This window comes from Nocardiopsis mangrovi (assembly GCF_042653925.1).
Taxonomy (GTDB): Bacteria; Actinomycetota; Actinomycetes; order Streptosporangiales; family Streptosporangiaceae; genus Nocardiopsis_B; species Nocardiopsis_B mangrovi.
In genome coordinates this window covers 1-57,671 of record NZ_JBHSFQ010000035.1, presented here as the reverse complement: position 1 = coordinate 57,671, position 57,671 = coordinate 1, and the positions used below count along the sequence as shown (strand labels likewise).

The 57,671-nt window shown below is 75.3% G+C and carries 36 protein-coding genes (1 of these 36 running past the window's edge); 19 read left to right on the top strand and 17 right to left on the bottom strand.

From position 1 onward, the window contains the following. The 5 genes from ACFO4E_RS25910 to ACFO4E_RS25890 form a co-directional block, all read right to left on the bottom strand. Window positions 1–277: the beginning of a bifunctional 2-methylcitrate synthase/citrate synthase gene (locus ACFO4E_RS25910; RefSeq protein WP_378579112.1), read on the bottom strand. The gene continues 860 nt to the left of window position 1, outside the view; the window shows 277 of its 1,137 coding nt (coding positions 1–277); its start codon is at window positions 275–277; the stop codon falls past the left edge of the window. A gap of 25 nt (window positions 278–302) precedes the next feature. Beyond that, entirely contained in the window at window positions 303–1,196 is an 894-nt protein-coding gene (gene prpB, locus ACFO4E_RS25905) for a methylisocitrate lyase (protein WP_378579110.1), read from the bottom strand. Between the two features lie 3 nt (window positions 1,197–1,199). Beyond that, window positions 1,200–2,705 (bottom strand): MmgE/PrpD family protein, encoded by a 1,506-nt coding sequence (locus ACFO4E_RS25900; RefSeq protein ID WP_378579109.1) that lies wholly within the window; start codon window positions 2,703–2,705, stop codon window positions 1,200–1,202. 276 nt (window positions 2,706–2,981) lie between these two features. Then, complete coding sequence (locus ACFO4E_RS25895) at window positions 2,982–3,836, bottom strand: hypothetical protein (RefSeq protein WP_378579107.1); 855 nt, start codon at window positions 3,834–3,836, stop codon at window positions 2,982–2,984. A 538-nt stretch (window positions 3,837–4,374) separates the two neighbouring features. Beyond that, a complete protein-coding gene (locus tag ACFO4E_RS25890) occupies window positions 4,375–5,334 on the bottom strand; it encodes an ABC transporter ATP-binding protein (RefSeq protein ID WP_378579106.1) in 960 nt (319 codons plus the stop codon). A 184-nt stretch (window positions 5,335–5,518) separates the two neighbouring features. Here ACFO4E_RS25890 and ACFO4E_RS25885 point away from each other — a divergent pair, with 184 nt between their 5' ends. Both ACFO4E_RS25885 and ACFO4E_RS25880 read left to right on the top strand, forming a co-directional pair. Next, window positions 5,519–6,853, top strand: a complete 1,335-nt coding sequence (locus tag ACFO4E_RS25885) for a sensor histidine kinase (RefSeq protein ID WP_378579105.1) — start codon at window positions 5,519–5,521, stop codon at window positions 6,851–6,853. Further along, window positions 6,850–7,512: a response regulator gene (locus ACFO4E_RS25880; RefSeq protein ID WP_378579103.1), complete on the top strand. Its 663-nt coding sequence runs from the start codon at window positions 6,850–6,852 to the stop codon at window positions 7,510–7,512. The genes ACFO4E_RS25885 and ACFO4E_RS25880 overlap by 4 nt, the downstream gene beginning before the upstream one ends. Window positions 7,513–7,841: 329 nt before the next feature. On the opposite strand, the gene ACFO4E_RS25875 is transcribed toward ACFO4E_RS25880, so the two are convergent. Together ACFO4E_RS25875 and ACFO4E_RS25870 are read right to left on the bottom strand one after the other, a co-directional pair. Beyond that, window positions 7,842–8,831 (bottom strand): adenosine deaminase, encoded by a 990-nt coding sequence (locus ACFO4E_RS25875; protein WP_378579131.1) that lies wholly within the window; start codon window positions 8,829–8,831, stop codon window positions 7,842–7,844. 452 nt (window positions 8,832–9,283) lie between these two features. Next, window positions 9,284–10,336, bottom strand: a complete 1,053-nt coding sequence (locus ACFO4E_RS25870; protein WP_378579102.1) for a LacI family DNA-binding transcriptional regulator — start codon at window positions 10,334–10,336, stop codon at window positions 9,284–9,286. Between the two features lie 165 nt (window positions 10,337–10,501). On the opposite strand from ACFO4E_RS25870, the gene ACFO4E_RS25865 reads away from it, so the two are divergent. The 7 genes from ACFO4E_RS25865 (at window position 10,502) to ACFO4E_RS25835 (ending at window position 16,853) form a co-directional block, all read left to right on the top strand. Continuing rightward, window positions 10,502–11,530: an asparaginase gene (locus ACFO4E_RS25865; protein ID WP_378579101.1), complete on the top strand. Its 1,029-nt coding sequence runs from the start codon at window positions 10,502–10,504 to the stop codon at window positions 11,528–11,530. 52 nt (window positions 11,531–11,582) lie between these two features. After that, entirely contained in the window at window positions 11,583–12,470 is an 888-nt protein-coding gene (locus ACFO4E_RS25860; RefSeq protein WP_378579099.1) for a polysaccharide deacetylase family protein, read from the top strand. 375 nt (window positions 12,471–12,845) lie between these two features. Continuing rightward, window positions 12,846–14,195 (top strand): MFS transporter, encoded by a 1,350-nt coding sequence (locus ACFO4E_RS25855; RefSeq protein WP_378579098.1) that lies wholly within the window; start codon window positions 12,846–12,848, stop codon window positions 14,193–14,195. A 104-nt stretch (window positions 14,196–14,299) separates the two neighbouring features. Then, a complete protein-coding gene (locus ACFO4E_RS25850; RefSeq protein ID WP_378579097.1) occupies window positions 14,300–15,100 on the top strand; it encodes an SDR family NAD(P)-dependent oxidoreductase in 801 nt (266 codons plus the stop codon). An 11-nt stretch (window positions 15,101–15,111) separates the two neighbouring features. Further along, window positions 15,112–15,879: an SDR family NAD(P)-dependent oxidoreductase gene (locus tag ACFO4E_RS25845; RefSeq protein ID WP_378579095.1), complete on the top strand. Its 768-nt coding sequence runs from the start codon at window positions 15,112–15,114 to the stop codon at window positions 15,877–15,879. A 123-nt stretch (window positions 15,880–16,002) separates the two neighbouring features. Beyond that, entirely contained in the window at window positions 16,003–16,584 is a 582-nt protein-coding gene (locus ACFO4E_RS25840) for a hypothetical protein (RefSeq protein WP_378579094.1), read from the top strand. Window positions 16,585–16,709: 125 nt separating this feature from the next. Continuing rightward, a complete protein-coding gene (locus ACFO4E_RS25835) occupies window positions 16,710–16,853 on the top strand; it encodes a hypothetical protein (RefSeq protein ID WP_378579091.1) in 144 nt (47 codons plus the stop codon). Between the two features lie 109 nt (window positions 16,854–16,962). Here the strand turns inward: ACFO4E_RS25835 and ACFO4E_RS25830 are convergent, their stop codons facing one another. Further along, window positions 16,963–17,964: an SDR family NAD(P)-dependent oxidoreductase gene (locus ACFO4E_RS25830; protein WP_378579089.1), complete on the bottom strand. Its 1,002-nt coding sequence runs from the start codon at window positions 17,962–17,964 to the stop codon at window positions 16,963–16,965. Between the two features lie 162 nt (window positions 17,965–18,126). Here ACFO4E_RS25830 and ACFO4E_RS25825 point away from each other — a divergent pair, with 162 nt between their 5' ends. Continuing rightward, window positions 18,127–18,798: a TetR/AcrR family transcriptional regulator gene (locus ACFO4E_RS25825; protein ID WP_378579086.1), complete on the top strand. Its 672-nt coding sequence runs from the start codon at window positions 18,127–18,129 to the stop codon at window positions 18,796–18,798. 64 nt (window positions 18,799–18,862) lie between these two features. On the opposite strand, the gene ACFO4E_RS25820 is transcribed toward ACFO4E_RS25825, so the two are convergent. Further along, entirely contained in the window at window positions 18,863–19,348 is a 486-nt protein-coding gene (locus tag ACFO4E_RS25820; protein WP_378579083.1) for a GbsR/MarR family transcriptional regulator, read from the bottom strand. Between the two features lie 93 nt (window positions 19,349–19,441). On the opposite strand from ACFO4E_RS25820, the gene ACFO4E_RS25815 reads away from it, so the two are divergent. Beyond that, window positions 19,442–20,398: an ABC transporter ATP-binding protein gene (locus ACFO4E_RS25815; RefSeq protein WP_378579080.1), complete on the top strand. Its 957-nt coding sequence runs from the start codon at window positions 19,442–19,444 to the stop codon at window positions 20,396–20,398. Continuing rightward, window positions 20,395–21,978 (top strand): ABC transporter permease, encoded by a 1,584-nt coding sequence (locus ACFO4E_RS25810; RefSeq protein ID WP_378579078.1) that lies wholly within the window; start codon window positions 20,395–20,397, stop codon window positions 21,976–21,978. Before ACFO4E_RS25815 ends, ACFO4E_RS25810 begins: the two co-directional genes overlap by 4 nt. Window positions 21,979–22,045: 67 nt before the next feature. Here ACFO4E_RS25810 and ctaD read toward each other — a convergent pair whose 3' ends face one another. Beyond that, a complete protein-coding gene (gene ctaD, locus ACFO4E_RS25805; protein ID WP_378579077.1) occupies window positions 22,046–23,725 on the bottom strand; it encodes an aa3-type cytochrome oxidase subunit I in 1,680 nt (559 codons plus the stop codon). 257 nt (window positions 23,726–23,982) lie between these two features. Between ctaD and ACFO4E_RS25800 the strand changes: the two genes are divergently transcribed. From ACFO4E_RS25800 to ACFO4E_RS25790, 3 genes are read left to right on the top strand one after another with little or no spacing between them, the layout of a single operon-like run. Continuing rightward, complete coding sequence (locus tag ACFO4E_RS25800) at window positions 23,983–25,440, top strand: GntP family permease (RefSeq protein ID WP_378579075.1); 1,458 nt, start codon at window positions 23,983–23,985, stop codon at window positions 25,438–25,440. Window positions 25,441–25,467: 27 nt separating this feature from the next. After that, entirely contained in the window at window positions 25,468–26,730 is a 1,263-nt protein-coding gene (locus ACFO4E_RS25795; protein WP_378579074.1) for a CaiB/BaiF CoA transferase family protein, read from the top strand. After that, entirely contained in the window at window positions 26,727–27,680 is a 954-nt protein-coding gene (locus ACFO4E_RS25790) for a beta/alpha barrel domain-containing protein (RefSeq protein ID WP_378579072.1), read from the top strand. Before ACFO4E_RS25795 ends, ACFO4E_RS25790 begins: the two co-directional genes overlap by 4 nt. Before the next feature lie 7 nt (window positions 27,681–27,687). On the opposite strand, the gene ACFO4E_RS25785 is transcribed toward ACFO4E_RS25790, so the two are convergent. Beyond that, complete coding sequence (locus tag ACFO4E_RS25785; protein WP_378579071.1) at window positions 27,688–28,497, bottom strand: IclR family transcriptional regulator; 810 nt, start codon at window positions 28,495–28,497, stop codon at window positions 27,688–27,690. A gap of 77 nt (window positions 28,498–28,574) precedes the next feature. Between ACFO4E_RS25785 and ilvA the strand changes: the two genes are divergently transcribed. After that, entirely contained in the window at window positions 28,575–29,858 is a 1,284-nt protein-coding gene (ilvA, locus tag ACFO4E_RS25780) for a threonine ammonia-lyase IlvA (protein ID WP_378579070.1), read from the top strand. A gap of 25 nt (window positions 29,859–29,883) precedes the next feature. Here the strand turns inward: ilvA and ACFO4E_RS25775 are convergent, their stop codons facing one another. The 6 genes from ACFO4E_RS25775 to ACFO4E_RS25750 all read right to left on the bottom strand — a co-directional run bounded on the left by ACFO4E_RS25775 (window position 29,884) and on the right by ACFO4E_RS25750 (window position 53,844). Further along, window positions 29,884–31,308, bottom strand: coding sequence for a TrkH family potassium uptake protein (locus tag ACFO4E_RS25775; protein ID WP_378579068.1), 1,425 nt, complete (start codon window positions 31,306–31,308; stop codon window positions 29,884–29,886). Window positions 31,309–31,457: 149 nt separating this feature from the next. Then, the gene (locus ACFO4E_RS25770) at window positions 31,458–32,408 is read right to left on the bottom strand and encodes a methionyl-tRNA formyltransferase (protein ID WP_378579067.1); all 951 of its coding nucleotides are present in this window, start codon (window positions 32,406–32,408) and stop codon (window positions 31,458–31,460) included. 51 nt (window positions 32,409–32,459) lie between these two features. Then, window positions 32,460–33,575, bottom strand: a complete 1,116-nt coding sequence (locus ACFO4E_RS25765) for an alpha/beta fold hydrolase (protein WP_378579066.1) — start codon at window positions 33,573–33,575, stop codon at window positions 32,460–32,462. After that, entirely contained in the window at window positions 33,572–36,814 is a 3,243-nt protein-coding gene (locus ACFO4E_RS25760; RefSeq protein ID WP_378579064.1) for a non-ribosomal peptide synthetase, read from the bottom strand. The genes ACFO4E_RS25765 and ACFO4E_RS25760 overlap by 4 nt, the downstream gene beginning before the upstream one ends. Next, entirely contained in the window at window positions 36,814–43,092 is a 6,279-nt protein-coding gene (locus tag ACFO4E_RS25755) for an amino acid adenylation domain-containing protein (RefSeq protein ID WP_378579063.1), read from the bottom strand. Before ACFO4E_RS25755 ends, ACFO4E_RS25760 begins: the two co-directional genes overlap by 1 nt. Before the next feature lie 534 nt (window positions 43,093–43,626). Then, window positions 43,627–53,844 carry an amino acid adenylation domain-containing protein gene (locus ACFO4E_RS25750; protein WP_378579061.1) on the bottom strand — a complete coding sequence of 3,406 codons (10,218 nt, stop codon included), beginning with the start codon at window positions 53,842–53,844 and terminating at the stop codon, window positions 43,627–43,629. Between the two features lie 868 nt (window positions 53,845–54,712). On the opposite strand from ACFO4E_RS25750, the gene ACFO4E_RS25745 reads away from it, so the two are divergent. Genes ACFO4E_RS25745 through ACFO4E_RS25735 form a run of 3 tightly spaced genes read left to right on the top strand, consistent with a single transcriptional unit; the run spans window position 54,713 to window position 57,616 of the window. Next, window positions 54,713–55,738, top strand: coding sequence for a FecCD family ABC transporter permease (locus tag ACFO4E_RS25745; protein WP_378579060.1), 1,026 nt, complete (start codon window positions 54,713–54,715; stop codon window positions 55,736–55,738). Further along, the gene (locus ACFO4E_RS25740; RefSeq protein ID WP_378579058.1) at window positions 55,738–56,790 is read left to right on the top strand and encodes a FecCD family ABC transporter permease; all 1,053 of its coding nucleotides are present in this window, start codon (window positions 55,738–55,740) and stop codon (window positions 56,788–56,790) included. The genes ACFO4E_RS25745 and ACFO4E_RS25740 overlap by 1 nt, the downstream gene beginning before the upstream one ends. 16 nt (window positions 56,791–56,806) lie before the next feature. Beyond that, entirely contained in the window at window positions 56,807–57,616 is an 810-nt protein-coding gene (locus tag ACFO4E_RS25735; protein ID WP_378579056.1) for an ABC transporter ATP-binding protein, read from the top strand. The last annotated feature ends 55 nt before the right edge of the window (window positions 57,617–57,671 follow it).

Sequence of the window (57,671 nt, the reverse complement as noted above, 5' to 3'; positions counted from 1 at the left end):
GGGTGGACTCCGGGATGCGCCGCAGCACCTCCAGCGTGCCGCGGTTGAGGGTGCGGGTGACCCGTTCGCGGGCGCGGAAGGAGTCGAGCTGCTGCTCGGTGGGCAGGTCCCCGTACCACAGCAGGTAGGCGACCTCCTCGAAGGAGCACGAGGTCGCCAGTTCCTGCACCGGGTAGCCCCGGTAGGTGAGCGAGTTGGTGGCCTCGTCGATCATCGAGACCTCGGTGGTGTCGACCACCACGCCGGCCAGCCCTTTGTGGATCGATGTCTTCGCCATAGCCGCCCCCTCCGATCAGGTCGTGTCAGGCCGTGAAGTCGTGGACATCGCCGTCGAAGGCGGTGTAGGCGGGATAGTCGAGCAGGTCGTAGAGCCGGGAGCGCGTCTGCATCCGCTCCAGGACGCCGGCCTGGGTGCCGGTGGCGCGGATCTCGCGCAGGCCCTCCTCTGCGGCGCCCATCGCCAGGCGCAGCGAGGTGACCGGGTAGATCACCACGTTGATCCCCAGCGACTCCAGGGTCTCGGCGTCCAGCAGCTCGCTCTTGCCGAACTCGGTCATGTTGGCCAGAAGGGGGGCGTCCACGGTGGCGCGGACGGCCGCGAACTCCTGGGCGTCGCGCAGCGCCTCCGGGAAGACCATGTCGGCGCCGGCGTCCACATACGCCTGGGCCCGCTCGATGACGCCGGGGACGCCCTCCACCGCGCGGGCGTCGGTGCGCGCGCAGATGAGGAAGTCGGGGTCGCGCCGGGCCCGCACCGCCGCGCGGATCCGCCGCACCATGTCGATGGCCGGGACGACCGACTTCCCGTCGAGGTGCCCGCACCGCTTCGGGTTGACCTGGTCCTCCAGGTGGCACCCGGCCAGTCCGGCGTCCTCCAGCACCTGGACGGTCCGGGCGGCGTTCAACGGCTCGCCGAACCCGGTGTCGGCGTCGATGATCGCGGGCAGGTCGGTGACGCGGGCGATCTGCGCGCCGCGCCCGGCGACCTCGGTGAGGGTGGTCAGCCCGATGTCGGGCAGGGCGAGGTCGGCGGAGACCACCGCGCCGGAGATGTAGACCCCGTCGTAGCCCAGGTCCTGGATGAGCCGGGCACTGAGCGGGTTGAACGCGCCAGGGAAGCGCAGCAGCCGGCCCGAGGCCAGGGCGGAGCGCAGCGCGGCGCGGCGCTCGTGCGGTGTCGAGGCGGTGTGCAGCATCGGTCAGAACAGTCCCTTCGCGAGGGCCGGGCCGCCGGGGACGGCGGCGGGGCCGGCGGCGAAGGACAGGTCGCGCACGTGCTCGGCGGTCAGCTCGGGCAGGCGCTCCACCAGGCCCAGGAAGCGGTCCTGCTCCGCCCGTGACACCACGCCCCCGGCCAGCGCCCGGAACTTCGCGATGTAGTCGGGCCGGGTGAAGGGCCGCGCGCCCAGGGGGTGGGCGTCGGGCATGGCGATCTCGTCCCAGATCTCGGTGCCGTCGTCGAGCTCGATGACGACCCGCCCGCCGAACGCCTTCTTGGCCGGGTCGGCCGAGTGGTAGCGCTCGGTCCACTGCGGGTCCTCCACGGTGGTGATCCGGTGCCACAGGTCGACGGTGTCGGGCCGCGACGCCCGCTCCGGGGTGTAGGAGCGCTCGTGGTGCCACTCCCCGTCCTGGAGGGCGACGGCGAAGATGTACATGATCGAGTGGTCCAGGGTCTCCCTGCTCGCGGCGGGATCCGACTTCTGCGGGTCGCCCGCCCCGGTGCCGATCACGTTGTGGGTGTGGTGGCTGGTGTGGATGGTGACCGAGCGGATCCGCGACGTGTCGCCGATCCGCGCCCCCATGCGCCGCGCGAGGTCGATGAGTGCCTGGCTCTGGTACTCGGCGGAGTGCTCCTTGGTGTAGGTGCGCAGGATCGCCCGCTTGGGCTCGCCGGGCGCGGGCAGCTCGACCGTGTATTCGGCGCCGGGGCCGTCGAGCAGCCAGGCGATGAACCCGTCCTCGCCCTCGTAGGCGGGCGAGGGCGAGCCCTCGCCGCGCATCGCCCGGTCCACCGCCTCCACCGCCGCCTTCCCGGCGAACGCCGGCGCGTAGGCCTTCCAGCTGGAGATCGCGCCCTTGCGCGCTTGCCGCGTGGTCGTGGTGACGTGCAGCGCCTGCTGCACCGCCTGGTAGACGGTCTCCGCCGGCAGCCCCAGCACGGCGCCGACCCCGGCCGCCGCCGAGGGCCCCAGATGGGCGATGTGGTCGATCCGGTGCTCGTGCAGGCAGATGCCGGCGGTCAGGGCCACCTGGACCTCGTAGGCGGTGGCGATGGCGCGCGCCAGCTCCATGCCGGTGCACCCGGCGTGCTGGGCCACGGCCAGGATCGGCGGAATGTTGTCCCCGGGGTGGGAGAAATCGGCGGCCAGGAACGTGTCGTGGAAGTCGAGTTCGCGCACGGCCACCCCGTTGGCCCACGCCGCCCACTCCGGCGACACGCGCGCGGTCAGCGGGGTGCCCCAGACAGCGGAGCCCGGGGAGTGGGGGTGGGCCTCGGCCTGCGCACGGGCGTTGCGCACCGGCCGCCGGTGCAGGGCGGCCGCGGCCACCGCGGCGTCGTCGATGATGCGGTTGACGACCATCTGCACGACGTCCTCGTCCGGCTCGGTGCGGTCCGCGGCGCACTCGGCGATCCGGTACGCCAGCTGGTCGGCCGGGGCCGGGCCGTCGGCGCTGCGGTGGACGCGGACGCGGTGCTGCACGTGGCTCTCCGTTCCCGGCGGCCCGCGGCTGCGCCGCGGGCGGAGTGACAGACGTCGTCGATTTGAGCCTGACGCATGGAGTCCGCGCAGGTCGAGGGGGTGGCGGAGCAGGTTTGCGCAAACTCTCCGCGTGCCCCGCACCAAGCCGGTAAAGACCCCGCCAAGGATCCGCGCGTCCCCGTCGAGCCCGTCCGGCGGTCCCGGGGCCCGTCCCGCCCCGGGACCGCCGCAGCGGCGGGCCCACCGGCCGCGGAGGTCTCGGCGGGTCCGCCGGCCTCAGGCGTCGCGGCGCGCGAACCGGGTGAGGGCGACGGCGGTGAAGACCGCGAGCCACACCGCGATGACCAGCACGGCGGGAAGGGTCGGCAGGTAGCCGGGGGTGCCGGGGACGGCGAGGCCGGCCACGCTCTCGGCCGCGGCGCCGGCCATGTACCGGGGCACCGTGTCGCCCCACCACGGATCCAGGAACCGGGCGAGCACCACCGGCAGCGTGCCGAGCGCGATGACCAGGACGACCGCCGCCGGGGCGCTGCGCACGAGCACCGCCGTGCAGGCGGTCAGGACCGACTGGGCGAGCATCGACACCGGGACGAACAGCAGGACCGCGCGCAGCATCCCGGGCGCCCCCAGGTCGAGTGCCCGCTCCCCGGCGGAGGCCAGCACCCCCTGGGTGATGCCGAAGCCGGCGAACGAAATCGCGACGCCGGTCGCGAACGCGAGCACCGCGATGATGACGAGCTTGGCCGCGAGGACGCGCCACCGGCGCGGCGTCGCCGCGAGGGTGTGGCTGATCATCCCGCACCGGTACTCCGCGGCCACCACGTTGGCGGCCAGCGCGGAGAACCCCCAGATACCGAAGTAGCTGCCGAAGAACGCGACGCTGTACTCGCCCTCGGCCTGCTCCCGCGCCAGGGCGGCGGTATCGCCGAAGACGCACATCAGCACGGTGATGCCCACGGTCATGGCGGCCGTCGCGGCGAGGATCGCCCGGTTGGACGGCAGCGCCCGGAACTTGCGCCACTCCGACCGCAGAGCGGCCCCGAACCCGGGCGGCCGCCCTCGGACGGGAGCGGGCGCCCGCCGGGCAGGTGCCGCGGCGGTCGCGGTGGACGAGGCGGATGTGGTGGCCATGGAGTGCTCCTCGCGGGTTGGTGTCGATGGAAGAAGGGACGGCGGACGCGGCCCCGGAGCCGGAGGCCGGGCTGCACCGCGGGAGGCCGAGGGGGCGAACGGCGCCCTCCGCCGGCGCGCGTAGCGCCGGCCGCCTGGGCCCCCGGGCCAGGACTGAGCCGAACGGTCATCCGCCGCCGCGGGGTCCGTCCTGCCTGCGTGCGGCCCGGTTCTGTCGCTGTCGCCGGGGTGCCGGGGTGCCGGGGTGCCGGGGTGCCGGGGTGCTGGGGGGCGGTGGGCTGGTGGTCCTGGTGTGTTGGGGCGGCGTGGAGGTGTTCGGGGGCCTGGGGTCTGTGGTGGTCGTCTTGATGGGCCGGGTTTGTGCTGGTCTTGGTCTCGGTATCCCGGTCCTCGGCCGAAGGGTCGGTTGCGTGCCGGATGTGCTCCGGGCTCCCTCGTCAGGTCGGTTCGGGGCGGTCGTGCGCGGTGGTGTCCCCGTGGCCTGCGCGCATCGTGGGGCCGGATGCGCCCCGGATGTGGCGCGGTTCCGTTCCGGGCGTCACCGGGCCTCCGGCGGGCGGGGAGCGGCGTGTGCGGTGCCGGTGCCGGTGAACGTGTGGTCGGACTTGTCACCGGTCAGTTCCATGAACACGTCCTCCAGGCTGGCTCGATGCTGGGTCAGCTCGTGGAGGGTGATGTTGTAGCGGGCGGCGAGGTCGCCCACGCGCGCGGCCTCGGCCCCGCGCACCATCAGCGCGCCGTCCCCCGCGCCGCCCTCGGCCCGCTCCACCGCCAGCCCGGCGTCGGCGAGGAGGGTGGCCAGCAGCGCCCCGTGCGGGCTCGCCACCCGCACGTGTCCGCCGGACCCGCGCCGGAGCAGTTCGTCGGTCTCCATGTCGGCGATCAGCCGGCCGCGGCCGATCACCACCACCCGGTCGGCGGTGTCCGCCATCTCGCTCATCAGGTGGCTGGAGACGAACACGGTCCGGCCCTCGGCGGCCAGCCCGCGCATGAGCGTGCGGATCCAGCGCACCCCCTCGGGGTCGAGGCCGTTGACCGGCTCGTCCAGGATGAGCGTCGCTGGGTCGCCCAGCAGCGCGCCCGCGAGGCCCAGGCGCTGGCGCATGCCCAGGGAGAAACCCTTGACCGCCCGGCGGGCCGCGTCGGCGAGCCCGACGGTCTCCAGGACCTCGGCCACGCGCCGGCGCGGGATGCCGCCCGCGTGCGCCAGCCACGACAGGTGCGCGGCGGCCGTCATGCCCGGGTGGATGGCGCCCGAGTCCAGCAGGGCCCCGACCTCGCGCATCGGTGCGGCGAAGTCGCGGTAACGGCGGCCGTCGATCAGCGCCGTCCCACCCGTGGGGTGGTCCAGGCCGAGGACCATCCGCATCGTCGTTGATTTGCCCGCGCCGTTCGGCCCCAGAAAACCCGTAACGCGGCCGGAGGGGGCGGCGAAGGACAGCCCGTCCACCGCCTTCGACGCGCCGTAGGACTTCGACAGGTCGGCGACCTCGATCACGTGGACCACCTCAGTGGGGAATCGGCTCCCGGCCCCCTGCGGACCGGCTCGCTTCCAGGTAACCGGCGGGCCGGGCGGCGCCGCGAGATCAGAAGGTGGTCGGCGGTGACAACAAAAGTTGCGATCTGAGCCGGGGGACCGCGGATCCTGCCCGCGGTCCGCGCCCAGGTCCTAGCGTTGGGGCATGGCCCATCCACGCGGTGCCGCGGGCACCCCCAGCACTGGCGGGCGGCGGCACGGCACCGGCGAGCCCGACACCCCCGGTCCCGAGACCGCCCCCGGCCCCCGGGGCCCGCGCCGGATCTCCCGGGTGCGGGCGGCCGCGGCCGCCGCGCTCGCGGTGCTCGCCGTGCTCGGCGCCCTGTTCGCCGCGGCCGTTCTGCCCGGCGCCGACCCCGTGGCGCTGGCGGTGGGCGCGGCGGTGCAGGTCCTGGTGTCGCTCCTCGTGCTGGTCGACCGGACCCGGCCGCTCACCGCCACCCTCGCCATCGTCGCGGTGAGCCTGCTGCTGTTCACCGTGGACCCCGCGTGGAGCGAGCTGGCCCGCGCGGGAGGCGTCGTCTGGATTCCGCTCGCCCTGGCGTGGACCAGCCCGAACCTGGTGCGCGAGGCGCGCTCGCCGGTCCAATGGGCGGTCGGCGGGCTGGCGCTGGCCGGATACGTCGTGACCGCCGGGATCCTGACCGCACCCCCGGGCGGCTCCGTGCTCTACAGCACGCTCGGCGCGATGGCGCCGGTGCTCGGCGGGACGACCGTGAGCCTGGCCCAGCGCCTGCGGCGGGCCCGGCACGACCGGCTCGTCCAGGAGGCCCGCGAGCGCGAGCTGCTCGCGGAGCGCACCCGGATCGAGGAGCGGCGCCGCCTCGCGGCGGAGATGCACGACGCGGTCACCCACCAGGTCAGCCTGATGGTGCTCCAGGCGGGCGCACTCGGCGTGGCGACCGCCGACCCGCGGGTGCGGGCCGCGGCCGACGACATCCGCTCGGCGGGCAGCAGGGCGATCGCGGAGCTGCGCGACATCATCGGCGTGTTGCGCGACGACCGGGCGGCGGTCCCGGCCGAGCACGCCGCGGCCCCGCCGGCCACCGGCGCGCCGGAGCCGGCCCCGGACCTCGCCGACCTGGTGGCGCAGTCGCGGTCGGTGGGCCTCCCGGTGGAGGTCGCGGTATCGGGGGACCCCGGCGGCGTGGCCCCGCACGTGGCGCGCGCCGTGCACCGCATCGTGCAGGAGGCGCTGACCAACGTCCGCAAGCACGCGCCCGGCGCCGCGACCCGGGTCGATCTGCGCTACCGGCACGACGGGGTCCTGGTCGGGGTGGCCAACGGGCCGTCGGCCGCGGAGCCCGACCCGCTGCTGGCCGGTGGCGGGTCCGGGGCGGGGCTGGCCGGGCTGCGCCAGCGGGCCGAACTCCTGGGCGGCACCCTCAACGCCGAGCCGACCTCCGACGGCGGGTTCCAGCTCAATGCGATACTGCCCAACGACACCACCCCGGAGCGCAAGGCGGGCCCGCACCGATGATCCGCGTCATCGTCGCCGACGACGAGCCGATGGTCTGTGCGCACCTGCGCACCATCCTGGAATCGGCCGACGACATCGAGGTGGCCGGCGAGGCGCGCGACGGCGCCGAGGCGGTCGAGGCCGTGCTGCGCTACCGGCCCCGCGTGGTCCTGATGGACCTGCGGATGCCCGGGGTCGACGGGATCGCGGCCATCGAGCGGATCGCCGCCCTGCCCGACCCGCCGGTCGTGGTGGCACTGACGACGTTCGACGACGACACCCACGTGGTGCGCGCGCTCAGTGCCGGCGCGATCGGGTTCCTGGTGAAGTCGACCCCCGCCGAGGACCTGATCAACCTGGTGCGCGTGGCCGCCGACGGCCACACGGTGATGTCGCCCGAGGCCACCCGGCGGCTGCTGGCGGTCTCCGGCGGTGGGCGGGGCCGGGCCGAGGACGCCCGGCGCCGGGCCGAGGGCCTGAGCGAGCGCGAGCGCGAGATCCTGGGCTGCCTGGGCGAGGGGATGTCCAACGCCGACATCGCCCGGCGGCTGTTCCTCGCCGAGACGACGGTGAAGAGCTACGTATCGCGGATGCTCACCAAGCTGGGCTGTACGAACCGTACCCAGGCGGGCCTGGTGGCCCACGAGGCCGGCATCCCCGCCCCGCCCGCCCCGTCCTGACCCGTGCTTGCGCGCGGGGTACGGGCATCCTGTTCGCAGGCTGCCGGTCGGTGCCCGGGCCTGCTCGCCCGCCCCGCCGGTCGCCGGTCACCCTTCGGCGTCCCGGCGGCCCGCTTGGGCTCCGCTTCGGGCGTTCGTTCGTCCAGTCCGTGGGCGTCCGACCCCGCGTCTGGTGCGTGTGCGGGTCCCGTCCGCACGCTCCGGCCGGTGCTTCGCGCCCCCCGGCTGTTCGCCTCCGCGTGCCCTCGGCCGTTCGCCTCCGTGGGCCTGCGGCCGGTCGGTGCGCGCGCTTTCGATCGGCCGCCCTGGGGGCACGGGCGGGCGGGACGCTAGCCCTCCGCTCCGGCCCAGCCGGTGGTCTCGGCGATCAGGTCGGTCTTGCGGTCCTCGGGAAGGAACGACGCCTCGAAGGAGTTGGCGGCCAGCAGCCGCAGGTCGGAGTCCGACAGGCCGAGCCCCGAGCGCACGGCCGCGAAGTTGTCGCCCGCGTAGCCGCCGAAGTAGGCGGGGTCGTCGGAGTTGACGGTGGCCAGCAGTCCTTCCTCCAGCATCCGCGCCAGCGGGTGGTCGGTGATCGCGTCGACCAGGCCCAGCCGCACGTTGGACAGGGGGCACACCGTGAGCGGCACCTGCTCGTCGCGCAGCCGGGCGACGAGCGCGGGGTCCTCCAGCGACCGGATCCCGTGGTCCACGCGCTCGACCCGCAGCAGGTCCAGGGCCTCCCGGACGTATTCGGGCGGGCCCTCCTCGCCCGCGTGGGCGACCGCGCGCAGCCCCATGGCCCGGGCCGTCGCGAAGACCTCGGCGAACGCCGCCGGCGGGTAACCGGCCTCGGCGGAGTCCAGGCCCACCGCAACGATCCTGTCGAGGAACGGCTCGGCGAGCCGCAGTGCCTCCGCCGCCGACTCCGCCGGCTCGTCGCGCAGGAAGCACAGGATCAGATCGGCGGAGATCCCGAGGTGGCGCGCCTCGTCCGCCGCGCCGGCAAGCCCCTCGACGACCGCGCCCATGGACACCCCGCGCGCCAGGTGCGCCTGGGGGTCGAAGAACACCTCGGCGTGGCGCACCCCCTGCTCCGCGGCGCGGGCGAGGTAGGCCGCCGCCAAGTCGTGGAAGTCCTGCCCGGTGCGCAGGACCGCCATATTGGCGTAGTACACGTCGAGGAACGAGCGGAGGCCGGTGAACATGTAGCGGGCCCGCAGCTCCTCGACGGAGCCGGCCGGAGCGGGGACACCGTTGCGGCGGGCCAGGTCGAACACCAGCTCGGGTTCGAGCGTGCCCTCGATGTGCACGTGCAGCTCCGCCTTGGGGACGCCGATCATCGCGCACCCGCCCGGCCGGGGAGCGCGAGACCGGCCGCGGGAACCCGCGGACGCGCGGACCGCGGACGGTCCGGATCCCGGTCGAGCGGTCGGCGCGGTGCCGGCCGCGGGCATCGGCGGCCGCCCTGCCGCGGCTGGGCCGGTCGCCGGTCGGCACGTCGCATAGGACCCCCTCGGTCTGGAGCGGCCGCGGATCGATGGGCGGGCGACCGCCACCGGTCCGATGAGCGCGCCGCGGGGCCGACCGGGCCCCGCACCCGCGCGAACACCACGAGCACCTGCGCAAAGGCCGCCTCGCGGCGGTCGCTTCCGCCCAGTATCTCCGGATCGGCGCCGGAGAGGGCGGTCCCCGGGGCGTGTCGTGACGCCGAGTCGCACCGCGCACGGCCGCACGCCCCGGTGGACGGTGGCGCCCGCGCCGGGCACCGCGGGGCCGGGCCGGGGGGCGGTCAGCCGGGCACGGTGGAGGCGCGGGCCCGGAGCTCGGGGGGCAGCAGGGTGGAGGCGGTGGGGCGGCCGTTGAGCGCATCGGCGAGCGTGGTGGCGGCGATGCGGCCCATCTCGCGCATGGGGGAGCGCACCGAGGTCAGCGGGATGGGCAGTTCGGCGGCGAGCGGGACGTCGTTGAATCCGACGACGGCGACGTCGGTGCCCACGCGCAGCCCCGCGTCGCGGATGGCGCCCATGGCGCCGATCGCGGCGAAGTCGTTCGTCGCGAACAGCGCGGTCGGCCGCGGATCGAGCCGGAGCAGGTACTCGGCCGCCTCACGGCCCCCGCGGGTATCGAACCGGGAGGTGGGCGCGTAGGCGTCGGGGACCGCCGAGCCCGCCTGCGCGTACAGCTCGCGGAACCCGAGTGTCCGCTCGATGCCGGTGGAGGCGTAGGGCTCGCCGGCGATGATGCCGACCGTGCGGTGGCCCAGGCCGAACAGGTGCTCGGCGGCGAGCCGCCCACCGTTGATGTCGTCGCAGGTCACCGACGTGACACCGGGCAGGCGCCGCGACACCAGCACGACTTCGGTTCCCCTGGCCTCCAGATCGGCGACCAGCCCGGAATCGGTGCGGGCGTCGCCCAGGATGAGGCCGGCGACGCGCAGCCCCAGCAGGGTGTCGACGCGCAGATGCTGGGCCTCGGCATCGTCGCCGCTGTTGGCCACGACGGCCTGGTAGCCGGCGCGCGCGGACCCCTCCTCGACACCCTCGTAGATGGTGGCGAGCACGATGTCGGTGAGGCGGGGGACCACCACCCCGATGAGTGTGGACCGGCCGGTGCGCAGGCTGGTCGCCATGGGGTGCGGCGAATAGCCGAGCCGGTCGGCGGCCTCGCGGACCCGGCGCGCTGTGGCGGAGCCCACACCGTCACTTCCTCGCAATGCGCGCGAAACAGTCGTGGGGTGCACGCCCGCGGCGTGGGCAACGTCCGCCAGCCGGGCCGGACGGCGGGCCTCCGCGGGATCGGCGGGGCCGCCTGCGGCGGGTTCGGGTGACTCGCTTGGTGGCATCACGTTCGCTTCCGGACATCGGGGCGGTTAAGCCATTGTTGCGCACGGCCGCCGTGCGCCGACCGCTGACCGAGGTGGGGACGATCAGGGGCTTGACCAGGGAGCGTGTGGCGTGCACCATGTTCGCAATCGTTAGCGCTAACGTTAGCGGAGAGGTCAGGTCGCGTGCGTCATCTCGTATATCTCGGCACGGGCGGCACCATCGCCACCCGTGACTCCGACCAGGGCAGGCGGGTCGAGGTCGCCCCGGGCGAACTCTTCGCCGCCGCCCGGGCCGTGTGGTCGGACCCCGGCGTGGACGTCGAGGTTCAGGGCGTCCGGCAGGTCGTCAGCTTCGCGGCGACCACCGCGGACGGTCTCGAACTGGTCCGGGCCGTCCGCGAGGCCGCCGCACGAGCCGACGGGGTCGTGGTCACCCATGGCACCGACACCATGGAGGAGGTCGCGTTCCTCGTGGCCCTCGCCCAAGGCGACGACCCCACGCCCGTTGTGTTCACCGGCGCGCAGCGTCCTTTCGACGCCCCGGGCGGCGACGGCGCCCGCAACCTCGCCATGGCCCTGCGCTGGGCAGCGTCCCAGCAGGCCCGCGGTACCGGCGTGAGTATCGCGTTCAACGACGAGATCTGGCCCGCCGTGGGCGTCCGCAAAACCCGCAGCCTCGCCCTGTCCGCGTTCGCGGCGACCGGGCGCGGGCCCATGGCCCACATCGACGACGCCGGCCTGCGTCGCCATTACCGCCCGCCGCTCGCACCGCCCCTGCCCGGGGCCGCGATCGCCGACCTGGACGACCTGCCGCGCGTCGACGTCGTCCCCCAGTACCTCGGGGTCGACCCCCGGGCCCTGCACGCGGCCGTGGACTCAGGGGCCCGGGGTGTCGTCATCGCCGCGTTCGGCGCCGGGAACACCGCGCCCCACGTCACGCGGGCCGTCGCCGACGTGCTCGCCGGGGGCGTGCCGGTGGCGATCGCCAGCCGCACCTTCGAGGGGCCCGTGGTCGGCCTTTACGCGGGGGGCGGCACCGACCTCGCCGCGGCCGGGGCGGTCTTCGCGGGTGACCTGTCCCCGTGGCAGGCCCGGCTGCTGCTCGCGGCGGTCCTCGCCGGATCGCTCGCGGAGCCCGGGCCGGCGGGGCTCGACCGGATCCGGGACCGCTGCACCGCTTACCTGCGCGCCGTCGGCGCGGCGGCGGATTGACCACCGCATCACGTGTACGGACACGACAACAGACACACGAAGGGCATGGACGATGACGAAGGAAATCCTGGTCGCCTACGGCGTGGACGTCGACGCGGTCGGCGGCTGGCTCGGGTCGTACGGCGGGGAGGACTCCCCGTGCGACATTTCGCGCGGCCTGTTCGCGGGCGAGGTGGGCGTCCCCCGGCTGCTGGAGCTGTTCCGCCGCCGGGAGATGCGCACCACCTGGTTCTGGCCGGGGCACTCCATCGAGACGTTCCCGGAGCAGTTCGAGGCGTGTTCGGCGGCGGGCCACGAGATCGGCGTCCACGGCTACAGCCATGAGAACCCGATCGCGATGAGCCGCGAGCAGGAGTCGGCGATCCTGGACCACTGCATCGGCCTGATCGAGTCCCGCACCGGGCGGCGGCCGACCGGCTACGTCGCTCCGTGGTGGGAGTTCTCCCCGGTGACCAACGAACTGCTGATCGAGCGGGGCATCAAATACGACCACTCCCTGATGCATCGCGACTTCGAGCCCTACTACGTGCGCGTCGGCGACACCTGGACCAAGATCGACTACGAGCGCCCCGCCGAGGACTGGATGAGGCCCCTGGAGCGCGGCGCCGAGACGGACCTGGTCGAGATCCCCGCGTCCTGGTACCTCGACGACCTGCCGCCCATGATGTTCGTCAAGGCCAGCCCCAACAGCCACGGATTCGTCAGCCCGCGCGACGTCGAGCGGATGTGGCTGGACCAGTTCGACTGGCTCTACCGCGAGCGGGAGGACATCGACAATCCGGTGTTCACCATGACGGTGCACCCCGACGTGTCGGGCCGGCCGCAGACGCTGCTCATGCACGAGCGGATCATCGAGCACATCAGCGGCCACGACGACGTGCGCTGGGTGACCTTCGACGAGATCGCCGACGACTTCACCCGCCGCAACCCGCGCACCTGACCATCCCGCGGGTGGCCCGGGATTGCGGCCGGCCGCATCCGAACAGCGGCACGCACATGCCGCGACCACGGCGGCACCGCCCACAGCCGTCCCGCCACCGGCCACCCGTCGACGGTCCGATCGGGCACGGCGCCTCCCGGCCGGGGCGCCGACACGCCCCGCGCCCGATCCCGGCGGCCGCACCCGCGGCCAGCGCACCCCGCTCACTGCACCCCGCTCACCGCACCCCGCTTAACGCAGTCCGCTCACCGCAGTCCGGACCCCGGCGTCCGACCCCGCCCGGATCGACCGGCGCCGCTCCATCCCACCGCCGCATCCTCCGATCCGCTCGCACATCCCGCGCCTTCCCTGATCTATCCGGAAAGGGGTACGACCGTGTCCTCTGCGCAGTCCACGCCGTCCCGTCCCTCGAACAACGACCTCTTCCCACCGGGCGGCGCGCCGCTGTCGCCCGCGATGGTGCGCCGTATCTCCATCGTCTGCTTCTTCGCCTGGGTCTTCAGCGTCTTCGACCACACCCTCTTCGGGACCTTGCTCCCGGAGATCTCCGCCGACCTCGGGTGGAGCGCGAGCGAGAGCACCGTGGTGGCCACCTGGGTCACGGCCGGAACGTTCGTCGTCTCCCTCGCGGTGGGCCCCATGCTCGACCGGCTCGGCCGCAAGCCGTCCCTGATGATCACCACCGCCGGCGCCGCCCTGACCTCGGGGGTCAGTGCCCTGGTGGGCGGTAAGGCGTCGATGATCCTGGTCCGGTCCTTCTCCGGCCTGGGCTACTCCGAAGAGGTCGTCAACGGCGTCTACCTCAACGAGGTGTACGGCAAGAGCCGCCGCCGCGGCTTCATGTACAGCTTCGTGCAGAGCGGCTGGCCCGTCGGTGCACTGCTGGGTGCCCTGGTCACGGCGCTCCTGCTGACCGAGATCGGCTGGCGCGGCGTGTTCCTCTTCGCGACCGTGCCCGCGATCATCATCGTCGCCTTGGCCTACCGCATCCCGGAGTCGCCGGTCTTCGTCAACCTCCGGCACATCCGGAAGCTGCGGGCGGAGGGGCGCGGCGCCGAAGCCGACGCGCTCGCCCAGCGGGCGGGCGTGGAGGACGAGCGGCAGGGACGGCTGCGCGACGTGTTCGCGCCCGGCCTGCGCATGCACACGCTCTGCCTGTCCGCCGCGTGGCTGCTCAACTGGATGGGCATCCAGGTCTTCTCCGTGCTCGGCACGACGGTCCTGATCGAGGCGAAGGGCGTCTCGTTCGACAGCGCGCTGCTGGTGCTCATCCTGGCCAACGCCGCCGGATTCCTCGGCTACCTGTTCCACGGCTACGTCGGCGACCGCATCGGCCGCCGGGCCACCATCACCGGCGGCTGGCTGATCGGCGGGGTGGTCTTCACGGCCATGCTGTTCGGCCCGGCCGACTCCGGCTTCGTCATCGCCATGTACGCGCTCGGGCTGTTCTTCCTCACCGGGCCCTACGCGGCGCTGCTGTTCTATATGGGGGAGTCGTTCCCCGCCCACGTCCGCGGGATCGGGCCCAACACCGCGCACATCATGGGGCCGGTGGGTGCGATCGCCGGTTCGGCCGTGCTGTCGGCCCTCCTCACCGCCGGGATCCCCATGGGGACCGCGGCGTTCTTCGCCGGAGCGCTGGGCATCCTCGGCTCCGGCCTGGCGATGCTCGGCACCCGGAAGGTCGACCAGGGCGGCGGCCCGTCCGACCCGCCAACGACATAGGACCGCCTGACTACCAGGCGACCCCGGCTGCGCCGTGCCCCTGCCGGAGCGCGGCGCGGCGGCCACCGCGGCACGACGAGATCGAGCACAGAGAAGAGGGACCGATGAGCGAGACCACTCCGCCACCGACACGGGACGACGGCCTGCCAGGGAGGGTCGCCGTCATCACCGGCGGGGCCAGCGGCATCGGCCTGGCCCTGGCCGTGGCCTACGCACGCGCGGGCGTGGCGAGCGTGATCGGATACCACGCGGGCGACCCGCACGACCCCGGTGCGGCCGTCGCGCGGGTCGAGGCCGCGGGCGGGCGCGCCGTGGCGGTGGCCGTCGACGTCCGCGACCCGGCGGGCACCGACGCGCTCGTCGCGGCGGCGGTCGGCGAGTTCGGCCGCCTGGACATCGCGGTGGCCAACGCGGGCGTCCTGCGCCGGGCACCGCTGTCGGAGCTGACCGACGAACGCTGGGACGACATGCTCAGCGTCGACCTGACCGGTGTCCTGCGGGTCTTCCGCTCCGCTGCGGCCGAGATCGGCACCGGCGGGGCGCTGGTCGCGGTGTCCTCGATAGCGGGCGGGGTGTACGGCTGGGCCGACCACGCCCACTACGCGGCGGCGAAGGCGGGCGTGCTCGGGCTCGTGCGCTCCCTCGGGGTGGAACTGGCCCCGCGAGGTGTCCGAGTGAACGCGGTCATCCCGGGCCTGATCGAGACCCCGCAATCGCTCGACGCGGAGAACTCGCTCGGTCCGGACGGACTGCGCGCGGCGGGCGCCGGGATCCCCGCGGGCCGTGTCGGCCGCGCTGACGAGGTGGCCCGGGTCATCCGCTTCCTCACCTCCGACGACGCCGCCTACATCACCGGCCAGCACATCACCGTCGACGGCGGACTCACCGTCCGCTTCCCCGACTGAAGGAGCCGATCATGACCACGACCACCTCCCCTGGGGCGCTCGCCGGGCGGGTCGCCCTCGTCACGGGCGCGGCCAGCGGAATCGGCGCCGCGATCGCGTTCGCCTACGCCGAGGCCGGTGCGGCGGTGGTGCTCGCCGACCTGGACGGCGAGCGGCTGGACCGGACCGCGGCGTCGCTCCCAGCGGGGCGGGCCGTCGGCCGGTACCCCCTGGACGTCACCGACGCCGGGCAGGTGCGCGCCGCGGTGGACGACGCCGTCGCCCGGCACGGACGGATCGACGTCCTGGTGAACTGCGCGGGCATCCTCACCGAGGTACCGCTGGTGGAGATGGACCCGGCCACCTGGGACCGGATGCTCGACGTCGACCTGCGCAGCGTGTTCCTCACCTGCCGCTACACCGTGCCGCACATGATCGCGGCGGGCGGGGGCCGCGTCATCAACATCGCCTCACAACTGGGCCAGAAGGGCGGCGAGGGTCTGACCCACTACTCGGCGGCCAAGGCCGGGGTCATCGGCTTCACCAAGGCCCTCGCACGAGAGGTGTCGCGGCACGGGGTGCTGGTCAATGCCATAGCCCCCGGGCCGATCGAAACGCCGCTCATCGACGGGCTGTCGCCGGAGTGGAAGGCGGCCAAGGGCGCCGAGCTGCCGCTCGGCCGGTTCGGCCGGGTGGAGGAGGTCGCACCCACGGCGGTCCTGCTGGCCGGCGATCCGGGCGGCAACCTCTACACCGGCCAGACCCTGGGTCCCAACAGCGGCGACGTCATGCATTCGTGACGTACGCGCCGGGCGGTGTCCCGCCGCTGTGGTGATCCCGCGCTCGGAGTCCGGTGACGGCAGGCCGGACCCGGAACGGCGGTCACGCAGGCTATGACCGGAGAGGACGAGAGGCCGACCAGGATGTGCGGAGCCTGTGGCGGAGGCGCCACCACATGGATCGAGCGCGTCGCGCCGTTGACCGGCGGCGGTGCCGCCCGGCGCGGCGCGGCGCTCGCCGCTCTGCTGGACCGGGCGCCCGCGGCGCGGGCCCGGCGGGTGCGGGTGAAGCCGTGGCACGGCGGCGGCTGGCGGCTCTGGGACCAGGGCGGCTGGTCGTTCTCGCCGTCGCTGGAGGCGGCCGTCGCCCACCTCACCCGCCGGTACGGTCCGCTTGTCCCGGGCCGGGACGGTCCCGCCCTCTGCGAGGGGGCGGGAGCCGTGCCGGCCGGCGACCCGGATACGCGGGCGCCGCTGCCGGAAGGCATCCCGGTGGAGACCGTCGCCGTGTGGTGCGCCGCCGTGCGCGCGGCTGCGCCCGTCCCGTCCGGCCTCATGGTGTTCCTGCCGCCCGGGACGGCAGTGCGCCTGGACGGGCACCGGGTCGAGGTGCGCACCAACGGGCGCGTGGCCACGGCCCCGGCCCTGCACGCCGACTCCGGCGCCCGGACGCTGGCCGCCGATATCGCTGCCCTCGCCCCCGCTCCGCGACGGCTGGAGACGTGAGGGGAGCGAGGCCCTGGGTGGCCAGGAGCGAGGACCGGGGTCGGCTGAGGCGTGCCGGATTCCGTGGAGCCGCACGGGTTCCTCCGGCGTCCCACCTTGTGGTCGGCCAAGGGGCCGATATCCGGGTGACCGGGAGCCGGCGGGCGCACCGGGAGCCGGACGACGCCACCCTCGCCCCTGGTGACTCCGCCCAGGTGGCCGGCTACACCGTCGTCTGCGTCGAGCACACCGGTGACGCCGCCTCCTCCGGGTTCACCTGGCAGGGGTGAGCCGCGCGCAGGGGCGGGCCGTTGCGGCCTTATCGGCGTTCGGCCGGGATGGGGACGCGGCGTCCGGCCGCTCGCCCGAGCCGCGGGGGCTCGCCCGATGCGCGGCCGGTCAGGCTCCGACCGGTGGTGCCGGGTCGGGGGCGTCGAGTGCGGTGTCGATCATGTGGCGGATCGCGGCTTCGCCCCCCGCCCCGAGTGCTCCGCGCAGGGCGGCGGTGAGCTCGGCCACGGGGTCCCCATGGGGGAGGGATTCCAGTTCCGCCGCCAGCTCCGGCACCGTCCAGTACCGCGCGCCGGCGTCGACGCGCGGGCCCGTGGTCCAGCCGCGGTTGATCGCCACCGACCCGCCGCGCACCGAAACCACCTGCCCATTGAGCGTGCACGCCGCGGACGCGAGGTAGGCGGCGACCGGGGCGACGGCGACCGGGTGTGCCGGGTCGTAGGCGCCGGCGGGTGCCGGTCCCGGCATCCCGGGCACGGCCTCGGACAACCGGGTGCGCACCATCGACGGCGACACGCAGTTGACGCGGACGCGGTAGCGCCCCAGCTCCAGGGCGTGCACGGTCGTCATCGCGGCGATCCCGGCGTTGACGGCCGCGTAGTTCGTCTGGGCGGGCAGCGGGTTGAGGAGCCCGGACCCCGACGCGGTGTTGACCACGGAGCGGTCGCGCAGCTCGCCCGCCTCGGCGCGCGACCGCCAGTGGCGCACCGCCCAGCGGGTCGTCGCGAACGTGCCCTTGAGCTTGACGGCCACCACCGCGTCGAAGTCCTCCTCGGTCATCACCGAAACCGCGCGGTTGCGTTCGATGGCGGCGTTGTTGACCAGCACGTCGAGGTCGCCGAACGCCTCGACCGCCGTCGCGACGACGCGCCGCGCGCCGTCCCATTCGGCCACGCTGTCGCTGGTGGCGACGGCGCGGCCGCCCAGCGCCGTGATCTCGTCGGCGACCCGCTGCGCGACGCCGGTGTCGCCCGCCGACCCGTCCGCCGCGACCCCGGGGTCGTTGACGACCACCTTGGCGCCGTGCTCGGCGAAGAACAGCGCTTCGGCGCGGCCGATCCCGCGCCCGGCCCCCGTGATGACGGCGACCCGTCCGTCGAGCGCTCCCATATCGGCGTCCTCCATATATCCGCGGCGCGTTCTTAAGCGACGCACGAGCAGTTGTACGACACTGTGTTGTCGAACCCCCGGATCCGGACTCTAGGACCCCGGGCCGGGGACGTGCCGCGGAGCGGCGCATCGGGCGTCGGATAGGCGACAGAGGGGTGCGGGGTGTCGGGAAAGCCGAGAGGATCCGGGCGGCGGCCGGAGAGCGGCGACCTGCGGGTGCGCCGTACGCGCAAGCTCCTGCGCGAGGCACTGGTCGCGCTGGTGGAGGAGTCCGGCTACGAGCCGGTCACGGTGCGCGACATCGCCGAGCGGGCGATGGTCAACCGGGCCACCTTCTACGCGCACTACGACGGCAAGTACGACCTGCTGCTGGACGTGATCGGCCGGACGTTCGAGCCGGTGCGCGTCGGCCCGCTGCTGGCCCGAGAACCGGGGGAGCCGGTGCGGGTCCCCGAGTGGCTGGTCGGATTCCTGGAGGCGATCGCCGCGCAGCCCCGCTTCTACCGGGGGATTCTCGGCGACGGCGGATCGGCGCGGGTCCGGGCGGACCTGCGCACCTACTTCGAGGGCCTGCTGCTCGCGCGGATCCGGGCCGCGGGGGTCACCCCCGAATCGGCGCGGATGCCGCCGGAGGTCGTCGCCGGCTTCGCCGCGTCCGCGGCCCTCGGGTCGCTGGCGTGGTGGCTGGAGCGGGACGCCCCCTACCCCGCCGGCCAGGCCGCCGACTGGTACCTGGAGCTGATCTCGTCCGGCGTCTTCCATCCCCTGGGACTCGCGCCTCCGCGGAGCGGGGCGACCACCCCCGGCGGTGCCGCCGGTCCCGTGTCCGGGTGACCCCGGCGGGGCGCCGCCGCTCGTGGCGCCGCGGGGCGGGGGGCGCGGGGCGGGCGGCGCGGGGTCATCCGGTGCGGCGCCGCTTCTCCCACTTGGCCATCAGGGCCGGGATCTCCTCGCGCAGGAAGGCGAAGAAGCGCTCGGTCTCGTGGAGCCGGGAGCCGGCGGGGCTCTCGGGGCCGAGGACCTCGACACCGGCGCGGCTGATCTCCTCCCACTGCCGGAAGACGTCGGTCTCGCTGATCGTCGCGTACCAGGCGCCGTCGCGGACCCGGTAGGAGTCGCGCCGCTCACCCGGCAGCCGCTCCCGGACCACCATCCCGACGTTCATCAGGTACTTGACGCCCCCCGAGATGGCGGGCGCGCCGACGCCGAGCAGGTCGGCCAGTTCGGCCGCCGTCCTGCGGCCCTCTTCCGACACCAGGATCGCGGCGAAGACGCGCGCCGCCATCCGCGGATACCCGGAGTCCGCCATCACCACGGCGAAGCGCTCCAGGTAGCGCAGCACCTCTGCGTCGTGGTGTCCCGGGAATTCGGGGGCGTGCGTCATGCGGCCGGCTCCTCTCCACCGGCGCACCATGCTGCCAGTTCTTGACGTTTTCCATACTTCACGAAATTCATGAAATAACTGTATCGTGAGGGCATGACGAACGCGATATCCGTATCCGGCCTGGTCAAGACATTCGGCCGGCACCGGGCGCTGGACGGACTCGACATGACCGTGCGCACCGGCGAAGTCCACGGCTTCCTAGGACCCAACGGCGCGGGCAAGTCGACGACCGTCCGGGTCCTGCTGGGCCTGCTGCGCGCCGATTCCGGCACGGTGCGCCTGCTGGGCGGCGACCCGTGGACGGACGCCACGGAACTCCACCGCCGCCTGGCCTACGTGCCCGGCGACGTGACGCTGTGGCCCAACCTGACCGGCGGTGAGGTGATCGACCTGCTGGGCCGGCTGCGCGGCGGCCTGGACCCCCGCCGCCGGGCCGAACTCCTCGACCGGTTCCGGCTCGACCCCCGCAAGAAGGGGCGGGCCTACTCCAAGGGCAACCGGCAGAAGGTCGCCCTGGTCGCGGCGCTGTCCTCCGACACCGAGCTGCTCATCCTCGACGAGCCCACCTCCGGCCTGGACCCCCTGATGGAGGCGGTGTTCAGCGCGAGCGTCGCCGAGGAGCGCGCCAAAGGCCGCACGGTCCTGCTCTCCAGCCACATCCTCTCCGAGGTCGAAGCCCTCTGCGACCGCGTGAGCATCATCCGCGACGGCCGCGTCGTCGAATCCGGCACCCTCGCCGGCATGCGCCACCTCGCGCGCACCTCGATCTCCGCCGACCTGGCGGGCCCCGCCCCCGACCTCTCCCACCTCCCCGGCGTGCACGACGTCCGCGTCGAGGGCACCCGGCTGAGCTGCGACGTGTCCCCCGACGCGCTCGACGGTGTCCTGGGCCGCCTGGTCGCCACCGGCGTGCGCGGCCTGACCAGCCGGCCCCCGACCCTGGAGGAGCTGTTCATGCGGCACTACTCGGACACCGCCGCGACCGGCTCCGATGCGGGCGCCGATCCTGAGGCAGGGGCGGCCGCGACCCCGAACGGGGCGCGGCGGTGAGCACCCTGGCGGGCACCCCGGCCCTCATCGGGCTGACCCTGCGCCGCGACCGCATCCGGCTGGCGGGGTGGTTCGGCGTCGCCGCCCTGCTCGTCATCGGAGTGGCCGCCGCGATGCCGGGGACCCTTCCCGACGAGGCCGCCCGCGAAGCCTACGTCCGGCACAACAACACCGACCCCACCCAGCTCCTGGCCATCGGCCCCATCTACGGCAGCAGCGAGGGCGCCATCGCCGCGTGGCGCGTCCGCGGGCAGGCGGCGCTCCTCGTCGCGCTCGCCGGCATCCTCGCCGTGGTCCGCCACACCCGCGCCGACGAGGAGGCGGGCCGCCGCGAACTGCTCGGCGCGACCGTGGTGGGCCGGCACGCACCGCTGACCGCGGTGCTGGCCGTCGTCGCCGCCGCGAACCTGGTGTGCGCCGCCGCCATCGCCGCCGGGCTCACGGCGCTGGGGCGGGCGCCCGAGGGGGCGATCGCCATGGGCCTGTCGATCGCGGCGGCAGGGTGGGCCTTCGCCGCGGTCGCGGCCGTGGCGGCGCAGCTCTCGGCGTCCTCACGGGGCGCGATCGGCCTGGCCGCCGGAGCCATGGGGGTCTGCTACGCGCTGCGGGCCGCCGCCGACATCAGCGGCGCGACCTGGCCGGCCTGGCTGACCCCGTTCGGGTGGACCCAGCAGGTCCGGCCCTTCGCCGGCGACCACCTGTGGCCCGTCGTCCTCACCGCTGTGATGTGCCTGCCGGTGGCTGGCGCGGCCTATCTCCTCTCGGCCCGGCGGGACCTGGGCTCGGGGCTGCTCCCGCCGCGCCCGGGACCGGCGGCGGCACCGCCCCGGCTGCGCACCCCGATCGCCCTGGCCTGGCGGCTGCACAAGGGCCCGCTGCTGGCCTGGCTGGTCGCCGCCACCCTCTTCGGCGCCGGCCTGGGCGCCGTGGCCCGCGGCGCCGCCGACCTGGTGGCCGCGAGCCCGATGCTCGGCGCCCTGGCCGACGACGGGGGCCGGCCGGTCGACGGCTACTTCGCGATCGTCATCTACATCATCGGCCAGGTCGCGTGCGTCTACGCGGTCCAGGCGGTGCTGCGGCTGCGGTCGGAGGAGGCCGAGGGCCGGGCCGAGCCGATCCTCACCGGGCCGGTGGACCGGCTCCGCTGGGCCGGCGGCCACCTGGTGATCGCGGCGCTGGGCTCCGCCGCCGTCCTCGCCGGTGTCGGGCTCGGGGCCGGGCTGGCCTACGGGGCGGCCGTCGGCGACATCGGCGGCGAGCTTCCGGGTCTGCTCGCGGCGGCGCTGGTCCGGGTGCCGTCGGTGTGGGTGCTGGCGGCCCTGGCCGCCGCGCTCTACGGGTGGGCGCCACGGGCCGCCGCGCCCGGTGCCTACGCCGTGCTGGGAGTGCTCGTCGTCCTGGAGTTCGCCGTCGAGCTGGCGGGCGCTCCGCACGCGGTCCTCGCGGTCTCGCCCTTCGCGTGGACACCGGGGCTGCCGGCGGCCGATCCCGCTCTGGTGCCGGCGGCCGTCCTCACCGCGATCGCCGTCGGTCTGGCCGCGGTCGGCCTGGCCATGCTGCGCCGCCGCGACCTCGGCTGAAGCCCGCTCGCCGCCGGGGCCGCTCCGTCCGGGGCGTCCCCGGCCCCGCCGTCCCGCGGGGCGCGGTTCAGCCGGGAGGCTTCCCGGTGCGGGTGGCGGTGGGGTGGTGGAGGTCGAAGGCGGGGCGTTCGGAGCGGATGCGGGGCAGGCGGGGGAAGTTGTGGCGGGGCGGGGGGCAGGAGGTGGCCCATTCCAGGGAGTTGCCGTAGCCCCAGGGGTCGTCGGCGGCGGCCGGGGCGCCCTTGACCGACGTGCGCCAGACGTTGGCGAGGAAGATCAGGGTCGACGCGCCCAGGACGAAGGAGCCGATGCTCGACACCGCGTTCAAGACCGTGAACCCGTCGGAGGGCAGGTAGTCGGCGTAGCGCCTCGGCATCCCCTCCGCGCCCAGCCAGTGCTGTACGCCGAATGTCGCGTGGAAGCTCACGAACAGCGTCCAGAAATGGCACGCCCCGAGCCCTTCGTGCAGCATCCGGCCGGTGAACTTCGGCCACCAGAAGTAGAACCCCGCGAACATGGCGAACACCACCGTGCCGAAGAGAACGTAGTGGAAGTGGCCCACCACGAAATAGGAGTCGGTGACGTGGAAGTCGATCGGCGGTGACGCCAGGAGCACCCCGGTCAGGCCGCCGAACAGGAAGGTGACCAGGAAACCGACCGCGAACAGCATGGGCGCCGGGAAGGTGAGCTGGCCCCGCCACATGGTGCCGATCCAGTTGAAGAACTTGATGCCGGTGGGCACCGCGATCAGAAAGGACAGGAAGGAGAAGAACGGCAGCAGGACCGCTCCGGTGGCGAACATATGGTGCGCCCACACCGTCATCGACAGCGCGGTGATCGAGATCGTCGCGGCGACCATTCCCTTGTAACCGAAGAGCGCCTTGCGGGAGAACACCGGGATGACCTCGGTGATGATCCCGAAGAACGGCAGCGCCACGATGTAGACCTCGGGGTGGCCGAAGAACCAGAACAGGTGCTGCCAGAGCAGCGCGCCGCCGGTCGAGGCGTCGTAGACGTGCGCGCCGAGGATGCGGTCGGCACCCAGGGCGGCCAGGGCGGCGGTGAGGATGGGGAAGGCCAGCAGCACCATGACCCCGGTGAACAGGATGTTCCAGGTGAAGATGGGCATGCGGAACGCGGTCATGCCGGGGGCGCGCAGGCAGAAGATCGTCGTGAGGAAGTTGACCGACGCCAGGATGGTCCCCAGCCCCGACACCATGAGGCCGAGCAGCCACAGGTCGCCCCCGATCCCGGGGCTGCGCACCGCGTCCGACAGCGGGCTGTAGGCGAACCACCCGAAGCTCGCGGCGCCGCCGGGGGAGAGGAACCCGCCCACCGTGATCAGCCCGCCGAACAGGAACAGCCAGTAGCCGAGCATGTTGAGCCGGGGGAAGGCGACGTCGGGCGCGCCGATCTGCAACGGGACGATGACGTTGGCGAAGCCGATGAACAGGGGCGTCGCGAACAGCAGCATCATGATCGTGCCGTGCATCGTGAACAGCTGGTTGTACTGCTCCGGGGTCACCACCTGCATCCCGGGCAGCAGCAGCTCGGCGCGGAACAGCATGGCCATCGCGCCGGCGAGCAGGAAGAACCCGAAGGACGTCATCAGGTAGAGGTAGCCGATCACCTTGTGGTCGGTGGAGCCCAGCCACGAGACGAGGACCGTGCCCTTGGGCCGCCGAGCGCGCCGCCGTTCCGGCGCCGCCGGGTCGTCGCGGCCGGGCGTGGGGCGGGTGACGGCCATGTCGCAGCTCCTGTCGCTCGTCCGGCGGCCGGCGGGCCGTCCACCCCCCGAGCATGACCGCCGTCCAACCGTTCACCTGCGACGACACGCCAATGAAGGGCGCCGCCGGGGCCTGTCGCGGAGCGCGTTCGTGTCGTGCCTCACAATCAACCATTGACTCACATCGTGGACATGTGCTCATAATCTAGGCCATCTGCCGGAAGAGGTGTGATTCACGGCACGACCCCATGTGATCACCAGCGAACAGGACCACCCCCATGTCAGACACTGCGATCCTGGTCAACACGGCCGTGGCGATCCTCGCCATCGTGTTGCTCATCGTCCGGTTCAAGCTCAACCCGCTCATCGCGCTGGTCCTGGGCTCCTGCTACCTCGGCCTCGCCACCGGGCTCGGCGTCGAGGGCACGATCGAGACCGCGGCCACCGGGTTCGGCGACGTCCTCGCCGAGATCGGCCTGCTCATCGCCTTCGGTGTGCTGATGGGCTCGCTGCTCAGCGACATGGGCGCGATCCGGCGCCTGGTCGACGGCCTGCTGCGCACCCTGGGCCCCCAGCGCCTCCCGCACGCGATGGCGCTGACCATCGCGACCTTCCTCCAGTCGATCTTCCTCGACGTGCTGCTGGTGATCGCCGCTCCGCTCGCCAAGGCGGTGGCCCCGCGGCTCGGCCGCTACGGCACCGCGCGCATGGCCACCGCGCTGGCGATCGGCCTCGAATGCGGCATCGTCTTCACCGTCCCCGGGGTCGCGGCCCTGGCCCTGGCCGGCCTGCTCGGCGTCCCGCTGGGCACCTACCTCGTCTACGGGCTCATCGTCGTGATCCCGACCGTGGCCATCTCCATCTCGATCATGACCGCCGTGCTGACCCGTGGCTGGTGGAAGCCGGAACTCGACGAGCAGGAACCCGTCGTGGTCGCCGCGGCGTCCGAGGCCGGCGCCGTGTCCACGGCGGCGGCGGGCGGCTCCGGCCACGCCGGCGAGGCCGCCGCCGGTGCGGGCGGCGACCCGGCGGACACCGGCACCGGACCGGCCGGCCCGGCCGACCAGGACCCCGCGACCGGGGACCGGCCCCGCCCCTCCCTGCTCCTGCTCTTCACCCCGCTCATCGCCGCCCTGGTGCTGGTCGCCGCGGGCGCCGTCACCGAGACGCTGGAGTGGCGCAACCCGGTCGTGGCGTTCCTGTCGACGCCGATGGTCGCCCTGCTCATCGGCCTGGTCGGCACCTGCCTCATCGGCCGCCGGGTCATGGGCCAGCCCAAGGTCGAGGACGCGCTGGAGAACGGGCTGCGGCAGAGCGGCCAGATCCTGCTGCTCAGCGGTGTCGGCGGCTCCCTCGCCGCGACCATCGAGGCCATCGGGCTCGGCGACATCCTCGGCCAGTACCTCTCGGCGGGGTCTTGGGCGCCCCTGCTGGTGGTGTGGGCGATCGCCGCGGTGCTGCACATCGCCGTCGGCTCGGTGACGATCTCCGCGATCACCGCGGCCGGCCTGCTCGCGCCCGTGGCGTCCTCGCTCGGCCTGGAGCCGGTGCTCATCGCCCTGGCCGCCGGGGCGGGGTCGCTGTTCATGGTGCACCTGACGAGCAACACCTTCTGGCTGCTCCAGTCCCTGATGGGCCAGACCACGCGCGGCACCCTCAAGACCTGCTCGGTGGGGGTCTCCCTCGCCTCGGTCGTCGCCCTGGGGCCCATCCTCGCCCTGAGCCTCTTCCTCTGACCGCAGAAGACAGGAGAACGAGAACGCATGCGCAACGAGCCGACACGCCTGCCGCTGGAGGGCGTCCGGGTGCTCGAACTCGGCAACTACATCGCCGGGCCCACCGCCGGGCGGATGCTCGCCGACTTCGGCGCGGAGGTGATCAAGGTGGAGCGGCCCGGGCGGGGCGACGAACTGCGGAACTGGCGCCTCTACGCCGGCGACGTGTCGATGCTCTTCCGCACCGTCAACCGCAACAAGAAGTCGGTCGTGCTGGACCTGAAGACCCCCCTGGGCCGCTCCACCGTACTGGACCTCGCCCGCCACTGCGACGTCGTCATCGAGAACTTCCGCCCCGGCACCCTGGAGAAGTGGGGGCTGGGCCCCGATGTTCTGGAGGAGGCCAACCCCGGCATCGTGCTCGCCCGCGTCTCCGCGTTCGGCCAGACCGGCCCGCTCGCCGGCCGCCCCGGGTTCGCCGCCGTCGCCGAGGCCATGGGCGGGCTGCGCCACCTCGTCGGCGAGGCCGACCGGCCGCCGGCGCGCGTGGGCGTGTCCATCGGCGACTCCATCGCCGGCCTGTACGCGGCGTTCGGCGTCATGGTCGCCCTGTTCGAGCGGGAATCGGCCGCAGCGCCGTCGCGGGACGCACCGGCGGCGCGCCCGCCGCTGGCCGAGCGCGCGATCGACGTCGCGCTGCACGAGGCCGTCTTCTCCATGATGGAATCGCTGGTGCCCGACCACCTGGCCTACGGGGTGGACCGGCAGCGCGTCGGCGGCCGGATGGAGGGCATCGCCCCCTCCAACGCCTACGTGTGCGGCGACGGCGCCAGCGTGGTCATCGCGGGCAACGGCGACTCGATCTTCCAGCGCTACATGGACGCGATCGGGCGGCCCGACCTCGCCGCGGACCCGGACCTGGGCAGCAACGCCCGACGCTGGGAGCGGCGCGACGAACTCGACCGCGCCATCTCCGACTGGACCGCCGCCCGCACCCGCGACGAGGTCCTGGAGCGGCTGGAGGAGGCGGGCGTCCCGGCGGGGCCGATCTACACCGCCGCCGACATCTGCGCCGACGACCAGTACCGCGCCAGGGACATGATCCAGCGCCTGCCCGTCGACACCGGCGCGGGCGAACCGGCGGAAGTGGGCTTCCCGGGCATCGTGCCGCTGATGGGGCCGGCCTCGCTGCCGATCCGGTCGGTCGGCCCCGACCTCGGCGAGCACACCCGCGACGTGCTCGCCGCCGTCCTGGGGCGCAGCGAAGCCGAGATGGACGAGATCACCGGGCACACGGAGGCGCGCGCATGACCACCACGTTCCAGCCGCAGGCGACCCTGCGCGACGTCACCCTGCGCGACGGGCTCCAGCTCACCGGCAAGCCGCTGGCGACCGACCGCAAGGTCGCGGTGGTGCGCGAACTGCTGGAGATCGGCGTCCCCGCGATCGAGATCGGCTCGCTCGCCCGCCCCGACCTGGTCCCCTCCATGGCGAACACGCTGGAGGTGATCGAGCGGCTCGACCCCGACGAGCTCGCCCGCTGCTGGGTCTGGGTCGCCACCCCCCGCCACGTCGAGAAGGCGGCCCTGGCCGGCGCGGTCAACTTCCAGTACTGCCTGTCGGCGTCCGACGCCCACAACAGGGCCAACATCGGGCGCCCCACCGAGGCCAGCCTCGACGCCATGCCCGCCGCCGCGGAGCACGCCCGGTCCGTTTCGGGCCGGATCCAGCTGTGCGTCGCGACGTCCTTCACCTGCCCCTTCGAGGGCGCGGTGCCCGAGGAGCGGGTCCTGGCCATCGCCGCCGACGAGCGGACCCGCGGCGCCGCCGACATCGTCGTCTGCGACACCCTCGGCCAGGCCGTCCCCGCGCAGGTGGCCGGCCTGATCGCGCGGGTCGCCGCGCACACGCCGCCCCGGCGCGTCGTCTACCACGGGCACGACACGTGGGGCCTGGGCGTGGCGAACTCCCTGGCCGCGGTGGCCGCCGGCGCCGCCGAGGTCGACGGTTCACTGGGCGGGCTCGGCGGCTGCCCGTTCGCGCCCGGCGCCAGCGGCAACGCCGCCACCGAGGACCTGCTCTTCGCCCTGCGGCCCGACTGGCTCACACCGGCGGCCTTCGCCGCGATGGTCGGGCTGACCGACGGCCTCCTCGCCGACCTCGGCGAGCCCAACCGCTCGCGCGCGGTGCAGGGCGCCCACTCCAGCGCCACGGCGTTCCCCTGGGCCCTGGCCGCCGGCGCGGAACGGGACGCGGGGTGAACGGGCGTCAGGCCGGGTACCGGCCGCCCAGCGCCCGGGTGATCCGCTCGGCGTGCTCCACCAGCACATCGACCCACTCGACGCACGTGTCATGAGGCATCCGCAGCGTCGGCCCCTGGACGGTCAGCGCGCCGACGAGGTCGGCCGCCGAGTCGAACACGGGGGCCGACAGCCCGGAGGCGCCGTCGACCCTCTCGCCGACGGTGATGGCGTATCCTTCGACCAGCGTCCGCTTGATCAGCTCACGCAACTCATCCCGGTCGGTCACGGTGCTCTCGGTCAGCTGCGGCAGCTCGTGGCCGAGCGCCAGATCGGCCAGGCCGGGGTTCCACGCCAACAGCACGCGGCCCGACGATCCCACGGTGACCGGCGCGATCCTGCCCACCGCCATGTCCCGCCGCAGCGCGTGGCGGGTCTCCGCGACCGCGATGCAGACCCGGTACTCGCCCTCGGCGCGGAAGAAGCAGGCGGTCTCGCCGGTGAGATCGCGCAGGTCCTTCAGAACGGGGTTGACCACGGCCAGCACATCGAGGTCCTTGGTCCCGGCCGCCGCCCAGTACGCCATCCGCGCCCCGATCCGGATCCGGTCGTCGGCACGGTCCAGGAACCCGTGGGCCACCAGGTTGGTCACCAGCCGCTGCACCGTGGAGGTGGGCAGCCCGGTCTCCTGCTGGATCTCGCGCAGCGTCAGCGACGGGCGGTGCAGGGTGAAGGCGTTGAGGATCTCGGTGATCTTCCCGAGCACGAGCAGCGGCGCCTGCCCGGAGGCGCCCTTCTCCTTGGCGGGACCGCGCCCGCCCGCCTCGCGGTTGCTCATACGCTCGAAGATACGACAGGAGCGCGGCCCATGGCCCGCGGCGCAGGCGCTCCCGACTCTAGGGAAAGAGGACGGCGTTGACTGAGAACGCCCCGGACACAGGCGCGACACCCCCTTCGGTGACGGCGGCCGATGTGGCCATGGCCGCGGCCCGGTTCACGGGCGTGATCCCGCCCACCCCGTTGCAGCGCAACGACCGGCTGTCGCTCCGCCACGACCTCGACGTGTGGCTCAAGCGCGAGGACCTCAACACCGTCCGCTCCTACAAGGGGCGCGGCGCGCTGAACTTCGTGCAGTCGCTCGGCGCGCGCGAGCGCGAGCAGGGCGTGGTCTGCGCGAGCGCCGGCAACCACGGCCAGGGCGTGGCGTTCGCCTGCGCCTCGCTGGGCATCCAGGCGCGCGTCTACCTGCCCCGGACCACGCCGCGGCAGAAGCGCGACCGCGTGGCGCGGCTGGGCGGGGCCAGCGTGCAGACCGTGGTGACCGGCGAGACCTACGACGACGCCGCCGCGGCGGCGCGCGAGGACGCCGAGTCCCTCGGCATGACGCTGCTGCCGGCCTTCGACGACCCCCGCACGATCGCCGGGCAGGGGACCGTCGTCAAGGAGGTCATCGAGCAGCTCGGGCGCGCGCCCGATGCCGTGGTGGTGCCCGTGGGCGGCGGCGGGCTGCTCGCCGGCACCCTGACCTGGCTGCGCGAGACCCACCCGGGCGTGCGGGTCATCGGCGCCGAGCCGCTGGGCGCGGCGAGCATGGCCGCCGCGCTCCAGGCCGGTCGGCCGGTGGAGCTGGAGCACATCGACCCCTTCGTCGACGGCGCCGCGGTGCGCAGGGTCGGCCGCTACACCCACGCCATCGCGGCGGCGGGGGAGCACCCCGCCATGGTCGCGGTGGCCGAAGGCCGGATCTGCGTCGAGATGCTCGACCTGTACCAGTCCGACGGCATCATCAGCGAGCCCGCCGGCGCGCTGGCGGCCTCGGCGCTCGGCCCCGACCTGGGCCTGCCCGCCCGCTCGACGGTCGTGTGCATCCTCTCCGGCGGCAACAACGACGTCAGCCGCTACGCCGAGATCGTGGAGCGCGCGCTCATCCACGAGGGCCGCAAGCACTACTTCCTGGTCGACTTCCCCCAGGAGCCGGGGGCGCTGCGCCGGTTCCTCGACGACATCCTGGGCCCCGACGACGACATCACGCTCTTCGAGTACGTCAAGCGCAACAACCGCGAGACCGGCCCCGCCCTGGTGGGGGTGGAGCTCGGCGCCCCCGAGAACCTCCAGCCCATCCTCAAGCGCATGGACGCCGCACCCCACCGGGTGGAGCGCATCTCGCCGGACAGCCCGCTGTTCACGTTCCTGGTGTGACCGGGGCCGGGGCCCGGCCCCGGCCCTAGCCGACGATGGCGTGCTCCTCCGGGTAGTCGTACTGCCGGGCACGGCTGCGCAGCGCCAGCGCGGTGGCCAGGGTGATGGGGCCGACCCGGCCGATGAACATGAGCAGGATCAGCACCATCTGGCCGGAGGCGGGGATGTCGGCGGTGATCCCGGTGGACATCCCGACCGTGGCGAAGGCGGAGATGACCTCGAACAGCACCTGGTCGAGGGTGAACGGGGTGATGGTGATCAGGTAGAGGGTCGAGACCACCACCAGGCCCAGCGCGAGCAGGGTCACGGTCGCCGCCTGCTGCTGCACCCCGACCCCGATCTTGCGGTCGCCGACGTGCACCTGCGTCTCGCCCCTGATGTTCGACAGGATCACGAAGCCCAGCAGGGCGAACGTCGTGACCTTGATGCCGCCCGCGGTCCCCGCGCTGCCGCCGCCGATGAACATCAGCATGTCGTTCACGAACAGCGTCTGGGTGGTGAACTCCGCGACGTCGAGGCTGTTGAAGCCGACGGTGCGCGGCATCACCGAATGGAAGAACCCGGCCAGGAGCTTGTCGGCGGGGTCCATCGGCCCCAGGGTGCCGGGGTTGTCCCACTCCATCGCGGAGATCAGCACCGTTCCGATGACCAGCAGCACGGCGGTCGCCCACACGGTGATGCGGGTGTGCAGCGACCAGCGGCGGTGCTGGGGGTGGCGGCGCCGCCAGATCTCGACCCAGACGGGGAACCCGAGCCCGCCGGCGATGACGGCGAACGCGATGGGCAGGGTGATCCACGGGTCGGTGGCGAAGCCCATCAGGGAGTCGGAGTACAGGGCGAAGCCGGCGTTGTTGAAGGACGATACGGCGTGGAACACGCCGTGGTAGACGGCCCGCCCCGCCGGGTAGCCGTAGCCGAGCCCGAAGCGCAGCGCCAGCAGGGCCGCCGTCACCGATTCGAACAGCAGCGTGAAGCCGATGATCCCGAGGGCGAGCCGGCGCACGTCCCCCAGCCCGAGTGCCTTGGTCTCGCCGCCGGTGGTGACCTGGAGCCGGAGGTTGATGCTGCGCCGGACGGTCAGGATGAGGACCGAGGCCAGCGTCATGATGCCGACCCCGCCGATCTGGATCAGGACGAGGATGGTCCACTGCCCCCACAGCGACCAGTGGGTGGGCGTGTCGACGACGATGAGCCCGGTCACGCAGACCGCCGAGACCGCGGTGAACAGGGCCTCGATGGGCGCGGTCGGCTCGCCGGCCGTGGACGCGCCCGGGAACATGAGCGCCGCGGTACCGGCCGCGACGGCCAGGGCGAACGTCGCGACCGTGATCTGCGGCGGCCGCGCCCACCGGCGGAACACCGACCCGCTGTTCCGGGAGGCCGCGAACGGCCACCGCCGGCGGGTGGTCCCGCGCCGGTCGCCGGGTCCGTCCCCGCCTGCCGCGCCCATCGGCCTCCGCCCCAGAGGTGGTGATCGTCGTCCCAGGTCACACTAGGACTCTCACACCCCGCTGGGGGAGGAGGACCCCGTAAGGGTTCCGTATGGGATCGCCCGGCCCCGCCCGCTCGCCCGCCCGGCCGGGCGAGCAAGCGGGTGCGTCAGGGGTGGGCGGTCAGGTACCCGCCCATGGTGCGGAAGTATTCCGTTGCGGCGAGGTCGGTGCCGTCCTCGGTGCGGACGCGTTCGATGAGCAGCCCGTGGTGGCGGCCGTCGCGTGCGCCCGCCCCCGCGACGATGACGATGCCCTCGCCCTCGCGGATGAAGATCCGCCCGGGCGTGCCGCCGTAGCGGCCCTGCGACACCGACGCCCCGGTCACCTGGAGCCGCCGGCCGCGGTGGAAGGTGTAGGCGCTGGGGTAGGGGTCGGACTGGGCCCGCACCAGCCGGTCGATGTCGGCGGCCGGCCAGGTCCAGTCGATCCGGCCGTCCTCGACCGACCGCTTGTGGAAGAACGACGCCTTCGAGCGGTCCTGCGGGGTCCAGTCGGTGCGCCCGGACGCGATGCGGTCGAGGGACTCGGCCACCACCGGCCCGATCAGGTCGACCGTGGCGTGGAAGAGGTCGGTGGCGGTGTCGCGGGGGCCCACGGCGACCGCGCGCCGGGTCACGATCGGCCCCGCGTCGAGCTCCTCGTCCATCATGTGCGCGGTCACGCCCACCTGCTCCTCGCCGTTGATCAGCGCCCAGATGAGCGGGGAGAAGCCGGCGTAGGCGGGCAGCAGGGAGTCGTGCACGTTCAGCGTGCCCTTGGCGGGCAGGGTGAAGATCTCCGGCGGGATCCAGGTGCGCCAGTTGTTGGCGACGATCAGGTCCGGCTCGGCCTCCTTGAGGCGGGTGAGCAGGCCGGGGTCGTCGTCGAGCCGGGTGCGCAGCAGCACGTCCACGCCGTTGTCGGCGGCGAGGCCGGCCACCGAGTCCGACCAGATCCGCTCGTAGGCGTGGTCGGACTCGGGGTGGGTGACGACGAGGACCACCTCGTGCTCGGATTCCAGGAGCGCGCGCAGGGTCCGGTGGCCCCACGTCTGGTACCCGAACATGACGATCCGCATGAAATACCCTCCTCGACTCACGACAGCGGCGTTAAGTAAAGCAAGCCTTGCCTAATTAGACAAGGGGGACGCGCTCTCGGAACCGCCCTGGGCGGCGAGGATCCCGGTCAGCAGCTCCGACCAGGCGGCGATCGTCGGCCGTTCGGCGAGCTCCCCGAAGGGCGCCTCGATGCCGAGCGCCTGCCAGCGCACCGACAGCGACATCATCGACATCGAGTTCAGGCCCAGCTCGAACAGGCTCGCGTCGGGGGCGACCTCGGCCGGCTCCACCCCCAGCACCTCCGCGATCGCGGCGCGCAGCCCGTCCACGCCGACCGCCTCCGCCGCGGCCGCCGCCTGTGCCTGCTCCGCGGCCTGGTCCTGACTGCTCATCTGCTGCTCCTCGCATCGGGTCGGGGTGAACGCCGCGTCGATCACGGCGGGAAGGTGGTCGTTGAGGTAGAAGTGCCCGCCGGGCAGCACGAGCGAGGTGAACGCCCCCGTCGTGGCCGCGCCCCACGCGTCGATGAGCCCGGCCGGCATGGCCGGGTCGGCGTCGCCGGCCAGCGCGACGACGTCGACATCGAGCAGCCCGGCCCCGGGCCGGTAGCGCTCGATCAGCCGGAAGTCGTTGCGGATCACCGGCATGAGCAGGGCGGCCATCTGCGGGTCGGCCAGAGCATCGCCGCCACCGCCGCCGAGGACCTTGAGCGCGTCGCGCACCCCCGCGTCGTCGCGCAGGTGCACGGGGTCGGCGACCGGCGCCTGCGCCGCCGGCCCGGGCCGTGCCGAGACGACGAGGCGGTCGACCAGCCCTGGCCGCGTCCGGGCCAGCGCCAGCGTGAACTCGTGGGCCACGGACGCGCCCATGCTGTGCCCGAACACCGTGACGGGCCCGGCCGGCGCCGGCCCCACGGCCGCGGCCACGGCGGCCACGAGCGCGGCCATGCCGTCGATGAGGGGCGCGCCGATCCGGTCCTCGCGGCCGGGGTACTGCACGGCCCACACCTCGACGCCCTCGGGCACCAGCGCCGCCCACTCCCCGTACGCGCTCGCCGCCCCGCCCGCGTGCGGGAAGCACAGCAGGGTCCGCGCGGGCGGCGCGCCGCGGCCGGCCCCCCGCCCGCCGCCGTGGCGCGGCGGCGCGAACCGCCGCACCCACGGCACCGGGACGCCCGCACCGGTCACGTCGCCAGCTCCGATTCGACCTCGTCGTCGGACAGGGCGAGGACCTGCTGGTACAGCTCCGCGACCCGGGCCAGGCGCCCCGGCTCGGCCTCGGCGGACAGCAGCGCCGCGGCCATGCCCGCCACGGTCCGGCCCGCGAATAGCGCCATCAGCGGCAGGTCCGGGCTCTCCAGCGCGTCGCGCAGCCCGGCCAGCACTCGGGTCGCGGTCACCGAGTCGCCGCCGAGCACGAAGAAGTCGTCGGACGCGCCCACGGGACCCGCCCCCAGGACCTCCGCCCACTCCTGCGCGATGGTCGCCTCCAGCGGCGTGCGCGGCGCGGTGAACGCCTCCGTACCGCCGCCGCGCGGCGACGGCGCCCCCGATTCCAGCGCCGCTCGGTCGACCTTGCCGTTGGCCGTCAGCGGGAGGGCGGCGAGCACGGTGACCGTGGCGGGCACCAGGTGCTCCGGCAGGGCGGCGCGGGCCGCGGCGCGCACCGCATCGGGGTCGGCGGACCCGGTCACATAGGCGGCGAGCGCCCGGTGGCCGGGCCGGCCCTCATGGGGCACCCCCACGACGACGGCGGCCTCCACCCCCGGCTGCGCGCCGAGAACGGCCTCCACCTCGCCGGGCTCGATGCGCATCCCCCGCACCTTCACCTGGGCGTCCGCCCGCCCCGCGAACTCGATGGACCCGTCGGGCAGCACCCGGCCCAGGTCGCCGGTGCGGTACAGGCGCGTGCCGCCGCGCACCACGAACGACGCCGCGGTGCGCTCGGGGTCGTCCCAGTAGCCGCGCGCCACTCCGGGGCCCGCGCAGTACAGCTCTCCGACGACGCCGTCGGGCCGATCGGCGCCGCGCTCGTCGAGCACGTGGTAGGCGGTGTTGGCGATGGGCCTGCCGTAGGGGATCGACGGGCGCTCCAGGTCCTCGGGGCGCACGCGGTGCCAGATGTTCCACAGCGTCGTCTCCGTCGGCCCGCCGACGCTCACCACCTCGGCCCCCGGGGCGCGCTCGCGCAGAGTGGCGACGAGGCGCGGCGGGACCCAGTCGCCGCCGAGGAAGGCGGCGCGCAGGCTCCGCGGCGCGGCGCCCGACTCCATCAGCATCTCCATCATGGCGGGCACCGAGTTCCACAGGGTGACCCCGTGGGCGTCGATCAGCTCGGCCCAGTGCGCGGCGTCGCGCGAGCGCCCGGCGTCGGGGACGACCACGGTTCCGCCCGCGCCGAGGACCCCGAACAGGTCGAACGCCGACATGTCGTGGTGCAGGGCGGTCACCGCCAGGCAGGTGTCGGCGGGGCCGACGCCGAACTCCTCGCGGGTGGCGTGCAGCGCGTTGACCATGCCGCGGTGCTCCACCATCACCCCCTTGGGGCGCCCGGTGGAGCCGGAGGTGAACAGCACGTAGGCGAGGTCGCCGGGCGATCCCCGGTGGCCATCGGCGGTGGTCGCGGAGGGGCCAGGGGAGTCAACGGAGTCCGCGGTGGCGGCGGACGCGGTGAGTCCGGCGAAGGCGGCGGCGTCGATCACCTGCTCGGCGCCCGCCTGCTCGACGACCGCCCGGATCCGCTCCTCGGGCGCGCCCGCGTCGATCGGCAGGTAGGGCGCGCCGGACAGCAGCACACCGTAGGCGGCCACGACCTGCTCCCACCCCTTCTCCAGCACCACCGCGACGGGCGCGTCGGTGCGCGCCCCCGCCGCGCGCAGCTCGCGCGCGAGCCCGGCGGCGCGGCGGTGCAGCTCGCCGTAGGTCAGCTCGACCGTGGGGGTGATCACGGCCGTCGCGCCGGGGTCGGCCGCGGCGTGGCGCAGGAAGCCGTCCTGGACGAGTTCGCCGGGGATCTCCCGCGCGGGGCCGTGCAGGCCGCCGCGCGCGTGGTCGCCGGGCGGGACGAGGTCGAAGCCGGTGGCGGACCACCCGCCGCTGTCGGTGAGGCGGCCCAGGACCGTGCCGAACGCGGCGAACAGCCGGTCGGCCAGGGCCGGGGGCAGGAGCTCGGCCACGGCGTCGAAGTTGTACACCAGGCCCGCCGCGGTCTCCTCGATCTGCACGTCCAGGTACACCTGCGGGGTCTGGGAGATCGCGAACACCCGGGGCAGCACGTGGCCGAGCAGCGGCCGTTCTCCGGCGGTGAAGCCGATCGTGCTCGTGAGCACCACCGGCATCAGGGCCCCGTTGGCGCCCCCCGAGGCGCGCACGAGCTCGCGCAGGACGCGCACCCCCGAGTACTCCTGGTGGGCGAGGTCGTTCCAGAACGTGCGCTGGAGGCGCCGGGCCCGGTCGGTGAACGTGGCGTCGGGATCGCGGAGGTCCACCTCCAGCAGGGAGAACGAGGCGAACTCGCCGAGCAGCTCGTTGGCACGCGGGTGCAGGGGGAACCGGTTCATCCGCGGGACGTTGAGGGTGAAGTGCGCCGAATCGCTCCACACCGCCAGCACCTCGGCGAAGGCCGCCAGGCACACCGATGTCGGGGTCAGGCCGGCGGCGGCCGCCTGTGCCTTCACCCGGGTCCATTGCGGGGCGGGCAGGGTGGCGATGCGGCTCGTCCAGCGGGGCCGGCGCACCGTGGCGGGGTCCTCGGCGAGCGGCAGGCGGGGGGCGGGGGGCAGCCCCGGCAGCCGCTCGTGCCAGTAGTCCCGTGCGCGGCGGTGGCGGTCGGTGCCCTCCATGGCGGCTTCGGCCAGGACGTAGTCGCGGTAGCCGATCTCCAGCGGGGGCAGGTCGAGCCCCGGGTCGTCGTAGAACCGGGTGAGGTCGGCGATGAGCAGCTGCCAGCTCAGGTAGTCCAGGACGAGCGCGTCGAAGCTGACGTGCACCCGGCTGCGCCGGTCGTCGAGCCGGCTCACCACCACCGCGAACAGCGGCCACACGTCCGCCGGCCGCACCTCGTGGGAGAGCCGCTCGCGCACCTCGCGGAGGGCGGGGGCGGGGTCGGTGCCGCGCAGGTCGACGATCTCGGGGGTGAACTCGCCCGGGTCGGCGAGCACCTGCTGGCGCCCCTCGTCGGGCAGCACCACCGCGCGCAGCACGTCGTGGCGCGCGACGGCGCGGCGCCAGGCCAGCGTGAAGCGCTCGACGTCGAGCTCGCCCTCGTACTCGTAGTAGGCGTGCGTCGAGACGTTGCCCAGTTCGAACACGCCGGTGCGGCCGAGCAGGTACGCCTGCTGCTGGTCGGTCAGCGGGAACGGCTCGAACCGGTTCGCGGGGTCGGCGACCGCCGGGGGGTAGGGCGACGCGGGTCGGCGGGGGGCCATCAGGTCCTCTCCTTCACCGGGGCGGTCCCGGTCGTCGGGGCCGCGGAGCCGGCGGCGGCCAGGCGCCGGGCCAGCTCCGCGGGGGTGGGGTGGGTGAACAGGTCGGCGATCGGCAGGCGGACCCCGGCCTCCTGCTCGATGCGGTCGCGCAGCCGCACGAGCATCAGGGAGTGCCCGCCGCCCGCGAAGAAGTCGTCGTCGGCCCCCACCGCGGGCCGGTCCAGCGCCGCGGCGTGCAGCCGGCAGGCGAGGACCTCCAGCGGGGTCGCGGGCTCCCGGGAGCCCGCCGCGGCGCCGGCGCCCGCGGGGGCGGGCAGCGCCCGGCGGTCGAGCTTGCCGTGCGCCGTCAGCGGGAGCGCCGCCAGCTCCACGAACGCGCTCGGCACCATGTAGGCCGGCAGCTCCGCCAGCAGGGCGGCGCGCACCCGGTCGGGGTCGAGCGGCCCGTCGGGCACGAGGTAGCCGACGATGCGCCGGTCGCCGGGGGTGTCCTCGCGGACGTCGGCCGCCGCCCCCGCGACCCCCGGCAGCCCGGACAGCGCGGCGGTGACCTCGCCCAGCTCGATGCGGAACCCCCGCACCTTGACCTGGTCGTCGGCGCGCCCCACGTAGTCCACGTCGCCGCCCGGCATGTGCCGCACGAGGTCGCCGGTGCGGTACATGCGGGTGCCGGGCGGTCCGTAGGGGTCGGCGACGAAGCGCTCGGCGGTGAGGGCGTGGCGGCCGAGGTAGCCGCGGGCCAGGCCGTCCCCTGCCAGGTAGAGCTCGCCCACCACGCCCGGCGGCACCGGGCGCAGCCCCTGGTCGAGCACATAGGCGCGGGTATTGGCGGTCGGCCGCCCCACGAGCGGGCGCTCGGCCGCACCCACGCGCGCGGCCAGCGCGTCGACGGTCGCCTCGGTGGGGCCGTAGAGGTTGTAGCCCTCCGTCCCGGGCAGCGCCCGCACCTGCTGCCACAGCGACGGCGGGACGGCCTCGCCGCCGACGCCGAGCACGAGCAGCGGGCACCCGCCGTCCCGGAACAGCCCGGCGGCGGCCAACTGCGCCGCGTGCGAGGGGGTGACCTCGATGAAGTCGATCCGCTCCCGCTCGATCAGCGCCACCAGCGCCTCGGGGTCGCGCTGCACCTCCTGCGGCAGGATGTGCAGCTCGTGCCCGTCGAACATCCACAGCTGCGGCTGCCACGACGCGTCGAACGCGAACGACCAGCCGTGCGCCACCCGCAGCCGCCGCCCGCCCGCGCGGGCCGCGGCCGGCCGGTACAGCGTCTCCCGGTGCGAGGCGAACAGGTTGACCACGCTGCGGTGCTCGACCACCACCCCCTTGGGCGTGCCCGTGGAGCCCGACGTGTAGATGACGTAGGCGGGGTGGCGCGCGGTGAGGCCCGTGGCCGGCGGGGACGACGGGTGCCCGCCGGTGTCGGTCCGGTCCAGCACCAGCACCGGCGCGTCCCCGCCCGGCTCCAGGCCGGAGGCCGTCACCACCAGGACCGGGTCGGCGTCGGCGATGAGCAGGGCCCGGCGCTCGGCCGGGTACTCGGGGTCGATGGGCACATAGGCGGCCCCCGACTTCAGCACCGCCAGGATGGCCACCACGGTCTCGGCGCCGCGCGGCAGCAGCAGCGCGACCCGCCGCTCCGGGCCGGCGCCCCGCGAGCGCAGCTCGTGCGCCAGCCGGTTGGCGCTCGCGTCCACGTCGGCGAAGGTGCGGCGGTCGTCGCCGCACACGAGGGCGACGGCGTCGGGCGTGCGGGCCGCCTGGGCGGCGAACAGCGCGGGCAGGGTGGCCGCGTCGGGAGCCCCCGCCTCCGGGCCGTTCCACACCGACTCCAGCGCCGCGGCCTCGTCCGGGGTGAGCAGGTCCAGCTCCCCGATGGTCCGGCCGGGATCGGCGACGACCGCGCGCAGCACCGCGGTGAAGCGCCGGGCCATGCCGGCGGCCGTCGCGGCGTCGAACAGGTCGGCGCGGTAGCGCAGCACGCCGTCGAGGCCGTCGGCGCCCTCCACCCCCATGAGGTCCAGCGACAGGTCGAACTTGGCCTCGCCGGTGGACGCCTCCTCCGGGGCCACGCCCAGGTCGCCCAGCCGCAGCGCGCCGGCGGGCAGCGTCTGGTAGGCCAGCATCACCTGGAACAGCGGGTGCCGCGCCAGCGAGCGGGCCGGGTTCAGCTCCTCCACCAGCCGCTCGAACGGGATGTCCTGGTGGGCGTAGGCGGCCAGGCCGGCGTCGCGGACCCGGCGCAGCAGGGCGCGGAACGCGGGGTCGCCGGAGGTGTCGGTGCGCAGCACCAGGGTGTTGACGAAGAAGCCGACCAGGTCGTCGAGCGCGTCGTCGGTGCGCCCCGATACCGGCGACCCGATCGGGATGTCGGTGCCCGCGCCCAGCCGGGTGAGCAGCGCCGCGAACGCCGCCTGGACCACCATGAACAGGCTCGCGTCGTGCGCCGCCGCCAGCTCGCGCAGCGCGCGGTGCAGGTCGCCGGGGATGCGCAGGCCCACCTCCCCGGCCACCCGGCCGGCCACGGCGGGGCGCGGCCGGTCGGTGGGCAGCGGCAGCTCCTCGGGCAGCCCGGCCAGGGCATCGGCCCAGAACCGGGCCTGCTCGGCGAGCACCCCGCCGGCCCCTTCGGCGAGCAGCTCGCGCTGCCACAGCGTGTAGTCGGCGTAGTGGAGCGGCAGGTCCGGCCACTCGGGGGCCGCCCCCGCCAGCCGGGCCCGGTAGGCGCGGTCCAGGTCGCGCAGGAGCGGCAGGACCGAGGCGCCGTCGGCGCTGATGTGGTGCACGAGCAGCAGCAGGACGTGCTCCTCGGCGCCCGCCCGGAACAGGGTGGCGCGCAGCGGCGGCTCCTCGCCCAGGCGGAAGGAGTGGCGGGCCGCCGCCTCCAGCCGGGTGCGCAGTTCCTCCTCCCCGGCGACCGCCACGACGGGCAGCGGGGGTGCCGCGGCGGCGCGGACCTCTTGGCGGGGGGTGCCGCCGTCGTCGGGGTAGAGGGTGCGCAGGCTCTCGTGGCGCCCGGCCACGTCGGCCAGCGCCGCCCGCAGCGCATCGGCGTCGAGCGCCCCGGTGAGCCGGAGCGCGAAGGGGATGTTGTAGGCCGGGTTGGGCCCGTCCATGCGGTACAGGAACCACATCCGCTGCTGGGCGAAGGACAGCGGCAGCACCTCGGGCCGCCGGGCCCGCCGCAGCGGCACCGGGGTGCGCGCGCCGTCCACGCGGGCCGCCAGCTCCGCCACCGTCGGTGCCTCGAACACAGCGCGCAGCGGCAGGTCGGCGCCGAGCACGGCGCGGATCCGGCCGGTCAGCCGCGGAACGAGCAGCGAGTGCCCGCCCAGGCCGAAGAAGTCGTCGTCGATGCCGACGGACGGCACCGCCAGGACCTCGGCGAACAGGTCGCACAGCAGTTCCTCGCGCGGATCGCGCGGCCGGCGGCCCTGCGCACGGGCCCCGGAGTCGGGGGCGGGCAGGGCGGCGCGGTCCAGCTTCCCGCTCGGCAGCACCGGGATCGCGTCCAGGACCACGAAGGCCGCCGGGACGAACGCGGCGGGCAGCTCGCCGGCCAGCTCCCGGCGCAGTTCCGCCGGGTCCACGCCGCGGCCCGGGGCGGCGACGACGTAGGCCGCGAGCGAGCGCTCGCCGGGCCGGTCCTCGCGCACCGCGACCACGGCCGCGGCCACCTCGGGACGGCGCAGCAGGGCCGCGGAGATCTCGCCCGGCTCGACCCGGAACCCGCGGATCTTCACCTGGTCGTCGGACCGGCCGATGAACTCCAGTGCCCCTTCGGCGTTCCACCGCACGAGGTCGCCGGTGCGGTACATGCGGGTGCCGGGCGGTCCGTAGGGGTCGGCGACGAAGCGCTCGGCGGTGAGGGCGTGGCGGCCGAGGTAGCCGCGGGCCAGGCCGTCGCCTGCCAGGTAGAGCTCGCCCACCACGCCCACCGGAACGGGGGACAGGCCCGCGTCGAGCACGTAGGCGCGGGTGCCCGGGTCCGGCGGGCCGATCGGCACCGGCGCGGCCATCCCCGCGCGGCAGGCGCCCAGGGTGGAGTTCACGCTGACCTCGGTGGGGCCGTAGGCGTTGAACATGCGCCGGCCCGGTGCGTAGCGGTCGACCAGGGCCGGGGTGACCTCCTCGGTGCCGGCCAGCAGGCCGATCCCCTCGGGCAGGCGGGCGTCCTCGGGCAGCGCGGCCAGGAGGGCGGGCGGCAGGATGGCGTGGGTGACGCGCTGGTCGCGCAGGTGGTCGGTGAGCGCCCGGCCCGCGACCCGCAGGCGTGCGGGGATCACCACCAGCGTTCCGCCGGTGCACATCACCTGCACCAGCTCCCACCAGGCGACGTCGAAGCCGGGCGAGGCGAACTGGGCGACGCGGCTGTCGGCGCCGACCCGCAGCCGCTCGGTGTGGGTGGCGATCAGCTTCCCGATGCCCGCGTGCGGGACGACCACCCCCTTGGGGCGGCCGGTGGAGCCGGACGTGTAGATCACGTAGGCCGGGTGCTCGGGGCGCAGGCCGACGGGGCGGAGGGCGTCGTCGCCCAGCGGTGCGTCCAGGGCCACCATCGGGACGCCGGGGGCCAGCCGCCCGATCCGCGCGGCCGGCTCGCCGGAGGCCACCGCGCAGGCGGGACGGGCGTCGGCGAGCATGAAGGCGAGGCGGTCGTCGGGGTGGTCGGGGTCCAGCGCCAGGTAGGCGCCGCCCGCCTTGAGCACGCCCAGCAGCGCGACGATCAGGTCCACGCCCCGGGGGACCGACACGGCGACCACGCTCTCGGGGCCCACCCCGCGCTCCTGGAGCGCCGCGGCGACCCGGTCGGTGTGCGCGTCCAGCTCGGCGTAGGTGAGGACGTCGTCCTCGCAGGTCACCGCCTCGGCGTCCGGGGCCGCGGCGACCCGGCGGGCGAACTCGGCCGGCAGTGTCGTGCGGGGGTAGGTGCCGGTGGCGTTCCACGCGTGCAGCACCGTGCGGGCCGCCTCGCCGCCCAGGAGCCCGAGCCGGCCCACCGGGCGCCCGGGGTCGGCGGCGATCTCGGTGAGCAGGTGCGCGGTCGCGTCGGCGAGCCGCCGTACGCGGTCGCGGTCGAGCAGGTCGGGGCGGAAGTCCAGGCGCAGGGTCAGCCGGTCGCCGGGGACCGCGCTCAGCGTGAGCGGGTAGTGGGTGGCGTCCCGGCCGGCCAGCGGGGTCAGCCGCAGGCCGGGGGCGGGGGACAGCGCGGTGTCCGGGTCGAAGGGGTAGTTCTCGAACACGGCGAGGGTGTCGAACAGGTCGCCGCCGCCGGCCGCCTTCTGGATGGCGGCCAGGCCGAGGTGGCGGTGGCCCAGCAGGTCGGCCTGCTCGTCGCGCAGGCGGGCGAGGGCGCCGGCGACGGGTTCGCGCGGGTCCAGCCGCACCCGGACGGGGACGGTGGCGATGAGCAGGCCCACGATGGACTCCGCGCCGGGAAGCTCGGCGGGCCGCTCGGACACGGTCGTGCCGAACACGACGTCGTCGCGGCCCAGCACCCGGGCCAGCAGGGTCCCCCAGGCGAGCTGCACCACCGTGTTGACGGTGACGCCCTGGGCCCGGGCGAACCCCTCCAGTGCGCCCGCCGCCTCGGGCGCGAGGCCGACGGTGACCCTCTCCGGGACGGCGGCGGTGCGGGCGGCGTCGCCGGGCGCCACCATCGCCGGCTCCTCCAGGCCGGACAGGGCCTTGCCCCACGCGGCCTCCGCGGCGCCCCGGTCCTGGCGGGCCAGCCACGCCAGGTACTCCCGGTAGGGGACGGGGGCGGGCAGGGGCGGGGCGGTGCCGTCGGCGGCGTAGAGCGCGAACAACTCCGTGACCAGCACCGGCAGCGACCAGCCGTCGAGCAGGATGTGGTGGTGGGTGACCACCAGGCGGTGCCGGTCGGGCGCGGTGCGCAGCACGGCGAACCGCACGAGCCCGGGCCGCGCCAGGTCGAACCGGCGGGCGCGCTCGGCCCGCGCGACCTCCTCGGCCCGCTCGTGCGGGTCGGGCGCGCCGGTCAGGTCGTCCTGGTGCCATACCGGCTCGGCCGCGGCGGGGATCAGCGACACCGCCTCCCCATTGCGGCGCCTGCGGAAGCACGCCCGCAGCACCGGGTGGCGGTCCAGGAGCGCGCGGCAGGCCGCGCGCAGCCGCCCGGTGTCGAGCGGCCCCTCCACCTCCAGCACCTGCTGCACGGTATAGACGTCCGGCCCGTCCCCCGCGGCCTCGGCCTGGAACAACAGGCCCTCGGCCAGCGGGGACAGCGGCAGAATGTCGTCCAGTCCGGACCGGCTCACGGGCAACTCCACAGGTTCGTCGGCATCGGGGGTCGTGGCGCGGGGGTACGGGTGGCCGCCCCGGGAGGACGCGCGTCCGCGCCGTCCGGTGCGGACGCGGCGGGCTGCGGCACACATCGGGCCGCGGCGCCGGAGGCGGACCGCGCGGCGGCGGGGGTGAACGGTGCGGCGCCGCCCCGAGGGCGGTGCGGGACGTGCCGTCCCGCACGGGTGGGCGGCGGGGGCCCTTTCACCGTTGCGCCGATGGTGCCGGGTGTGGCGGCGCTCCCCGGGGCGGGTTCGCCCCGGGGCACCGCCGCCCAGATCGCGGAGGCGGGTCGACGCGGGTGCGGCAGCACTCGTCGCACCGGCGCGTGCGCCGGGAGGCGGCCGCCGCCGGATCCGGATGGCGCGGGACGGTCGTCCGTTGACGCGGCGGCGGTGTCCGGGCGGCGGGGCGTTCCCGCGCCGCGCGCGGATGAGACGGCCCGGCCGGGCCCGGCCCGGTTCGCGCCGCGGACGCGGTGCCCCGGGCGCGCCGCGGCGCCTCTCGGGTCAGCCATCGAGGGTCCACTCGGCTTCGAATTCGTCGATCTCGTCCTGGCTGAGGGAGACCAGCCCGAGGTCGGAGGGGGTGCGGCCGCCCGCTTCGGGGCGGCGGGCGTGCTCGGCGACCCCGCGCAGGTGGGCGAACCACCCCTCGGCCAGCGCGCGGACCGCGTCGGCGCGCACGACGCCCTCGGGCCAGGACCAGGTGGCGACCAGCTCGGGGCCGCCGGGCAGATCGCGGGTGACCGCGTCCACCTCGATCGCGTAGCGCGCGGGCAGGCCGGGGTCGGCGCCCCTGGGGAGGTCGTACCCGGTGGCCGACCAGGGGTCCGCGCCGGTGCCGATCGCCAGCCGGCCGAGGTAGTTGAAGCAGATGAGCGGCCGGTCCGCCGCGGCCAGCCCGGGGGCGGTCTCCGGGTTGAGGTGGCGCAGCAGCCCGTAGCCGTGGGCGCCGGCCGGGAGCGTCCGGAGCTGTTCCTTGACCGCTTTGACCGCGTCGCCCGCCGCCCGGCCGCCGGCCCGCGCTTCTGCGGGGTCCACCGGCCCGGGGTCCAGGCGCACGGGGGACACGGCGGTGAACCAGCCGACGGTGCCCGAGACGTCGGTGCCCGATCCGGCGCCGGGTTCGGGGTCGCGGCCGTGGCCCTCCCGGTCGATGAGGACGCCGCCCGGAGCGCCGCCGGCCCATTCGCGCACCGCCAGGGCCAGCCCCGCCAGCAGGACGTCGTCCATCCCGCCGCGGAACGCGTCCGGGGCCGCCGTGTGCAGCGCAGTGGCGTCGGAGCCCTCCAGGGTGAGCGTCAGCCGGTGCGTGGTGGCCGCGGTGTCGCGGTCCGGGTCGGGGGCGCGCTCGATCGGCAGCGGGACGGCGCCGGCGTGCACCGCGGTCCAGGCCGGGAGCTGCGCGAGCGCGGCCGGGCGGTCCGCCCGCGTGTTCAGCGCTCGCGACCAGCCGCGCAGGGACGTGCCCGAACGCGACTCCACGGCGCCGGTCTCCCAGGCGGCGCGCAGGTCCGGCAGCAGGATCCGCCAGGACACGCCGTCGACCACCAGGTGGTGGACCACCAGGACGAGCAGCCCGGAGGTATCGGGGCCGGCGTCGATCCACACCGCCTGGACCATGCGCCCCGCGTCCGGGTCGAGGCCGGACCGCGCCCGGTCCGCCTCGGCCGCGGCCTGCTCCGCGGGGTCGCCTTCGGCGGGGACCCGGCGCAGGCGGGCGTGGGCCGACACCGCGCCGGGCGGCGGGACCTCCAGCGACCACCGGTCGCCGCGCACCAGGCGGGCGCGCAGGGCGTCGTGGTGGTCGAGGACGGCCTGGAGCGCCAGCGCGAGCCGCCGCCCGCCCGCGGCGGGCGGCACGTGGACGGCCATGGCCTGGCTGAACCCGCCGATCGGGCCCCCGCGCTCCCGCAGCCACGCCATGATCGGCGTCTCGGGGACGGTGCCCAGGGCGGCGCCCTGCGGTTCGCCCGCCGTGTCCGGACCCGCCGCGAGCGGGACGGCCACGGCGGCGAGCGCGGCGGGGGTGCGATGGCGGAAGACGTCCTTGGGGTCGATGAGCAGACCGGCGGCGCGGGCGCGGCCCACCATCCGGATGGAGGCGATGCTGTCGCCGCCGAGTTCGAAGAAGCCGTCGTCCGGGCCGACCTCGGGCACCTTCAGGACCTCGGCGAACACCCCGCGCAGACGCTCTCCGGCGTCGGCCGCGGGCCCTCCCGCGGCGCTCGGCGCGGCCGGCTCCGCCGGCCGCTGGGGTCCGGGCACCGCGGCCGGCGGGTGCGCGCGGTGGCGGGGGAGGGGCCCCGGGTCCCAGGCCGACAGGGGGGCGTCCACATCGGCCGTCATCGCACGCAGCAGCCGTGTCAGCCCCTCCCCGAGGGCGCGGGCGGTCTCCGGGTCGAAGAGGTCGGTGCTGTACTCGACGAACCCCGCCATGCCCTGTTCGGGGTCGTCCACCACCGTGAAGGTCAGGTCGACGGCCGACACCCCCGTCCGCACGACCAGGGGGCGCACCCGCAGGCCGGGCAGGTCCAGGCGGGCCGGGTCGGTGTTCTGGTAGGCCAGCATCACCTGGAACAGCGGGTGCCGCGCCACCGACCGCGGCGGGTTGAGCAGGTCCACCACCGCCTCGAACGGCAGCTCCTGGTGGTCGTAGGCCGACAGGGCGGTGCGCCGCACCCGGCCCAGGAGGTCGCGCGCCGTGGGGTCGCCGGAGGTGTCGGTGCGCAGCACCAGGGTGTTGACGAACAGGCCGACGACGTCGTCGAACGCGGGGTCGGTCCGGCCGGCGACGGGTGTGCCGATGGGGACGTCCGTCCCCGCGCCCGCCCGGGTCAGCAGCGCCGCCAGCGCGGCCTGCCACACCATGAACGGGCTCACCCCCAGTGCGACGGCGGTGGAGCGCACGTCGGCGGCGAGTCCGGGGTCGACGGCGAACTCGGCCAGGCCGCCGGCGTGCGCGGTCTCGGGCGGCCGGGGGCGGTCGGCCGGCAGCGGGGTCTCCGCCGGGAGGCCGGCCAGTGCGGTCCGCCAGTACTCCGCCTGGGCGGCCAGCGGGGCGTCGGCGATCGCGCCGTCCTCGCCCAGCAGCCCGCGCTGCCACACGGCGTAGTCGGCGTAGCGCGCGGGCAGGTCGGGCAGTCCGGGCGCTCGGCCGCGCAGCCGCGCCGCGTACGCCCCGCCCAGGTCGCGCAGCAGCGGGGCGAACGACCACCCGTCGCCGGCGATGTGGTGCACCACCACCAGCAGCACGTGCTCATCGGGGGCGAGGGTGAAGAGGGTCGCGCGCATGGGGGTCTCGGCGGCCAGGACGAAGGGGTGCCGGGCGGCCTCGGCCAGGTCGGCGTCCAGCGCAGCCGCGGAGGTCCGGCGCACCTCCAGGCCGGTGTCGGCGGCCTCGCGCACCACCTGCCGGGCGACCCCGTCGACCATCGGGAACACCGTGCGCAACGCCGGGTGGCGCGCCACTGTGTCGGCGAGGGCGGCGCGCAGGGCGGGCTCGTCCAGCGGCCCGGACAGGCGCCGGGCCGCGGCGATGTTGTAGGCGGGGGAGGGGCCTTCGAGCCGGTGCAGGAACCACAGCCGCTGCTGGGCGGACGACAGGGGCACGGCCTCGTCCGGCGCGGCCCTGATCCCCGGCGCGGTGCGCGCCAGGGGCCCGGCGGCGTCCGGGCGGGCGCGGCCCAGGGCGGCCGCGACCCGGGCCGGGGTGCGGCCGTCGAACACGGCCGCCATCGGCACGTCGGCGTCCAGCGCGGCGCGCAGGCGGGTGACCAGGCGGATGGCGAGGAGGGAGTGCCCGCCCAGGGCGAAGAAGTCGTCGTCGGGGCCCACCGCCGCCGCCCCGAGGACGTCGGCGAAGTGCGTGCGGACGATCTCCTCGCGCGGGTCGCGGGCGGCGCGGGACCCGTGGTCCGGGCCGGAGGCCGCGGGACCGCCGCCCCGCGCCGGGGTGAGCGGGCGCGCGGGCGCGACCCGCTCCGGGTCGTCCCCGGACCACGGGTCCAGGTCCGGCACCGGGCGGTCGGCGTCCGCGGCCAGCCCGGCCAGCAGCTCCAGGAAGCGGTCCAGCACGAGCCGGGCGGCGCCGGCGTCGAACGCGGGGCCGCGGTGGTCGAGCAGCACCGTCAGGCGGTCGCCCCGGGGGACGACGGTGAGGGCGAGCGGGTAGTGCGTCGCGTCGCGGCCGTGCACACCGGTGACCGCCGGCCCGCCGCCCGTCTCCAGCCCGGCGCCGGGATAGTTCTCGAACACCAGAAGGGTGTCGAACAGGGTGTCCAGGCCGGCGGCCCGCTGGATGTCGGCCAGCCCGAGGTGGTGGTGGTCCAGCAGCGCGGCCTGCTCGCGCTGGAGGCGGTCCACCAGCCCCGCGGCCGTCTCGTCCGGCCGCAGCCGCACGCGCACCGGAACGGTGTTGGTGAACAGCCCCACCATGGAGCCCGAACCAGGCAGCTCGGCGGGGCGGCCCGCGACCGCCGTCCCGAACAGCACGTCGTCGCGGCCGGTCAGCGTGGCCAGCAGCAGGCCCCACGCGGACTGGAGCAGGGTGTTCACGGTCCAGCCGCGCTCCGCGCACACCGCGGTGAGCGCGCCGGCGTCCGCCACCTCTGCGCTGATGCGGTCGGGCACGCGGTCGGCGGGGCGGGCGGCCACGAGGGTGGGGGCGGCGCCGGACAGGGCCGACGCCCACGCCGCGGCCGCGGCGCCGGTGTCGCGCGACGCCAGCCAGGCCAGGTGGGCGTGCGGCGCCGGAGCGGGCGGCAGGCCGCCGGCGCGGCCGTACAGCCACAGCAGCTCCCGGGCCAGCAGCGCCAGCGACCAGCCGTCGATGAGCAGGTGGTGGCAGGTGAGGACGAGCCGGTGGGTGTCGGTGCCGGTGCGGACCAGCACGAACCGGAGCAGCGGCGCGGTCGCCACCGCGAACGGCCGCTCGCGCTCGGCCTGCTCCAAGGCGGCGAGCTCGGCGGCGCCGCCGGCGCCGGCGGTGCGCAGCGGATCGGCGACGCCCTCCTTGACCACCATGAAGGACCGGCCGTCGGCGGCCGTGCGGAACTCCCCGCGCAGGACGGGGTGCCGGTGCAGCACCTCCTGCACGCAGCGGCGCAGTTCCCCGAGGTCGACCGGGCCGGACAGGTCGACCGCGAACTGCACGATGTAGGCGCCCGGGTCCGTCTCGGCGTGGTAGAGCAGCCCCTCGGCCAGGGGGGTGAGCGGCAGGATGTCGGCGACGGCCGGGTCGCCCGAGGTGAGTTCGTCGATCGCGATCTGGTCCAGGCCGGTCAGCGGCACGTCGCTGGGCGTCAGGCCGGCGGTGCCGCGGGCGGCGTGGGCGGTCAGCGCCGCCAGCGCCCGCGTCCACGCCTCGGCCAGCGCCTCCACCTCGGCGTCGGCCACCACCCCGGCGGGCCACGACCAGGTGACCGACAGCCGGGGGCCGTCGGGGTGGTCCCGTACGTCGGCGTCGACCTCCAGGGCGTGCGCGGCGGCCAGCCCCGGGTCGGCACCCGACCGCAGGGCGCCGTCCCCGCCGGCCAGGTCCCAGTCGGCGCCGGCCGTGCCGAACCTGCCCAGGTAGTTGAAGCCGACCTCGGGGGCCGGGGGACGGGCCGCCGCGTCCGAAGGGGTCGGGTGGTGCGCTGCCGCCCCCGAGGGGGTCGGCGGTCCCGAGCGGGGGGCGAGGTAGCGCAGGAGGCCGTACTCCGCAGCGCCGGCACGGGATGCCGCCAGTGCCTCCTTGACCCGGCGCAGCGCCCGGCCCGCGGCGGGCCCGCCGGAGATCGCCTCGTCGGCGTCGATGGGCCCGGGGTCGAGCCGGACGGGGTGCAGGACGGTGAACCAGCCGACGGTGCGCGACAGGTCGTCGGCACCGTCGCGCCCGTGGCCCTCCAGGTCGACGGTGAGGGCGCCGCCACCGCCCCCGCGGTGGCGCCGCCGGTCGGCGGCGGCGATCACGAGTGCGGTGAGCAGCACCTCCTCGACACCGGTGCGCAACGCCGCGGGCACGTCGTCCAGCAGCGGAGCGGTGCGGTCCGGGGGGAGCGTCACCGCCGTCCGCCGCGTCGTCGCGGCCGTATCCCGCTCGGGATCCAGCGCCCGCACCGCCCCGATCCCGTCGTCCCGCCACCCGGAACCGCCCGACGAGCCCCACGGGTGCGCCCCGTCGTAGGCGTTCACGGGGGTATCACCCGCGATGGGCGGGGATGTGGAGCAGGCGCCCGCGACGTCCGGCCGTGCGGGGCCGAAGGCCGACATCGCGCCCGGGGGTGCCGATCGAGCGTGGGGCGAGACGGGCCCGGCCGGGTCCTCCGGGCGGCGGGAGGAGAGGGCGGGCGTCGAACCGGCGGGTGCCGATGGCGGCGGGGAGGGGACGCGCTCCGGAGCGCCCTCCGCCCTCTGCCGTCCCCCGCCGCCGAGGGCCGCCGACGCGTTGGCGGCCGTGCTGTCCGCACACGGCGGTGAGCCGGAGGCCGGCGTCGTGTCCGCGGATGCCGATCGGGAGGGGGCCGGGGTACGTTCCGGTGTGCTCGTCGGCGTGGTCGCGGCCGGTGGTGGGGGTGCGGCACCGTCCGGGTGCCGCGGAGCCGTGGGAGACGTCGTCGTGTCGCCGGACGTCGGCACCGGGGCCGGTGTGGCGATCCCCGATGCGCTCGTCACGGAGGGCGGTACGGCGCCGGGCTCCGCCGGCGCGACTGCGGCCCCGGCGGTGCGGGTCGCGGCAGGTGTCGCGGCGGCGCGGGCGGCGGCGAGGGCGGCGCGGTCGGACAGGCGCAGTGCGTGGCCGCGGAGGGAGGTCGGTACCGGCGCGAGGACGGGCTCCCGACCCGACGCCAGGGCGGTGTAGGCGGTCGCGAGGTCGGCGAGCAGGATGCGCCAGGACACGCCGTCGACCACGAGGTGGTGCCCCGTGCACACCAGGCGGCCCGCGGTGTGCGGTCCGGTATCGAGCCACCGCAGGCGCAGGACCGCCCCCGCGTCGGGGTCGAGCTCCTCCTCGGCGGCGTCGGCCTGCGCGTCGACGGCCGCGGCGAGCGCTTCCGCCGTCAGCCCGCCGGCGTCCGCCCGGCGCAGCACCGATGCGGCGTCGACCCGTCCGGCGGGGGCGACGTCCAGCCGCCACGGCCCCGCACCCGTGCGGTCCAGCCGCGCCCGCAGCGCGTCGTGGTGGTCCAGCAGCCGCTGCACCGCGGCGGCCATCGTCTCCCACGACGCCCCCGCCGGGGTGCGCACGACCACCGTCTGGCTGAACCGGCCGATGTCCGGGCCGCGACCGCGCAGCCACTCCATGATGGGCGTCGCCGGGACCAGGCCGGTCCCGTCGGCGGCGTGGACCGCGGTGGTGGCGGCGTCCCGGGCCACGGCGGCGAGCCCGGCCGGGGTCTGCTGCTCGAACACCTCGCGCGCGCTGAACTCCAGGCCCGCCGCGCGCGACCGGCCGACCAGGGAGATCGCCTGGATGCTGTCGCCGCCGACGGAGAAGAAGCGGTCGTCGGCGCCGACCTCCGGCAGCCGCAGCACCTCGGCGAACAGGGAGCAGAGCAGCCGCTCCCGGTCGGTCGCGGGCGCCCGCCGGGCCGGGCCCGCCGCGGCGGCCGGGGCGAACTCCGGCGCCGATGCCAGCCGCTTGCGGTCCAGCTTCCCGCTGGGGCTCAGCGGCAGCGCGCCGACGCCGACGAAGGCGGCGGGGACCATGTACTCGGGCAGTGCCGCGGCGGCGTGCTCGCGCACCGAGGCGTGCTCGGCCCCGTCGCCGACGAGGTAGCCGACGAGACGCCCGTCGCGCACCGCCGCGGCGGCGGCGGCCACCCGCGGGTGGCCGCCGAGCACCGCCTCGATCTCCCCGAGCTCGATCCGCAGGCCGCGCAGCTTGACCTGGTCGTCGGCGCGGCCCAGGTACTCCAGCACGCCGTCGCGGTCGAAGCGGGCGATGTCACCGGTGCGGTACATCCGCGCGCCGGGCGGGCCGAAGGGGTCGGCGGTGAAGCGCTCCGCGGTGAGCCCGGGGCGGCCGAGGTAGGCGCGGGCCAGCTGGACGCCCGCGATGTACAGCTCCCCGGCGGCTCCGGGGGGCACGGGCGCGAGGTCCGGGCCGAGCACGTACATGGCGGTGTTCCACACCGGGCGCCCGATGGGAACGGTCGGCCCGGCCCGGCCGGGGACGCTCTCCAGCGACGTGACGTCGACCGACGCCTCGGTGGGGCCGTACAGGTTGTGCAGCTCGACGCCCGGCAGCAGCGCGTGGAACTCGGCCGCGAGGTCGGCGGGCAGGGCCTCCCCGCTGCACAGGACCCGGCGCAGGCCGGTGCACTGCGCGGGGACCGACGGGTCGGCGAGGAAGGCCCGCAGCATCGACGGGACGAAGTGGACCGTTGTGACCCCCTCCACCCGGATGAGCTCCGCCAGGTAGGCGGGGTCGCGGTGGCCGTCGGGCCGGGCGACGACGAGGGCCGCGCCGGTGATCAGCGGCCAGCAGAACTCCCACACCGAGACGTCGAAGCTCGACGGCGTCTTCTGGAGCACGGGTTCGCCCGGGGCGAGCCGGTAGGCGTCCTGCATCCACAGCAGCCGGTTGACGATCCCCGCGTGCGGGACCACCACCCCCTTGGGGCGCCCGGTGGAGCCGGAGGTGTAGATCACGTAGGCGGGGTGGAGCGGGTCGGGCCCGCGAGCCGGCGGCGCGTCGGCGGTGCCCGCCGCGTCCTCCGGTAGGTCGTCGAGCAGGATCCGGGGCACGCCGTGCGGCAGGCGGTCGGCGAGCGCGGCCACGGTGAGCACCGTCGCGGGTTCGGCGTCGGCGAGCATGTAGCCGATCCGGTCGGCCGGGTAGTCGGGGTCCACCGGCAGGTAGGCGCCGCCCGCCTTGAGCACCGACCACAGGCCCACGACCAGCTCCACCGAGCGGGGCAGCAGCAGCGCCGCGATCCGCTCCGGGCCGACGCCGGCCGAGCGCAGAACCGCCGCGAGCCGGTCGGTGGCCCGGCCGAACTCCGCGTAGTCGAGCCGGCGGTGCCCGACGACCAGCGCCGTCGCGGCGGGTGTGGCCGCCACCTGCTCCGCCAGCAGTGCGGGCAGGGTGGTCCGGGGGACGTCGGCCGCCGTGGCGTTGAAGTCGCGGAGGATGCGGTGCCGCTCCCGGTCGCCGAGGATGTCGACGCCGGAGACGGTGGTGCCGGGGTCGTCGAGCACGGCGCGGATCAGGCGGTCGGTGTGCCGCAGCAGGGCGTCGGCGGTCGCGGCGTCGAACGTCGCGGTCCGGTAGGCGGCCTCCAGCAGCAGGCCGTCGTCGGTGAGCACGGCCGCGATGGACAGTTCGAACTGGGCGGTGCCGTTGGACACCGGGATGTCGCGTGCGGTGATCCCGGGCAGCGCGAAGCCCTGGAGCACGTCGGTGCGCAGGGCGAACAGCACGTCGAACAGGACGGGCCGCCCGGCGGCCCGCTCCGGGGACAGCTCGGTGACCAGCCGGTCGAAGGGCAGCCGGGTGTTCGCGTAGGCGCCGGCGCACACGTCCCGCAGGTGGCCGAGGAGGCCGCGGAAGGTCTGCCGGCCGTCGACCGCCGAACGCAGCACGACGGTGTTGCCGAAGTTGCCGATGAGGCCGGCGGTCTCCGGCCGCGACCGGTCGACAACGGGCGTGCCCAGGGCGATGTCGGCGGACCCGGTGTGGCGGTGCAGCACGGCGGTCACGGCGGCGGCGGTCAGCATGAACGGGGTCACGCCCTCGTCGCGGGCGACCTCGCGGAGCCGTGCGGCGACGGAGCCGGGCAGGGCGCGGGTCCGCCGTGCCCCGGTTTCGGCCGGCGCGGCCGGCCGCGGCCGGTCCCGCGGCAGGGCCAGCGGCTCGGGCAGCGGAGTCAGCCGCTCCCGCCAGAAGCCGAGCTCATCGGCCGCCGCCGGCCGGCCGTTCTCCCAGATGGCGTAGTCGGCATACTGCACCCGCCCGGCGGTCCCCGCCGTCCCGGACGCCCCGGGCGCGGCGCCCGGCGTGACGGTTGCCGAGGGGGCGGCGCCCGGCGTGACGGCTGCCGAGGGTGCGGCCCCCGATGCATCCGCGGTTCCGGGGGCGGTGCCCGGCTCACCCGCGCCTCCGGGGACGGCCGCCGGCCGTGCGGGCCCGTCGGCGCAGACCTCTCCGGGAGCGTAGCCCGCGGCGATGTCGCCGAGCAGGACCTGCCAGCTCGCGTCGTCCCAGGCGATGTGGTGGGCGACGATCAGCAGCACGTGCTCGTCGTCGGCGTAGCGCAGCAGGCGCAGGCGCAGCGGGGCCTCCGCCCCGAGGTCGAAGGGCGTCCCGCCGACCTCGGCGGCGGTGCCGTCCAGGTCGCGCTCGCGCGCCGGCCCGGGCACCGCCGTACGGTCCACGAGCAGCGGCGACGGCGCGAGGTCAGGGCGTACGACCTGGGTCTCGCCATCGGGATAGACGGTGTGCAGGATCTCGTGGCGCGCGCAGGCGGCCGCGGTGGCGGCGGCGAACGCGGCCGCGTCCAAGGGGCCGGACAGGCCGACCGCGGCACAGATGTTGTAGGCGGTGCCGTCGGGGTCGAGCTGCTGGAGCGTCCACATGCGCCGCTGGGCGGCCGACAACGGGGCCGACGCCCCGGCCGGCCGCGGCCGGATCGGCGGCCCGGCGGAGGACCCTCCGCCGAGGCCCGACTCCGCGAGCTTCCTGCGCAGCAGTTCGCGCTTACGCGAACGGGCGTCCCGAACGCGTCCCTCGTCGGTCACCGGCGACCCTGCCCCTCGGTCGGTTCCATCTCTGCGGATCCCATCGCGGTGGGATGTTAGCTTAGGCAAGCCTTACCGATCAACGGCGGGGTGGGTCACCTGGACGTTCCCGCCGCGCTTCGCGGCCGAGCCGGCGACACCCGGCCGACCGGACCGCACGCCCCGCCTTCGGTTGCCGGTGCCCCCCGGCCCCCGGTCGAGCCCCGGGCCGGCGTCATCCCGGCGCGCCGTCCGTATCCGCCGGCGGGGCGAGACGGGGGGTGCCGCGACGCACCGGCCCGGCCGCCCGGCCGGGGTATCCAACGCGGGCCGGGACCGTCCGGAGGCACTCGGTCCGGGTTCGTTCACCCGGGGCATCGCGCCCGCTGTTCCGTCCGGCCCCGGGGTCCGGGGCTGCTCGCGAACCTCGTATGACGCTTCGACGGACGCGCCGACGTTCACGGTGGCGGGACATCCGTGCCGCACCCGGGACGGCGGCGGAGGGGTGCCCGGCGTGGCGCGGCGCCCGCGCCCCGCGTGGGTGGGGGCCGGTGGGCATGCGGGCATCGGGCCCCGGCGGGTGCCCCCGGCAGTGCCGGGTTGCCGCGTCGGCGCCGCGTGTGGGGGGCGCAGCGGTGCGTCCCCGGTGCGCGCGACGGATCCCGCTCTCGGGCGGTGGAAGGCGTGCCGGGTGCGGGGGAGCGGTCGTGGGGCGGGGCTCGGGGGCCGGGGCGGCGGGCGCGGTGGGCGGTGGGCGTCGGGTGCGGTGGGCGTTGGGTGGGGCGGCGATTCGGGGGGTTCGGGTTCGTCGGGGCTGGTTGTGTAGGGGATGAGGGAAAGCGGGGATCTTAAGTTAGCCTCGCCTAAATCGTTCGCTATGATCTCCCCCGTGACGGAACTGGACGTGCGTGCCGAGCGCCGGAGGCCCGCCCGGGTCGGGGGGCTGGTGGGCGCTCTCGTCGTGCTCGTCGCGGTGCTGGTGCTGTCGATGGCGGTCGGCAACCGCCACATCCCCCTCGACGAGGTCGTCCGGCTGGTGGGGCGCCCCGAGGAGGGCGAGACCTCCGCCATCGTCAACGGCATGCGGCTGTCGCGGACCCTTTTCGGCCTGGCCGTCGGGGTCGCCCTGGGCGTCGCGGGCGCCCTCATGCAGGGGCTGACCCGCAACCCCCTGGCCGATCCCGGGCTGCTCGGGGTCAACGCCGGCGCGGCCCTCGGCGTCGTCGTCACCAGCGGCGTCTTCGGTGTCACCGCCCTCTACGGCCACATCTGGTTCGCCTTCGCCGGAGCGCTCGCGGCCACCGTCGTCGTCTACCTGCTCGGCGGCCTCGGCCAAGGCGGCGCCGACCCCGCCAAGCTCGCGCTGGCCGGCGCCGCTGTCTCGGCGCTGCTCCAGTCGGTCATCGCGACCATGCTGCTGCTCGACGCCGCGACCCTGGACGAGTACCGGTTCTGGGCGGTCGGCTCGCTCAACGTGCCCGACCGCGGCACCCTCGTCCAGGTCCTCCCCTTCCTCGCCGCGGGCGCCGCCCTCGCGCTGGCCACCGCGCCGGCCCTGAACAACCTCTCGCTCGGCGACGACGTCGCCCGCTCCCTGGGCCAGAACGTCCGCTGGGTGCGCGTCCGCGGGATCGCCGCCATCACCCTGCTCGCCGGCGGCGCCACCGCGGTCTGCGGGCCCATCGCCTTCATCGGCCTCGTCGTCCCGCACATCGCCCGCGCCCTGACCGGGGCCGACCACCGGTGGGTGCTCGCCTACTCCGCCGTGCTCGCCCCCATCCTCCTGCTGGCCGCCGACGCCGTCGGCCGCGTCCTGGGCGGGCGCGCCGAGATCCACGTCGGCATCGTGGTCGCCTTCGTCGGCGCCCCCTTCTTCATCGCCCTGGTCCGCCGCCGTGGAACGCCGGAGTTGTGATGGCCCTCCTCCACATCGAGCGCAACGGTCCGCTCACCATGTACCGCGTCGGCGGGCGCCGCGGCCCCTCCGGCGTGCTGCGGCCCCGGGCCCTGGCCGTGGGCGTCGCGCTCGCCGTCCTGGCCGCCGGGGCGTTCTGCGCGCAGCTGGGCACCGGTTCCTACCCCGTGACCGCGGCCGAGGCCCTGCGGGCGGTCTTCTGGTACGGCGACCAGGCGACGGTCGACGTCGTCTACCGGCTGAGGCTGCCGCGCGCCCTGGTCGCGCTCCTCGCGGGCCTGGCGTTCGGGCTTGCGGGCGCGGTGTTCCAGACCCTCGCCCGCAACCCGCTGGCCAGCCCGGACGTCATCGGCGTGACCGGCGGCGCCAACACCGCCGCCGTCGCCGGGATGGTCCTGGGCCTGGGCGCCGGGCTGGGCGTCTCGACCCTCGCGCTCCTCGGCGCCGCCGCCGGCGCGGCGGTCATCCACGTGCTGGCCTGGCGGCGCGGCACCACCGGCTACCGGATCGTGCTGGTCGGCATCGGCGTATCGGCCCTGTGCACGAGCGCGACCGCCTACCTGCTGCAACGCGCCGACCTGTTCCAGGCGCAGCGCGCGGTGGTGTGGCTGACCGGCAGCGTGAACCTGCGCGACTGGGGGCACGTCGTCCCGCTCGCCGCCGCCGTCGCGGTGCTGGTCCCCGCGGCCCTGGCGATGTCGCGCTCCCTGTCCACCCTGTCCCTGGGCGACGAGACGGCCCGCGGCCTGGGCATCCCCGTCCAGCGGGCGCGATCCGGGCTGCTGGCCGTCGCGGCCGGCCTGGTCGGGTTCGCCACCGCCGCCGCCGGCCCGGTCGCGTTCGTGTCGCTCATCGCCCCGCAGATCGCCGTGCGGCTGACCGGCGGGCCGCCGTCGGCGCCGCCGCTGTTCGCGTCCGCGCTGACCGGGGCCGTGGTCGTGCTCGCCGGCGACCTCGCCGCCCAGCCGTGGGGGCTGCCGGTCGGCGTCGTCACCGGCATCGTCGGGGCACTCGGCCTGCTGTGGCTGCTGGCCCGCGCGAACCGCACCTGACCCGGGAGGCCGAGAGATGACCGATGACAACCGCCTGCGCGCCGAGGGGCTGCGCATCGCCTACGACGGCCGGACCGTGGTCGACGGCGTCGACATCGAGATCCCGCCCGGCCGGACCACCGTGATCGTCGGCGCGAACGCCTGCGGCAAGTCGACCCTGCTGCGCGGCCTGTCCCGGCTGGTCTCCCCGGCCGGCGGGGCGGTCTACCTCGACGGCGCCTCCATCCACCGCATGCGCACGCGCGAGCTGGCCCGCCGGCTCGGCATCCTCCCCCAGTCGCCGAAGGCGCCTGAGGGAATGACCGTCCTGGAGCTGGTCACCCGCGGCCGCAGCCCGCACCAGACCCTGTGGCGGCAGTGGTCGGCGGACGACGGCGCCGCCGTGCGCTCCGCCCTGGAGGCCACCGGGACCGGCGACCTCGCCGGCCGCCCCGTCGACGAGCTCTCCGGAGGGCAGCGCCAGCGCGCCTGGATCGCGATGGCGCTCGCCCAGGAGACCCCCCTCCTGCTGCTCGACGAGCCCACCACCTATCTCGACCTCGCCCACCAGATGGACGTCCTCGACCTGGTCGCCGACCTCAACCAGCAGGGCGACCGCACCGTGGTCATGGTGCTGCACGACCTCAACCAGGCCGGGCGCTACGCCGACCACCTCGTCGCCATGAAGGCCGGCCGCGTCGTGGCCGAGGGCGACCCCGTCGACGTGCTCAGCGCCGCGCTCATCGACGACGTGTTCGGCCTGCGCTGCGAAGTGATCAAAGACCCCCTCAGCGGCACCCCCCTCGTGGTGCCCTTCGGGCGGCACCGCTGCGCCGACCCCGCCTGACCGCCCCCCACCCCCTCACCCACCCCCCCGAAGCCCGCCCCGCCACCCCCCGCAC

Coding starts and splice junctions, on each gene's coding strand:
- prpB (WP_378579110.1), bottom strand. CDS start 1,196: ATGCTGCACACCGCCTCGACACCGCACGAGCGCCGCGCCGCGCTGCGC.
- ACFO4E_RS25895 (WP_378579107.1), bottom strand. CDS start 3,836: ATGGCCACCACATCCGCCTCGTCCACCGCGACCGCCGCGGCACCTGCC.
- ACFO4E_RS25885 (WP_378579105.1), top strand. CDS start 5,519: ATGGCCCATCCACGCGGTGCCGCGGGCACCCCCAGCACTGGCGGGCGG.
- ACFO4E_RS25880 (WP_378579103.1), top strand. CDS start 6,850: ATGATCCGCGTCATCGTCGCCGACGACGAGCCGATGGTCTGTGCGCAC.
- ACFO4E_RS25870 (WP_378579102.1), bottom strand. CDS start 10,336: ATGCCACCAAGCGAGTCACCCGAACCCGCCGCAGGCGGCCCCGCCGAT.
- ACFO4E_RS25860 (WP_378579099.1), top strand. CDS start 11,583: ATGACGAAGGAAATCCTGGTCGCCTACGGCGTGGACGTCGACGCGGTC.
- ACFO4E_RS25850 (WP_378579097.1), top strand. CDS start 14,300: ATGAGCGAGACCACTCCGCCACCGACACGGGACGACGGCCTGCCAGGG.
- ACFO4E_RS25845 (WP_378579095.1), top strand. CDS start 15,112: ATGACCACGACCACCTCCCCTGGGGCGCTCGCCGGGCGGGTCGCCCTC.
- ACFO4E_RS25840 (WP_378579094.1), top strand. CDS start 16,003: ATGTGCGGAGCCTGTGGCGGAGGCGCCACCACATGGATCGAGCGCGTC.
- ACFO4E_RS25830 (WP_378579089.1), bottom strand. CDS start 17,964: ATGGGAGCGCTCGACGGACGGGTCGCCGTCATCACGGGGGCCGGGCGC.
- ACFO4E_RS25820 (WP_378579083.1), bottom strand. CDS start 19,348: ATGACGCACGCCCCCGAATTCCCGGGACACCACGACGCAGAGGTGCTG.
- ACFO4E_RS25815 (WP_378579080.1), top strand. CDS start 19,442: ATGACGAACGCGATATCCGTATCCGGCCTGGTCAAGACATTCGGCCGG.
- ctaD (WP_378579077.1), bottom strand. CDS start 23,725: ATGGCCGTCACCCGCCCCACGCCCGGCCGCGACGACCCGGCGGCGCCG.
- ACFO4E_RS25800 (WP_378579075.1), top strand. CDS start 23,983: ATGTCAGACACTGCGATCCTGGTCAACACGGCCGTGGCGATCCTCGCC.
- ACFO4E_RS25795 (WP_378579074.1), top strand. CDS start 25,468: ATGCGCAACGAGCCGACACGCCTGCCGCTGGAGGGCGTCCGGGTGCTC.
- ACFO4E_RS25790 (WP_378579072.1), top strand. CDS start 26,727: ATGACCACCACGTTCCAGCCGCAGGCGACCCTGCGCGACGTCACCCTG.
- ACFO4E_RS25785 (WP_378579071.1), bottom strand. CDS start 28,497: ATGAGCAACCGCGAGGCGGGCGGGCGCGGTCCCGCCAAGGAGAAGGGC.
- ACFO4E_RS25775 (WP_378579068.1), bottom strand. CDS start 31,308: ATGGGCGCGGCAGGCGGGGACGGACCCGGCGACCGGCGCGGGACCACC.
- ACFO4E_RS25770 (WP_378579067.1), bottom strand. CDS start 32,408: ATGCGGATCGTCATGTTCGGGTACCAGACGTGGGGCCACCGGACCCTG.
- ACFO4E_RS25760 (WP_378579064.1), bottom strand. CDS start 36,814: ATGGCCCCCCGCCGACCCGCGTCGCCCTACCCCCCGGCGGTCGCCGAC.
- ACFO4E_RS25740 (WP_378579058.1), top strand. CDS start 55,738: ATGGCCCTCCTCCACATCGAGCGCAACGGTCCGCTCACCATGTACCGC.
- ACFO4E_RS25735 (WP_378579056.1), top strand. CDS start 56,807: ATGACCGATGACAACCGCCTGCGCGCCGAGGGGCTGCGCATCGCCTAC.